A 54,283-nucleotide genomic window follows, 5' to 3' on the forward strand; every position below is an offset into this window, starting at 1 on the left:
GGATGTAACGGGCGGGGGAGGCGCGTGCTGGCGGCGGACCATGAAGGCACGCGTCGCACCTTGCAAGCCTCGGGCTCACCGGCGCTCGCGCCTGGAGTGCCAGGACGGCGCGCTGCGACACGGAATTGCGGTGACTTCAAGGAATCCATGGAGGTGCTACGGTCCCCGCCGCTACCCCCTCTCCGAGGAGAAGACCGTGACCCGTCTTGGTGTTGGAGCGCGCCCGGCCTCGGGCGTCGCGCAGGCCGTCCGGCGTGTCTCACGTGCGCTGGGTGCTTCGTCCCTGCTGCTCGTCCCGCTGTTCGCGCATGGCGCCGGTACCGATGACGTGCCCAGGAAGGCGGCCGCCGCCGCGCTGGAGAAGGACGAGCGCGCCGCGCGTCCGGTGCCGCACGACGTGCGGGAGATGCTGCGCGAGATGCGCGAGCAGAACATCGAGAACACCATCCGCACCCTCGTGTCGTTCGGGACGCGCAACACGCTGTCCGTCCAGGACGACCCGACGCGGGGCATCGGCGCCGCGCGTGACTGGCTGAAGGCGCGGTTCGACGCCATCGCCGCGAAGTCGGGCGGGCGGATGACGGTGGAGCTGCAGAGCTACGTGCAGCCGCCCGCCTCGCGCATCCCCGTGCCCACCGTCATCACCAACGTCGTCGCCACGCTGAAGGGCTCGCAGCGCGAGTCCGAGGGCCGCGTCTACGTCGTCAGCGGCCACTACGACTCGATGTGCACCGACCCCGTCGACGCCACCTGCGACGCGCCGGGCGCCAATGACGACGCCTCCGGTGTGGCCGCCGTGCTGGAGCTGGCCCGCGTCATGGCCACGCGCGACTTCGACGCCACCATCGTCTTCATGGCCGTGGCGGGCGAGGAGCAGGGGCTCTACGGCTCCACCTACCACGCCACGCAGGCCAAGGCGGCCGGGCGCAACATCGCCGCCATGTTCACCAATGACATCATCGGCAGCTCGCGCGCGGATGACGGCTCGAGAGACCCGTTCACCGTGCGCGTGTTCGCGGAAGGCGTGCCCACGGCCGAGACGCCCGCGGAGGCGAACACCCGCCGCTCGGTGGGTGGAGAGAACGACTCGCCGTCGCGGCAGCTCGCGCGCTACGTCAAGGACGTGGCGGAGAACAGCGCCACGGGCATGCGGGTCAACATCATCTACCGCCGGGACCGCTACCGCCGGGGCGGAGACCACATTCCCTTCCTCCAGCAGGGCTACGCCGCGCTGCGCTTCACCGAGCCCCACGAGAACTACGCCCACCAGCACCAGAACGTGCGCACGGAGAACGGCACCGTCTTCGGCGACCTGCCCGAGTTCGTCGACTTCGCCTACACCACGCGCGTGGCCCGGGTGAATGGCGCCGCGCTCGCCGCGCTCGCCCGCGCTCCGGCGGTTCCCTCCAACACGCGCATCATCACCACCCGGCTCACCAATGACACCGAGCTGGCCTGGGACGCCAACCCCGAGCCCGACGTCGTGGGCTACGAAATCGTCTATCGCGAGACGGACGAGGCGCTCTGGACGCACACCCTCCGGGTGGGCAACGTGACGACCTTCACGGTGCCAGGCCTGTCCAAGGACAACTACTTCTTCGGCGTGCGCGCCGTGGACCGCGACGGCTACCGCAGCCCCGTGGCCTTCCCGCGCCCCGCGCAGTAATCCCTTGGGAATGGGGCGGGCCTCGCGGTGTTGGAGGCCCGCTTCGGCCAAGGGAGATGATGAGGATGCGCAGTGTGTTCGTCGCGTCGGTGTTGACGGGAGTGTTGAGCGCCCCTGGGGCCCTGGCCGCGGAGGACCCCTTCCTGTGGTTGGAGGAGGTGCAGGGGACCCGGGCGCTCGAGTGGGTGCGCACCCAGAACGAGAAGACGCTGGCCGCGCTGGAGAAGGACCCGCGCTTCGAGACCTTTCACAAGGAAGCGCTGGAGTTCCTCACCGCCACCGACCGCATCCCCACCCCCGAGTTCCGGGCGGGAGGCGTGGACAACTTCTGGCAGGACGCGGCGAACCCCCGCGGCGTCTGGCGCCACACCTCGGTGGACAGCTACGGCGGCCCGGCGCCGCAATGGAAGACGGTGCTGGACGTGGATGCCCTGTCGAAGGCCGAGGGCGCCAACTGGATATGGAAGGGCCATGAGTGCCTGCCGCCCGCGGACGCGCGGTGCCTCGTGCGCCTGTCCAACGGCGGCAAGGACGCGGTCGAGGTGCGGGAGTTCGACGCGACCACCGGGAAGTTCGTGGACGGAGGCTTCCGGCTGCCGGAGGGCAAGCAGTCCTCGGACTGGCTGGACGCGGACACGCTGCTCGTGGGCCGCGACTGGGGCGGCGACACGCTCACCGAGTCCGGCTACGCGTTCGTGCTCAAGCACTGGAGGCGCGGGACGCCGCTGGCCCAGGCGAAGGAGGTCTTCCGGGGCGAGCGCACGGACGTCCACGGCTCGCCGATGATGCTGCGGGACGCCGAGGGCCAGCTCCAGGCGGTGCTGGTCAACCGCGCGGTGACCTTCTTCGAGTCCGAGTTCTGGCTGCTCGACGGCGCGGCCCCGGTGCGCCTGTCCCTTCCGAGGAAGACGTCCTACCAGGGCTTCGTGCAGGGGCAGGTCGTCTTCAGCCTGGAGGAGGACTGGGGGCGCTTCAAGCAGGGCGCGCTGCTGGCCTTCCCCCTGGCCGCGCTGAAGGCGGACGCCGCCTCGGCGAAGCCGGCGCTGGTGCTGCAGCCGGGGCCGCGTCAGGCCATCGACGGGGTGGCCGCCACGCGGAGCACGCTGCTGGTCAACGTGTACGAGGACGTGAAGGGCGCGCTGGATGTCTACACGCCGGTGGGCGGTAAGTGGACGCGCAAGCGGCTGGACCTGCCGAAGAACGCGTCGGTGGGCATCACCGCGACCTCGTCCGCGCATGACCGGCTCTTCGTGAAGTCGCAGGGCTTCCTGGAGCCGACGGCGCTGTGGCTGGGGGATGCGTCCGCGGCGACGGTGAAGAAGGTGAAGAGCCAGCCGGCGCGCTTCGACGCGTCCACGCATCAGGTGGAGCAGTTCTGGGCGAAGTCGAAGGACGGCACCCGGGTGCCCTACTTCGTGGTGCGCTCGCGGAAGCGCAAGGCTGACGGCGGCGCGCCCACGTTGGTGCACGCGTATGGCGGCTTCCAGGTCTCCAAGACGCCCGTGTACCAGCCGGAGGTGGGCAAGCTGTGGCTGGAGCGCGGCGGCGCGTACGTCGTCGCCAACATCCGGGGGGGCGGTGAGTTCGGTCCCCGCTGGCACCAGGCCGCGCTGCGGGAGAACCGGCAGCGCGCCTTCGACGACTTCGCCGCCGTGATGGAGGACCTGGTGCGCAGGAAGATCAGCTCCCCGCGCCGCATGGGCATCTACGGCCGCTCCAATGGAGGCGTGCTCACCAGCGTGTCGATGACCCAGCGGCCGGACCTGATGAACGCGGCCGTCATCGAGAGCCCGCTCATCGACATGATGCGCTACCACAAGCTGCCGGCCGGCGCGTCGTGGGTGGGCGAGTACGGCAACCCGGAGGTGCCCGCGGACGCGGCGTTCATCTCGAAGTACTCCGCCTACCAGAACCTGAAGGAAGGCGTGCGCTACCCCAAGCCGTACATCACCACCAACATGAAGGACGACCGCGTCCACCCGGGCCACGCGCGCAAGTTCGCCGCCCGGCTGGAGGCCATGGAGCTGCCGTACCTCTATTACGAGAACACCGACGGTGGGCACTCCAACGACGCGGACCCGCTGCTGAACGCGCGCCGCTGGGCGCTCCACTCCGTGTACCTCGCACAGCAGTTGATGGACTGACGTGGGGCTCAGCGCCCGGTGGGGTGTCCCGCCGGGCGCGTGCCGAAGAGCCGCGCCAGCACGAGGCCGTGGGTGATGAACACCAGCGGCACGATGAACAGCGGCAGCAGTGAGAAGGGGAAGCGCGTCAGCGTGGCGGGGATGAGCACGTCGCCCTCGAGGAGAATCATCCGCTGCGCGTTGCCGACGACCCACAGGATGTCGAGCAGCCCCGCCACGCTCCAGGCCAGGGCCAGGGTCCACTTCAGCCGCGTATTGGCGGGGAAGGCGAGCGCCGCCAGGGGCGCCGCGAGTCCGACGGCGATGTCGCCCCAGCCGGCCTGCAGTGCGAAGGCGCCGGGGAGCCGACCTCGCGCGTGGAGGACGAGAAAGCCGACTCCCGCCACCACGCGCACCAGGTGGAAGAGCACCGCGGGCCTCGGGTCCAGCGAGAGCACGGCGGCTCGGAAGGCCCGCGAGCTTGCGCAGGCCAGGGCGAAGGTCAGCACGCTCCCGCCGATGAGCAGCGGGATGACGGCCGGCGGGGACGACTCCAGGACGCCGGAAGCGGACACGAGCAGGGCGACACACGCCCAGCCCAGCAGGCCCGCGAGCACGGCCCGGCGCATGGGAGGGAGTGGGGAGGAGGGAGCGGGGAGGATGTGGTCGGTCATGATGGGCCCTCGCATTTCAGGCTTCGTGCCATGGCAGAGTCTGGAGCCATGGGGCCGCCGGCGACGCGCCGCGCGCCTGCTCGGCGCGCCGACCCTCCCCGTGGGTGGGCTTTACAGGTGACCGGGGGCGCATGAGAGGTCCGGCGCTTCCCGCTGCGCACGAATGCTGACGCGCCCCGCTCCGTGCTTCAGCCGCATCCTCCAGCCAGGCAGCCGGCCGCGTCGCCGAGCGGCACGGCCTGGGTCTCGGTGTGCCGCCCGTGGCGGAGGGTCGCCGCCGGGTCACCGGGAGTGGGGCGGCACTCCGGCGCTCTGGCCTGAGGGTCCCGCTCCGAGTCTTCCGGGTCGACGGTGGTCAAGTATCCCTGCAACATCAGCAGGCCCTTGTAGATGTTCATGGGAGCCTCCTCTGGCCGTCACGACGGGCGTGGGGCGCTCGTCGTGTTGAACGCTTCTCAAGGTAAGGACATCCTGCTGAGGCAAAAAGCGATGATTTTGCAAGCCAGCCTTCAACTCTCTTCAAGGCTCTGACCGGAATGTCCCGCCCCTCCTTGTACGCCCTGCAGGGCTTCGTGGCCGCCGCCCGCCATGGGAATCTGTCGCACGCGGCGCGGTCGCTGCACCTGACCGTCAGCGCGCTGAGCCACCAGATTCGCGGCCTGGAGGACCAGCTCGGCCAGCGGCTCTTCGTGCGCAACGCGCGCGGCGTCGAGCTGACCGCCGACGGGCGGCGGCTGTTCGAGCGCGTCGCCGAGCACCTCGACGCGATAGAGCACGCGATGCGGCCGTTCCGCGCGCGCCGCGACGAGGTGCTGACGCTCACGCTGCTGCCCTCGTTCGCGACGAGCTGGCTCGTGCCACGCCTGCCGCGCTTCGTCGCGCTCCATCCCCAGCTCGAAATCAACCTGCACTCGAGCGCGGAGCTGGTCGACTTCGACCGGGCCACCGACATCGACGCGGGAGTCCGCTTCGGGCGCGGATACTGGCCGGGGCTGCGCGCCGTGCACCTCTTCGACGACCAGGTCACCCCCTCGGCGAGCCCGGCGCTGCTCGAACGGCTGGGACGCCCCACGCTCCAGACGCTGGATCGCTTCCCCCTGCTGGGCTCACCGAACTCCTGGCGCGAGTGGTTCGAGCGCCACGGGGGAACGTTGCCCCGGCGCTTCGTCGCCAACTTCGACGACTCGGAGACGCTGCATCGCGCGGCGGTGGAGGGGCTCGGCATCGCGCTGGGCCGGGTGACGCTCATCCGCCCGCTGGTGCAGGCGGGACTGCTGGTGCCGCTCTTCACCGAATCCCTCAAGGCCGACTACGCGCACTACCTCGTGTACCCCGCGCGCTCGGACGACCATACGGGGCTCGCCGCGTTCCGCGAGTGGCTGCTCGCCGAGGCGCGAGATTACGTCGCGCTGGACTCGCCGCCCGCGGTGCCCGTTCGCGACGCTGAAGTCAAACGCGGCGGCCGGCGGAAGCGGACTCGCGGATAGCACTCACGGGAGGGGCTCCAACGACTTGCACGAGCGTCCGCTACCCCACGCCCTCGCTGTCCCAAGACAGACGCCCTCTCACCCCCTGGAACGGGGGCCGCACCTCGACCGTCCAACGCTCCGAGAATCCTCGCAGGGGACGTCACTCTCGATTCCACAGCGCGACCCGGATGTCCCCTGAGGGCCCGACAGGGTTCTCGGTAGGTGGCTCCAATGATTCACAGTGGGGGCGTGCATGCGGTCCAGACGCATTGAAGGCTTGCTGGTGGTGTCGTGGCTCGCGGTGGCCTGGGGTTGCGGGCCGGTGGAGGACGTCGAGGCGGACCCGAGGGGTGAAGTGGACACCGCCGAGCAGGAGTTGGGCTCGGTGAATGGCCTGTCCTTCAACGGCCTGTCCTTCAATGGGTTGTCGTTCAATGGACTGTCCTTCAATGGGCTGTCATTCAATGGGTTGAGCCAGCAGGGCCTGAGTTCGGCGCGGTTCGGGACCTGGTTCCAATCCAACCCGGCACTGGCGAACATGGTGATGCGGTACATGGTGCGCTGCGCGGTGCCCGCGGGGCAGACCCGGAGCTACACGGATGCGCGCAGCGGGAAGTCGTATTCCTGGGCCGGGCAGCTCGGGCTCGCGCCGGGCTGGGCCAGTGGTCAGCGCCCCTCAACGGCCGAGCAGCAGGTGGTGTCGGCGTGCCTGGCCGCGCACACCACCAATACCGGGGTCTCGATGGCCATCTCCGTGCTGGGCAGGGATGGCCGGGGGCAGCCCATTCCCTACTCGCGGGAGGAACTCTCGAACCATTCCGTGCGGGAGGCCTGCTTCTTCGGCAACCTCTTCAACGGGGAGGGCGTCTACGTGGCCAGTGACCAGGGCGTGCTGCGCGGGAGTCAGAGCTCGCCGCGCGGCTGCGCGCTCTCTCCGGGGCCGTTCCAGCGCATCGAGGAGAACTGTCCGCCCCTGATTCCGCTCGTGAGCTGCGACCTCTACTGCGAGCCATCCATCGGGAAGCCGTACCGCGATGCCTGCCGATACAACGGCGTCACCTACCGGGCCATCACCACGCGGCTCCGGCCGGAGGACGTCTTCCTCTGTGGAGACGGCACGTGCCAGTACACGGAGTCTTGTGGCTGGGGGCGCACCTACCGTGACTGCCTGGCCGACTGCGGAGTCTGCCAGTGAGGCACGGTCGCTGAGCTTCGGCGTGCCGGCGGTGGTGCGCGCCTGACGCGACGGCGTAGTGTCCGGGTCCGTATGCGCACACTCTACGGACTCGGCTACTCGGGCTGGACGGAGAAGGCCCGCTGGGCGTTGGACCACCATCGCGTCACCTACCGCTACCGCGAGCACATGCCGCTCATCGGCGAGCCCGTTCTGCGCTGGCGCACGGCGCGCGGGGTGCGCCCCTCCGTTCCGCTGCTCCTCGACGAGGAGGGCTCCATCACCGGCTCGTTCCACATCGCGAAGCGAGCGGAGGCGGTGGGGCAGGGCGAGCCCCTCTTCCCTCCGGACGCGGAGGACCTCAACGTCCGCTGGGAGGAGACGGGTGAGCGCGTGCTCGGTGTGGCGCGCGCGCACGTCGTCGTCGGACTGCTCCAGAACCGCCGGGCCCAGGAGGAGAGCCTCCCCGCGTTCGTCCCCTCCTGGCTCCGGGGGCTCATGGCCCCGTCCGCCCGCATGGGCGCGCGCTTCATCGCCCGGAAGCATCGCGCGCGCGGCGACGTGGACGCCGCCATCCAGGAGACCGTCGTCCCCGCCCTGGAGCAGCTCCGCGCCGCGCTCGCAGGCCGCCCCTACCTCCACGGCCGCTTCACCTACGCGGACATCAACGCCGCGGCGATGCTCCAGTTCCTGCGCCCCGTGGACGACCGCTACCTCCCGCTGGGGCCCGGCACGCGGGAGGTGTGGACGCACGCGCCGCTCGCCGCTCGCTACTCCGACCTGCTCGCGTGGCGGGATGACCTCTACGCGAAGCACCGGAAGCCGTGAGCGGCGCGTCGGGCGGCTCCGGCGCGCTTCGTGAGGGCGCGCCCGAGCCGTGTGCCACTCAGGGCGTCTTCCCGCCCTCCGGCGCGCCCTGGCCCAGGCGCTGGCGAAGCAGCTCCTGAATCTGCTCGGGCGTCTTGCCCTTGAGGTCCTCGGGTTTGAGGCCCCCCGGCATCGCGCCGGGAGCAGGCGCCGCCAGCTTCTGGTAGTCCGCCGGCACGGTGAAGCGCGAGTCCGGCACCGGCCCCGTCTGGATGTTGGTGAGGTTGACCTCCGTCACGTCGCCCCCGGCGCCGAACGTCTGCGCGCGGATGTAGGGCACCTCGGCCAGGTCCGTGGGACGCCACACCTTCTGGCGCGACGGCCTGCCGTGGATGTCCGGCGTCATGCCCTCATAGACGACGGCGGAATGGCCGTTGACCTTCTCGTTGCCCACCTTCTTGTAGCCCTGCTCCTTGAAGCACGCGTCGAAGTCCTGCGTCTTCCCCGTGCACGAGCCGGGCAGCTTCACCGGCAGGTCATCCAGGCTGCGCTCCATCACCATCTTCTGCGTGTGCATCACCGTGGTGCCGGTGCGCTTCTCGTAGTTGAAGATGAAGGACACCTGCAGCGGCTTGCCGTCCGGGCCGGGCGTCTGCGAGTCCATGCGGAGCACGCCCTTGCGCCCGTAGATCTTCCCCGTCATCTCCGGCGGCGCCTTCTGGCCGGCCGGAGGCGTGAACTTCGTGGTGGCATCCGCCTGCCAGTCGGCGAGGGCGGGCGTGGCCATCAGCAGCGTGGCGGCGGCGAGTCCGGACAGCCTGTGACGAAGGGGGGTGGGGTTCATCCGCCCACCACAGTCCAGCGCCCGCGCGGCTGTCAAACGGCCGCCAGCACGGCGCCGGAAAAGCGAACGGCGCCGGCCTCCCGAGGGAAGCACGGCGCCGTGAAGGAAGGACTGGAAGGACGCTCAGCCCGGCTGGCAGACCTGGCGGAGGATGTCGAGCGACTCCAGCGCCTTGCCCGCGCCAATCACCACCGCGGACAGCGGGTCCTCGGCGAGGAACACGGGCAGGCCCGTCTCCTCGCGCAGGAGCGTGTCCAGGTTCTTCAGCAGCGCGCCGCCACCGGCGAGCACGATGCCGCGGTCGGCGATGTCGCCGGCGAGCTCGGGCGGGGTGCGCTCCAGCGTCAGCTTCACCGCCTCGACGATGCCGTTGACGGGCTCGGCGAGCGCGTCACGCACCTCGTCGCTGGACACCGTCAGCGTGCGCGGCACGCCGGCCACCAGGTCGCGACCCTTGATCTCCATGGTCATGACCTCGTCCGTCGGGTACGCGGTGCCGATGCCCATCTTGATGAGCTCCGCGGTGCGCTCGCCGATGAGCAGGTTGTACTTGCGCTTGACGTACTGGATGATGGCCTCATCCAGCTTGTCGCCGCCGATGCGGACGCTCTTGGCGAACACGATGCCGGCCAGGCTGATGACCGCGACGTCGGACGTGCCACCGCCGATGTCGACAATCATGTTGCCGCTCGGCTCCGTCACCGGCAGGCCCGCGCCAATGGCCGCGGCCATGGGCTGCTCGATGAGGTAGACCTCGCGGGCGCCCGCGTTGGCCGCCGCCTCGCGCACCGCACGGCGCTCCACCTCGGTGATGCCGGAGGGGATGCCGATGATGATGCGCGGGTTGACGAGCGTCTTGCGGTTGTGGGCGCTCTGGATGAAGTACCGGAGCATCGCCGCGGTGATTTCGAAGTCCGCGATGACGCCGTCCTTCATCGGACGGATGGCCACGATGTTGCCCGGGGTACGCCCGAGCATCTCCTTGGCCTCCTTGCCCACAGCGAGGACCTTCTTGCCCCCGCGCGCGTCCTGTTGCACGGCCACCACGGAAGGCTCGTTGGACACGATGCCCTGACCGCGGATGTAGATGAGCGTGTTCGCCGTGCCGAGGTCGATGGCCAGGTCACGCGAAAAGAGGGTGTGAAGCCAGTCAAACATACGGGGGCGGAAACTTTCGGGGAGTCGGCGGAATTTCCCCCACAGCGTGGGGGAAGACGCGCGGAAGGTACTACGCGACGCAGCACGGAGGAAGAAAAGCCGGAAGCAGGTTCGACATCTGGCCGGTCAGCAGTCGGCCAGCGGACGTGCTCCGCCCCGGCCCTCAGTGCAGGGAGGCAGACTCGGCGTGGGCCAGCTCGAAGCGCCGGGCCACCACCCCCGCCTCCTCCGGTTCTCCCTCGGGGAGCGCCCCCTCCGGCAGGATTCCGGCCTCCTCGGCCCGCCGGTACTCCGGCGTCTGGGTGAGGGCCTCGCTGGTGACGTGGAGCAGGGTGTCGCGGACGGGCTCGAACAGCAGCGCGGTGAGGTACCAGGCGGGCGCGTAGTCCAGCCGGATGAGGCCGTGGACGCTCCAGCGGTGCGGCGAGTAGTCCCACGGACAGCGGCCGAGCAGGCGCTTCAGGAACCACCCCGTGCCGTACTCCGCCGCGAAGATGAGGGCGGTGTAGGCCAGCGCCCGCACCGGCCGGGGCAGGGGCTTGAGCCGGGCGGAGACCTCCTCCAGGGCCAGGGCCGTCCCCCCGTAGATGGGGTGCATCCACAAATACGTCTTGGCGGTAGCGCTCCTGTCTCGCTTCAGGGCCGAGCCGGCGCCCGTGAACAGGACCTCCAACACCCACCCGGTACACCCGTAGAGCAAGAATCGTGAAAGCACATCGGGAACCTAAGAATCGCTTCTGGATGGGGGCAGTGGCTTGACGGAAACCAGTGCCCGTCTGCCCCCGACCGCCGGCGGTGAGGTGTGCACCGGCGGACGTCAGGGCCTCCCCTTGGGACGAGGGGACATGGGCCTACAGTGGGCGTGGAGGTGCTTTACACGGCGAATGGGCGCGTAATACAGGACAGGCGATGCGCTCCCTCGGCCCGACATCGCGAAGGTCTGGCCTCGGGCGCCGGGGACCCGGGGTGTGGCTCCCCTGGGGGGTGGGAGCCCTCCTGGGACTCGGGCTGCTCCTGCTCGGCCCGGGCTTCTGGAGCGGGCGCTTCACGGAGACCCAGCCGCCGTCCTTTCTCGCCGGGTGGCTCGTCCAGGATGTCGAAGCCGGACCCGGCGTCTCCGGACCCCGGGTCCTCACCCGTCGTCCCTCACGCCAGCCCTCCTGGACGCGGCTGCATGGGGTGGGGTTCGACACCTGGGCCGCGCCCGGGCAGGCACCGTCCCTCGGCTCGCGCGCGAGCTGGTGCGCGGCGCGGGGCCGGGGGGGCTTCTCGCCGGACGGCTTCGCGGAGCATCGCTGGAGTCGCCTGCGGTGGGACGTGCCCGACACGGCGCTCGCGCGGCGGGTGCGCCACCCGGTGGCGCCGGTGTCCCCTCGCAGTGGCCTCGCGGACCAGCCCCCCCTCATCACCCGGCCCCTTCGCGGACCTCCCGCGCCCGGCTGATGCGCTCCTGACGGGGGCGCCGTCGCGGGGCGGGCTTTCGCGCTTCCTCCGCCCGCTTACATCCATGTGGCCAGGTCCACCGTTCCCGACGGTAGCGACCGGGAGCCCACGGCCCTTCTCCCTTCTTCGATTCGAATCGTGAGCGCCCCCGGCGGGGGCGCCGAGGTGTCTTGATGCACGGAGCACACGAGGTCCTCCAGGCCATCGCCATCGTCCTCTGCGTGGCCGCGGTGACGACCGTCCTCTTCCAGCGGCTGCGCCAGCCCGTCGTCCTCGGCTACATCCTGGCCGGGCTCGTGGTGGGCCCGCACGTGCCGATTCCGCTGGTGGCCAACCCGGACGTCGTCGCCACGCTGTCGGAGCTGGGCGTCATCCTGCTGATGTTCTCGCTCGGGCTGGAGTTCAGCCTGCGCAAGCTGTTCTCGGTGGGGTTCACCGCGGGCCTCACGGCGGTCATCCAGTGCGCCATCATGGTGTGGCTGGGCTTCGTGGTGGGCCGGGCCTTCGGATGGACGTCGCGGGAGAGCATCTTCATCGGCGCCATCATCGCCATCTCCAGCACCACCATCATCGCCAAGGCCTTCGACGAACAGGGCATCAAGGGCCGGCTGCGCGAATTGGTGGTGGGCGTGCTCATCGTCGAGGACCTCATCGCCGTGCTGCTGATGGCGACGCTGACGGCCATCTCCACGGGTGCGGGCCTGTCCCTGGGGGAGCTGTCGCTGACGACGGGCCGGCTGGTGGCGTTCCTGGTGGGGCTGGTGGTGGTGGGGCTCTTCATCATCCCCCGGGCGGTGCGCGCCGTGGTGAAGCTGAACCGGCCGGAGACGACGCTGGTGGCGAGCATGGGCATCTGCTTCGCGGTGGCGCTGCTGGCGCAGGCGTTCGGCTACTCGGTGGCGCTGGGGGCCTTCCTGGCGGGCTCGCTGGTGGCGGAGTCCGGCGAGGAGAAGGTGGTGGAGCACCTGGTGCAGCCGGTGCGGGACATGTTCGCCGCCATCTTCTTCGTGTCGGTGGGCATGCTCATCAGCCCGGCGCTCATCGCGGAGCACTGGGTGGCCATCCTGGTGCTCACGCTGGTGGTCATCGCCGGGAAGATCCTGGGTGTCACCCTGGGCGCGTTCCTCACGGGCAACGGCACGCGCACGTCCGTGCAGGCGGGCATGAGCCTGGCGCAGATTGGCGAGTTCTCCTTCATCATCGCGGGGCTGGGGCTGTCGCTGAGGGCGACGGGGGACTTCGTCTACCCGGTGGCGGTGGCCGTGTCGGCGATTACCACGCTCACCACGCCCATCCTCATCAAGACGTCCGGGCCGGTGGCGACCTGGGTGGACCGGAAGCTGCCCAAGCCGCTGCAGACGTTCGCCACGCTGTACGGCACCTGGGTGGAGCGGCTGCGGGAGGCGCCCGCGCACCAGACGCGCGGCGTGGAGGTGCGCCGGCTGGCGCGGCTGCTGCTCCTGGACGCGGCGCTGCTCATCGGGCTGGCTATCGGCATCTCGCTGGGGACGCGCAAGGTGGCGCTGTTCATCGAGGAGCGGACGGGCATCAGCCGGGCGCTGGCGGAGAACCTCCTGCTGGTGGGAGTGGCCGTCCTCTCGGTGCCGTTCCTGGTGGGCATCGTCCGGATGGCGCGCCGGCTCGGGGAGGTGCTGGCGCAGGCGGCGCTGCCTCCGCGCCAGGACGGGAAGGTGGACCTGGCGGCGGCGCCCCGGCGGCTGCTCATCGTCACGCTGCAGGTGGTGACGGTGCTGCTGGTGGGCATCCCCCTGGTGGCGATTACGCAGCCCTTCCTCCGGGGGCCGGCGGGGCCGCTCATCATCCTGGTGCTGCTGGTGACACTGGGCGTGGCCTTCTGGCGCGGGGCCACCAACCTGCACGGGCACGTGCGCGCGGGGGCGGAGGTCGTCGTGGCGGCGCTCGCGGCGCAGTCCCACTCGCGGGAGCCGGGCTCGGAGGAGCACGCGCTGGACGACGTGCCGAAGCTGCTGCCCGGCCTGGGCGAGCCGGTGCCCGTGCGGCTGGAGGACTCGAGCCCCGCGGTGGGCCAGACGCTGGCGCAATTGAACCTGCGCGGCCTGACGGGCGCGACGGTGCTCGCGATTCAGCGTGGCGAAGAGAGCGTGTCCGTGCCCACGGCCCAGGAGGTGCTGCGCTCCGGGGACGTGCTCGCGCTGACGGGCACGCAGGAAGCGGTGCAGGCGGCGCGGGGCCTGCTGGAGCGGGGCGGGGCGCCTATCGCTTCACCGAGTACTTCATGATGGCGTAGAGGGCGCGCACGCCGTCCTTCCAGCCAATCTTCTTGCCCTCTTCGTAGGTGCGCCCGTGGTAGCTGATGGGGACCTCGAACACCCTCCAGTTGCCGCGGGCCACCTTGGCGGTGATTTCCGGCTCGAAGCCGAACCGGTCCTCCTCCACGTCCACGGAGCGGAGCACCTCGGCGCGGAAGGCCTTGTAACAGGTCTCCATGTCGGTGAGGTTCAGCCCGCTCGTCATGTTGGAGAGCGTGGTGAGCGCCTTGTTCATCACCGTGTGCCAGTAATACAGCACGCGCCGGGGCGTGCCCGTGAAGCGGCTGCCGAAGACGACGTCCGCCTCCCCGTCGAGGATGGGCTGGATGACGCGGGGGATGTCGCGCGGGTCGTACTCCAGGTCCGCGTCCTGGACGATGACGATGTCCCCGGTGGCCTCGGAGAAGCCCCGGCGTAGCGCCGCGCCCTTGCCCTGGTTGTGCTCCTGGAAGAGCACGCGGATTTCGTTGCGGTTGCGCGGCGTGCCGCCCAGGAGCGCCACCCCCTGCTCCGCGAGCTGGCGCAGGAACTCCCGGCTGCCGTCCTTGGAGCAGTCGTCAATCAGCACCAGCTCCTTCGGGAAGTCGACGGCGATGCAGCGGCGCAGCAGCTCCGCGAGGGTGGGAATCTCGTTGTAGACGGGGATGACGAGCGACACGAGCATGGCGGCTCGCGCGTCTATCCCATCGGGGGCGAATGTCCAGCACCCCGCCCTCGCGAGATGGAGGGCTGGCGCGGCTTCCCAAGCTTACATGAAATGCTTGTTCGCCCTGGCGGTGGGGCCCGGAAGGGTCCCCGCGTCCTCGGGGCGAAGCGTGGGGGAAGGGCATGAACGACCATCTCGGACACGCGGACCACGGGGTGTTGTCCGTGGAGGCCTCGGCGGGGGATGAGGGCGGGCTGGCGGCGGGGCTGAGGGATTTCCTCTACGGCGCGTGGCACATGCCGCACGGGCATTGCTACCAGTGGCAGCCGGACCTGGTGGCGCTGCACGTGCTGTCGGACGCGCTCATCGGCAGCGCCTATCTGTTCATCTCGCTCACGCTGTACGTGCTGGTGCGGCGCATCCGGCTGCCCTTCGGGGGGATGATTCTCTCCTTTGGCGTCTTCATCGGCGCGTGCGGGCTGACGCACCTGATGGAGGTGTGGAACGTCTGGCACTCGGCGTACTGGCTGGCGGGGGGCGTGAAGGCGGTGACGGCGGTGGCCTCGGTGGCCACGGGGGTGTACCTGCTGCCCTTCCGCCGCCGGGTGGCGGAGGTGGTGGCGTCCGCGCGCGTGTCCGAGGAGCGCCGGGTGGCGCTGGAGAAGAGCAGCCAGGAGCTGGAGGCGCTCTACTCGCGGCTGAAGGAGTCCGAGGCGCAGCGCACCGGCTTCTTCGCCAACGTCAGCCACGAGCTGCGCACGCCGCTGGCGCTCATCCTGGGTCCGGTGGAGCGGCTGCTCGGGCGGGAGGGGCTGGAGTCGCGCGAGCGGAAGGACCTGGAGGTGGTGCGGCGCAACGCGCGCGTGCTGCTGCGGCACGTGAACGCGCTGCTGGACGTGGCCCGGCTGGACGCGGGGCAGATGCGGGTGTCCTACGCGGAGGAGGACCTGGCGCGGCGGGTGCGGCTGTGCGCGGAGAACTTCGAGGGGCTCGTGGCGGAGCGGCGGCTGCGCTACACGCTGGAGCTGCCGTCGGCGCTGCCGGCGCAGGTGGACGGGGACAAGGTGGAGCGGGTGGTGCTGAACCTGCTCTCCAACGCGATGAAGTTCACCCCCGAGGAGGGCTCCATCCGCGTGGCCCTGAGCGCCGAGGCGGGGTGGGGCCGGCTGGTGGTGGAGGACAGCGGGCCGGGCGTGCCGGCGGAGCTGCGGGAGGTCATCTTCGAGCGCTTCCGCCAGGGCGAGGGCGGCACCGTGCGCGAGTTCGGCGGCACCGGGCTGGGGCTGGCGATTGCTCGCGACTTCGTGACGCTGCACGGCGGGCGCATCCGGGGGGAGGAGCGGCCGGGAGGCGGCGCGCGCTTCGTGGTGGAGTTGCCGCTGGTGGCGCCGTCGGGGGTCCAGGTGCAGTCCCGCCCGGAGCCACGCGCCACGCCGGGCGCGGCCCATGCGGAGCTGGACGTGCTGCGCCCGACGGCGGACGCGGCCGAGGCGCTGCCCGTGCGGGAGGACGACGCGTTCCGCCCGCGGGTGCTGGTGGTGGAGGACACGCGGGAGATGCGCCGCTACGTGGCGGAGTCGCTGGCGCCGGACTTCCGGGTGGCCACGGCGGTGGACGGAGAGGACGGGCTGCGGCAGGCGGAGGCGCTGCGGCCGGACGTCATCGTCAGCGACGTGATGATGCCTCGCATGGGCGGGGACCAGCTGGTGCGCGAGGTGCGCGCGCGCGCCGGGCTGGAGGCCACGCCCATCCTGCTGCTGACGGCGCGGGCGGATGACGCGATGCGGGTGGACCTCCTGCGCGCGGGGGCGCAGGACTACCTGGTGAAGCCCTTCCTGGCGGAGGAGCTGGTGGCGCGCGTGGCGAACCTCGCGGTGATGAAGCGCACGCGCGAGGTGCTGCGGGACGCGCTGGACGCGCGCACGGCGGACATGGAGGGGCTGGCGCGGGAACTGGGGCTGCGCAAGCGACAGCTCGAGGCGGCGCTGGAGACGACCCGCTCCGCGCGCCGGGTGGCGGAGCAGGCCAGCGAGTCCAAGGGCACGCTGCTGCGGCTGGTGTCCCACGAGCTGCGCACGCCGCTGTCCGTGCTACAGCTCACCCAGCACGCCCTCTTGCGCGAGCTGGGCACCCTTCCGCCGAAGCCGGCGGAGATGTTCGAGCGGCTGACGCGCGCCACCACGCGGCTGCGGGACATGACGGAGATGGTGCTCCAGTACCAGCAGCTCGAAGGGGGCCGGCTGGTGGCGCGGCGCGAGCCGGTGGACCTGGTGGCGCTGGTGGGCGAGGTGCTGGACGAGGTGCGTGGCGAGGCGGAGCGCAAGGGACTGGAGCTGACGCTGGCGCGGCCGTGCGGGATGGTGCAGGCGCGCACGGACCCGCGCATGGTGCACCTGGTGGTGCTCAACCTGATGCTGAACGCGGTGAAGTACACGCAGCAGGGCGGGGTGTACGTGGCGCTGGAGGTGGCGCCGGACCTGCGGCGGGTGACGGTGCGCGACACCGGCCCGGGGATTCCCGAGGAGGCGCGGGCGCGCATCTTCGAGCCCTTCCAGCACCTGGAGCCGCTGGACCACAAGTCCAAGCCGGGCGTGGGTCTGGGGCTGACGCTCGTGCGCGAGCTGGTGTCCGTGCTGGGCGGGACGGTGACGCTGGAGTCCGAGCCGGGCAAGGGCAGCACGTTCACCGTCGAGCTGCCGTCCTGAGTGCCTCCATCATCGCGTCCAGGTCCGCGTCGGTGGTGAGCGGGTTGATGAGGGTGACGCGCAGGTACACCCCCTTGGGCAGCTTCGTCTGCACGAGGTAGAAGTCTCCGCGCGTCACCAGCCGCTCGCGCAGGCGGGCCTGGAGCGCGTCCCACTCTTCCGGCGGAACGTGCGCGGGGGTGTGGCGGAAGCAGAGGATGTTGCAGTCCGGCTGTGTCGCCACCTCGAAGTCGCCCGCGGCCGTCAGGCGCTTCGCGAAGCGGCGGGCCTGGTCGTACGACTCCGTCACCGCGTCCGAGAACAGCCGCGTGCCCAGCACCGAGAGGCACGCGTACACCTTGAGCGCCATCATCTCCTTCGTGCACTCCAGGGTGCGCAGGGCCACGTCGCTCCACGGGCGCTCGGCGTCGCCGTGGAAGAGGTAGCTGGCCTCCTGGGCGAAGGCCTCGAAGGAGCGCGAGCCGTCGCGGAAGAGGACGGCCGTCACCAGCGCCGGCATCAACAGCCCCTTGTGCGCGTCCCACACCACCGAGTCCGCCCGGTCGATGCCGCGCACGAGGTGCCGGTACGTGGGGCTGAGCGCGGCCGAGGCGCCATGCGCGCCATCCACGTGGAACCACAGGTCGTGGCGCTCGCAGAAGTCGGCCACGGGCTCCAGCGGGTCGAAGGCGCCGGTGGCGGTGGAGCCGGCGCTGGCCACCACGGCAATCACCTTGCGCCCGGCGAGCGTGGCCGTCTTCAGCGCGATGTCCAGCGCCTCCGGACGCAGGCGGAAGCGCTCGTCCACCGAGACGGGCGTCACGCCGCCCTCGCCCCAGCCCATGATGCGGGTGGCGCGGGAGATGGAGTAGTGGGCCGACTTCGGCACCAGCACGGTGAGGGGCGGGCCCGCGTGGGCGCCCTCGTTCCACGCGTCGTAGCCGGCCTTCGCCTGGCGCGCGGCGAGCAGCGCGGTGAGGTTGCCGGCGGAGCCGCCCGAGGTGAGCACGCCGTCGGTGGTCTCCGGCATGCCCAGGCGCGCGGCCATCCACCGCAGCACGTTGCGCTCCATGGCGGTGGAGACGGGGCCCATCTCGTACACGGCCATGCCGTTGTTGAGCAGCGACGAGACGGCGTCGCACAGCGCGGCCAGCGGCACGGGCGCCGTCACCTGGTGGCCCGCGTAGCGCGGGTGATGCAGGTGGTTGGAGCCGGACAGCACCCGGGCGATGAGGTCCGCGAAGTCGCCCGAGGGCTCCTCGGGGAAGGCGGCGGCGAAGCGGTCCACGTTCACCGCGGGCGCCGCCCAGGGCAGCACCGGCCCCTCGCCGCGCTCCGCCTGGGCGAGGTACCCGGCCAGCGTGTCCACCAGGCGGTGGGCCTCGCGGCGGAACGTCTCTGCGTCGTAGGCGGCGGCAACGCGGCGGCGGAAGTCCGTCATGGCGCGGCGGAACCTAACCGCGCGACCGCACCCCGGGAATGGGGCGCCGGTCCGTTTCCAAGAGTCCAGCTCTCTCCCAGTAAGAGCGTCTCGACTCCAGGCAGGCGGGAGGGCGCCACGTCGGGCGGGCGGACACTGGCCATGGGCGAGGCGTCGCAGTAACTCAGTCTGTGGGCGCACGTGCCGTGCGCTCCACGTACACGCAAGGAGGCCCGCCATGGCCGACCCGAAGGTGACGATTACGTACTGTACTTCCTGAGGCTACAAGCCTCGGGCCGCCCGTGCGGCGGCCGTATTGAAGGATGAGCTGGACCTGGAAGCGGAGCTGAAACCGGGACCGTCGGGAAGCTACGTGGTCGCCGTCGATGGCAAGGTGGTCATCGAGAAGAAGACGCTGGCGTTCCCCACGGAGCAGGAAATCGTCGACGCGGTGTCGAAGGTCATCGGGAGGTAGCCCGCTCCGGAAGCGTGTCCAGGCTCAAGGCCGGCACGCCCGTTCCGGGCGGCCGGCCTTCTTCCGCTCAGCGCTTGATGAACGTCAGCGGCGGCCTGTCGTTGCGGCCCTTGCCCGCGGCCTTGAGCGCGGCCGGGTTCAGTCCGGACAGGTGCAGCGCCGTCGAGTACACGTGGCCCGCGTCCGTGATGAAGCTGTTGGGGCTCTTCGTGCGGCCCGGAACCAGCAGGCCCGTGTCCGGGTCATACGCCGGGTCCAGCGTGCCGTCCGGCATGAGGGGGATGCCCTCCAGCGACGAGCTGCCCACGCGGCCGTACTGCGTGTTCCCGCGCACCGTGCCGCCCAGGAAGGCCGCGCTGCTCACCCGCCAGTGCTGGCAGCAGTCCTGGGTCATGAGTTCCTCGTACTTCTGCGCGTCCGGGGTGGCGGAGTTCGCGAGGATGGACTCCACGTCCCCCGAGATGGTGCGCCCCATCTCCGAGGCGAGCACGATGGTGGTGAAGTCGTAGTAGCTCTTCCCCGTCGTCCCGTAGGGCGTGGCCTTCAGCTTCGCCACCAGCGTCTTCAGCGGGTTCCAGAGGTTCTTGCGCATGGCGTCGCGCTGGTCCGACTGGCCCTTGTTGTTCATGATGCCGCGGCGGTCCCGGTGCGTGTCGAATTGCCGCAGGCCCCGGTTCTCGATGAAGAAGCCGATGGACAGGCCCTTCGTCATCAGCTCGTACGTCATCAGCGCCTGCACGTTGGTGTTCGGCGTCTCCTTCGAGCGGGCCGGGTTGCCGTTGATGGACGCCGAGTCCGTCGCCTCGTCCGCCGCGGTGACGCCGAACTCCGCGCGCAATTGCGTGTGGGTGAAGAGCGTGCGCGGGTCGATGTTGATGGTGCCGCCCGCCGTGAGCGCCCGGTGGATTTGCAGCGCCGAGGCGAAGGCCTTCACCGACTCGCTGTTCTTCTCCGCCAGGAAGGACGCCTGGAGGTTGTCGGTGAACTGGCGGATGCGCGCGTCGCGCTGGCCCTGCGCCACGCTGCCCAGCGAGGACAGGCGCTCGCGCATGGCGGCCGGCGTCTTGCCGTAGATGGTGTGCGCGTGCACCGGGCCCAGCCGCTCGTAGTAGCCCGTGCCGTCCGGGTAGGACGGAATGGACAGCTCTCCGTCCGCCAGCCACCGGTGCCACGAGACGTGGGGCAGCAGGAAGCCGTTGCCGTACGCCTCGCAGAAGGCCTGCATGACGGTGCGCTCGTCCGGGTTGCGCTTGCCGGAATAGGACGCGCTGTACTTGCCGTAGTGGTACTCCCACCGGCCGCCCGAGTGGAACGTGTTGCCGTTGTGGCTGGACACCACCGCGAGGTCCGGGAACAGCTCCAGCCCGTCCGCCGCGAGGTAGCCGTACTGGATGTTGCCCTGCGTCTTCGGCGGGTCCAGCGGCGAGGTGCCGTAGTTCTTCGGCCGGTAGCGGTGCTGGCTCCACGAGGGCGTGGGACGCAGCGTGCCCGCGGGGATGACGCGGGTGGCGTCGTTGGGCGTGTGGACGGGGTTGAACATGCTGTACCCGTCCCAGCCTCCCTCCTGGAACCAGTAGATGAGGAAGTGCGGCTCGGCGGCCTCGGCGGCGGCGGCCTCGGCGATGCCCAGCTCCTTCTTCGTGCCCGGGACACCAAAGGCGCGGAAGAAGCGGAGCCAGTCCAGGGCGCTGATGGCGGCGCCAGCGGTGGCGCCAGCGAGGAATTGGCGGCGTTTCATGGCGGCAACTCTCCGGTCAGCGGCGCAGGTACTCGGGTGAGGTGGCGAGCGTCTTGAGCACGGCCTTGAGGTTGCCGTGGCTCTCCTTCGACACGTCCCACAGGCGCTTGTAGATGACGCGCTCGTCGAGCGTGTGGCGCATCTCCCGCCCGAAGAAGAGCGCGTACTGGGCGTTGAGCGTGCGGCGGATGAAGGCCTCCTTCTTCACCGCCTGCGTGGAGAAGGCCTCCATGCCCTGGCCCTTGTACGCGTACACGCTCACGAGGCCCCGGTCGCTGTCGTCCAGCGGCCGGCCCTCCACGTCCGTCATGCGGTAGTTGCCCTCGTCGTCCCAGCGCAGGCGCTGGTGCGCCAGCGGCGTGAGCGTCTGGTGGCAGGAGAAGCAGAGGCTGTTGGGGTCCACCGTGGAGGAGGCCGTGGCCGCGCCGCGCATGTCGAAGACCTCCGAGGGAATCTCGTACAGCGTGCCCATGAAGTCCGTCATCACGCGCGCCGCGTAGTTGTAGTGCGGCAGGCCGGGCTTGTTCTTGATGAAGCCCTTCATGGTGAGCACGCCCGTCTTCCCGTGCTCGGCGGGGCGCGCCACCTGCTGGAAGTCCGTGCCCACCGAGTAGTCACCCGTGAGCAGCTCCTCGAAGGGCTTCTCCTCCACGACGAGGTGCGTCCACAGGCGCGCGGGCTCGTCCGTGTCCGGCGTGCCCTCGCTCTCCGTGCGCACCCGCATCCGTTGGTAGTACCAGTCGCGGAACTCCGTCGACGCGAGGTACCCGTCGACCATGGCCTCCCACGTCTGCTGGCCGCTCTCCAGCGCGGTGAACTCGGCGGCGGTGGGGGGGCGGCCCACCAGGTCCAGCGCCAGCTTCACCAAGAGCAGCTTGTCGCGCTCCTTGCCGCTCAGGTTCTCGACCGAGGGCGGCAGGGTGAAGAGGAAGTCCGGCGAGCGCATCAGGCCCTCGCACAGGCCGCTCCAGGCCTTGGGGAGGTGGGCCTCGATGTCGTTGAGGTCCTTCACCAGCGCGTGGCCGTTGGCGCGCTCCTGCGCGGTGGCGGCGCGGTAGAGCATCCGCCGGTAGAGCGTGTCCACCTTGGCCCGCGCCGCGTCCGCGCGCTGCGTGCCGGTGGAGGCCTCGGTGGGGCCGTACACCTGGAGCGCGTCCACGTGCAGGTTGCGGTCGCAGACGCCGGACTCGCCGTAGTCGTTGGTGAAGTGCACGGACAGCACGTGGTCGCCCGCCGTCACCGCCTGGGCGTGGACGAAGTCCGCGTAGGCCGTGTCGTTGGAGACGTCCCACTCCTTGACGATGACACCGTCAATCTTGAGCTGCATGTGCGGCAGGTCGGGGCCGCACAGGTTGCCCCTGGACTTCACTGTGAAGCGGTACGTGGCGCTGACGGGGAAGGCGTACGGCTGGGCCGTGGTGAGGCTGCCGGTGGTGTAGAGGTTCCACCCGGTGGTGCCGGACCGCGCGCCGGTGCTGGCGACAATCTGCGTGCCGGCGGGGATGGTGCCGTCCGTGCGCGCCGCGTTCTCCATCTCGTACTGCTTCGTGGTGGGCGCGGGGATGTCCACCAGCGGCTGCGCCAGGTCCAAACCGGTGAAGGGCCCCGTCTTGTGGGTGGCCGCCGTGAGGCACACGTCGCGGGACAGGTCGTCCAGGCCCAGGAAGAAGTCCGCGGTGGCGGCGCGCGCCTCGACGAAGTGGTCCTTGTAGTCCACGCCGCCGAACAGGCCCACGTTCTGCGCGAAGCGGTCCACCTCGCCCCGCACCCACGTGTCGTTGAAGACGGCCTTCACCTTCCCCCGCAGCTGGTCGTAGCCGATGAAGGGGTTGTCGTACGTGGACAGCGCTGGGCCGCTGTAGGGCTCGAGGAGCGCCAGGGGGAACTCCTCGTCCGGCCGGGCCGAGGGCTGGCGCGTCTCCACCGCCGCGAGCTGGCAGGTGAGGCTGGCCACGGCGGCAATCTCCTGCGCGCTCCACGACGGCTGCCCGCGCGGCATGCGCGCCGACATGTCCGTGGTGACGAGGCGCGACAGCAGCGAGCCGGACTCCGGCTTCATGAAGCCCGCCGCGCGCGCGGCGTAGAAGGTCTCCACCCCGTTCTGCGTCACCGTGAAGAGGCGCGCATGGGTGGTGGAGTGGCAGGAGATGCAGCCAGACACCTCGCGCACCATCGCCGGGTGCACCACCCGCGCGAAGTCCTCGGCGATGCTCTGGAGCGTCACCCCGGCGGGCACGCTTTCGAGGTCACACGGCAGCGAGCCGTCCTGCTGCACGGGGGGCGGATCCGGATCCGGGTCGTCGTAGTCCGGCACGCCCTGCTGCTGGTCGAACGAGACCTGGCCGGAGCAACCGGCGGCCAACAGGGCGAGGACAGCGAGGGCGCGGCGCCACGGGCGCAGGGGAGATGCGCGCATGAGCCCTCCAGATGGGGGGGGTGAGGGTTAACCCAAGGGTGTCATGATTGTCCGCAGGTGAACCAGTCGAGTTGCGTCAAAAAGCCAGAAAACCCCGGGAATGCTTCGAAAGTTGTAAGGGAAAGCCACCGAGCGTGCAAGCGCTCGCACGTCGGGTGCGTGCTCGCGGGGGTGAAGGTGGGACACCAGCTTCAAAGTCCAGGAGGTGACACCCATGGCGTGGCCAGAGTTGGCGTCGCCCTACGAGCGGCGCTCCATCATCCAGGGCATGAAGGTGCGGGACGAGGGAGGGAAGAAGCTGGGGCACGTGGCCTTCATCGGGCAGGAGCACCTGTTCGTGCGGCGGTGGCCCTTCAGCCTGCACTGGTCGGAGGTGCCGCTGTCACGGGTGCGGCACGTGGCGCGGGGCTCGGTGGTGTTGGAAGGGCGATTCCCGAACGGGCTGCCGGAGACGGACAAGGCACTGCGCGGGGAGATTCCCACGCAGACGTACCCGTTGGTGGAACCCCCGGGCGTCGGCGCGGCCCACACGTGAGTGCGGCGCGGCGCCGGGAAGTGTGCTTTTAGGAGGCGCCATGTCTGCCGCCATGACTCCGATTGAAGAGCTGTCCCAGAAGGTGTCCGCCGCGTTCGCGGACCGGACGAAGCTGAAGGACCCGGCCCATGTGGCCGCCGTGCGCGAGACGGTGGCGCGGCTCGACTCGGGCGAGCTGCGCGTGGCCGAGAAGGGCGCGGAGGGCTGGAAGGTCAACGCCTGGGTGAAGGAGGCCATCCTCCTGTTCTTCGCGGTGTCGGAGATGCAGGTGATGGAGATGGGCCCCTTCGAGTTCTACGACAAGGTGCCCCTGAAGAAGGGCCTGGAGGCGGCGGGTGTGCGCGTGGTGCCTCCGGGCACGGTGCGCTACGGCGCCTTCGTGGAGCGCGGCGCGGTGGTGATGCCGGGCTATGTGAATATCGGCGCGCGCGTGGGCGCGGGCACCATGGTGGACACGTGGGCCACGGTGGGCAGCTGCGCCCAGGTGGGCAAGCACGTGCACCTGTCCGGCGGCGTGGGCCTGGGCGGCGTGCTCGAGCCGCCCACGGCGTCGCCCGTCATCATCGAGGACGGCGCCTTCCTGGGCAGCCGCTGCATCGTCGTGGAGGGCGTGGTGGTGGAGGAGGAGGCGGTGCTGGGCGCCAACGTGGTGCTCACCGCGTCCACGCAGATCATCGACGTCACCGGGCCGGAGGAGAAAATCTACAAGGGCCGCGTGCCGGCGCGCAGCGTGGTGATTCCGGGCATGCGCGAGAAGCAGTTCCCCGCCGGCAAGTTCATGGTGCCGTGCGCGCTCATCATCGGCCAGCGCACGAAGTCCACGGACCAGAAGACCAGCCTCAACGCCGCCCTGCGGGACTTCGCGGTGCCCGTCTAGGCCGCGAGCCGCCAGTCGAAATCCAACCGGGCGCGCATTCCGTAGATAGAGCGGAAGGGGATGGAATGTGACGATGGAGCACCTGGACGACATCCTGACCGAGTGGGCGCTGGGCACCCTGGCGGCCCCGGAGTGGGAGGCCGCCGAGCGGCATCTCGCGGGGTGTGCCCGGTGCCGGACGCTGGCCGCCCGGCTGGTGCCCGCGCGGGAGGTGCTCACGTCGCTGGTGCCTCCCGTGGAGCCGCCACCTGAAGTGCTCACGCGGCTGATGGAGCGGATGGAGGGGCCAGGGCGGCTGGCCCGGTTCGCGGACCGGGTGGCGGCCTTCTTCGACCTGACGCGCGAGCGGGCGCTGGAAATCCTGGCGTCCGTGAGCGACCCGTCGGTGTGGATGCCCGGGCCGGTGGAGGGCTCGGAGCTGATGCCCGTGGAGGCGGGGCCGGCGCGCGAGGGGATGATGGCCGGCATCCTCCGGCTCAACTCCGGCGTGCGCTACCCGAAGCACACGCACCACGGCCGCGAGTGGAATCTCGTGCTGGAGGGCGGCTTCCGCGAGGACGACGGCCACGAGGTGTGGCCGGGCGAGGAGCTGGAGAAGTCCGAGAGCAGCGCGCACGGCTTCACCGCGCTGGAGGGGCCCGCGTGCCTCTGCGCCTCCGTGCTGGAGGGCATGACGCGCTTCGAGGAGGAGGCCTCTCCGTCCGCGTGAGGCGGCGGCGTCAGGGCCGCTCGCGGAAGACGGGCAGGCCCTTGCGGAGCCGGTCGAAGAGGTCGTGCTCGTCGTACAGGGCCTCGTCCTCGTCCTCGTTTCCCGGCGCCTCCTCCCGGAACACCTCGGGGACGAACAGCGCGCGCAGTCGTTTGGCGACGCTGTCCTCGCCGTCCCGCGGGCGGATGCGGTCGCCGAATTCGTGCTCGGCTTTGACGTCCGCCATGATGTCGTGGTCGACCGAGATGACGACGCGCGCGTGGATGGTGTCGGCGCTCAGCGAGTGGTCGTTGTAGTAGCCCATGACGATGTCTCGCGCGTGGATGTCGCCCTTCACGTTGAAGTCGCCACTCGAGAAGAGCGCATGGCAGCGCACGTCTCCCAGGACGTGGACGGGGGAGTCGTTCCCGTTGTCATCGAGGACTCCGTGCACGATGAGGTTGCCCGTCACCGCGAAGGGCCTGCGGATGTCGAGATGGCCGTCCACCTCCAGGTCTCCGTGGTGGAAGAACGGTCCGTTCAGCGTCAGCGGGCCCTTCAGGCGCAGGTGTCTGGGGGGAGTCCCGAGGGTGTCCCGCAGCGCCGCGAGGAGGGCCAGCGGCCTGCTGGGGGTGCCGTCGCTGCGCAGGCCGGTGATGAACTCCTGGGCCGACTCCACGTCGTGCTCGAACGGGAACCCGTCCTCCGGCACGGCGGCGCGCAGCGCGGCGCTGTCGACGGGGAAGGGGCCGAACGGGTCGGCCTCGTTCCAGGCATAGGGGACGCGAGGCTTGCCTCCGGCACGCTCCAGCACATCGATGACGGCGTTGAGGTCGCTGAGGCCCGGGTCGTGGATGCTCTCCATGCCCCAGTCCACCCGTTCCTGGCGGGTGCGCAGCGCGAGGCCGAGCGGCGTGCGACCCAACCCGTCGAGGGCGTTGACGTCGGCGCCTCGGGCGAGCAGCAGCTCGGCCAGGGGCGCGTCCCAGAAGTCGACCGTCTGGTGGAGCGGCGTGCCCCCCTCATCGTCACGCACGTCGATGCGAGCGCCCGCGTCGAGCAACTCCGTGTAGATGCGGGGTGTTCCGCCCATGCGGAACGCACCCGCGTTTCGGCCCCTCACATCGTCTGGGACCCGAGCGCCGGCCGCTCGCAGCAGGTGGATGAGCTCCAGCGCGTGCGCCTCGTAGCGTTCGTCGGAGTTGGAGGGAACAGCTCGGAGGAGGGGCGTCTGGGCATGGTCATCTCGCGCATTGGGGTCCGCGCCCGCCTCGAGCAGCACACGCACCACGTCGAGGTTGGGGCGTGGGTCGCTCTCCGAGTCGGGCGCGAGCACCGCGAAGTGCAGCGGCGTGGAGCCGTACCTGCCGCGCCCGTGCACGTCGGCGCCCTCGGCCAGCAGCTTGCGCACGGCGTCAGGGGCGAGCTCCGACGGCCAGCGCGCGCGGTTCTCGCACAGGGAGAGCAGGGCCCGGGTCGCTTCGGGATTTGGGGTCGTGGACATTCCCGGTCATTTGAGCGGCAACCGTGTGCCGGGCCAACTCCAATCCGGGGTGGCCCGGGGGTATGGTGCCCGGCGCATGTCTTCCAACGACCTGGCCACCCGGCTCGCTCGCACGACGCTCGAGCTGTGCCGCATTCCCAGCCCCATCACCCATGAGGGCCCCATCGCCGACCACGTCGAGCGCTGGGCGCTCCAGCACTTCAAGCGCGAGGAGGTCTTCCGCGTCGGGCATACGCTGCTCCTCGGACGCATCGAGGACTCGCGCCCCACCGTGGCGCTCATCGGCCATCTCGACACCGTGCCCGCGCACCCCAGCGACCAGGGCCGTGAGCCCCGCATCGAGGGCGAGCGCGTCTTCGGGCTCGGCGCCTCCGACATGAAGGGCGGGCTCGCCGTCATGATGGCGCTGGCCGAGGACCTCCGGCGCGACACGCTCCCGGTCAACCTCGCGTTCCTCTTCTACGAGCGCGAGGAAGGGGCGTATGCGGAGAGCGGCCTCATTCCCCTCTTCGAGAAGCGCCCGGACCTCGCGCGCGTGAAGTTCGGCATCGCCATGGAGCCCACCGACAGCGTGGTGCAGGTGGGCTGCGTCGGCTCCATGCAGGTGACGGTGCGCTTCACCGGGCGCAGCGCGCACTCGGCGCGGCCGTGGCAGGGGGAGAACGCCATCCACAAGGCGGGCCCGTTCCTCGCGGAGCTGCTCGGCCGCCAGCGCGTGGAGGTCAACGTCGCCGGCTTCCCGTTCTACGAGGTCATCAACGCCACGCTCGCCAAGGGCGGCCGCGCGCGCAACGTCATCCCCGAGGCGTTCGAGTTGAATCTCAACTACCGCTTCGCGCCGGGGAAGAGCATCGCGCAGGCGAAGCAGGATGTGCTCGCGCTCGTCGCGGACCGCGCGGAGGTGGAGTTCACCGATGCGTCGCCCAGCGGCCCCGTGGTGGCCGGCAACCCGCTGTTCCAGAAGCTGATGTCCCTCACAGGGTTGCCCGCCGCGTCCAAGCAGGCGTGGACGGACGTGGCCCGCTTCGGCGAGTGGGGCGTGGATGCCGTCAACTACGGCCCGGGTGAGACGGCCCAGGCACATCAGGCCAACGAGAGCGCGCCCATTCCTCCGCTGGCCGACGCGTACGAGAAGCTCGCCGCGTTCCTCAAGGGCGCGGGCTGACGGAGGGCGGCGGGTTGTCTGGTCTGCTCGGCCCGAGTTGAAGAGGACCTGGCGCTCCATCCGTTCGGGCCAGTGGGGCCTGGCGCTTCCTGCGTTGACTCATGGCAGGGAGCGCCTGGGATTCGCGTCGGCCCGGGGCCATGAGTGCTGACGGCGCGGCCATTCCAGGTACGTGCGTCCATTCGGCCCGCCTCGCCAACCCGGGGGCAGTCATGCCCTTCGCAATGGGCATACAATCCCGGTCATGTCGTTGAACCCTCCCGTGGCCGCGCCGTCCCCGCTCCCCCGCGTCGCATCGGTGGACCCACGCGTCGCGGTCTCCCGGCGCTGGCTCGGGCCCGCGTTGGTGTTCGCGGGATACACGGTGCTGACGCTCGTCTATGGCGCGCAGCTCTCCGTCTACCGCGCTTCGAAGGGCGAGCCCGCGAGCTTCGGGGAGTCGCTGCTGCTCGGTGCGGTCGAGTGGTACAGCTGGGCCCCGCTCACCCCCCTCATCCTCGCCGTCGCCCGCCGTGTGCACGCCACCGGGCGGTCCTGGCCCGTCCAGCTCGCGCTCCACCTGCCGGCCGCGCTCCTCTTCGCCATGGTGCACCTGGCCCTGCACGCGGGCCTGCGTCAGCTCCTCCTCGCGCCCGAGGGCGGATGGTCGGCGGCCTGGACGTACTTCGGCTGGCTGGTGTCGAAGACCACCGACTTCGACGTGCTCATCTACCTCTCCGTGGTGGGGGCGTACGCGGCCCTGCGGTCCTCGCAGCGGATGCGGGAGGAGGCCGTGCGCGCCTCGCAGCTGGAGGCGCAGCTCGCGCAGGCGCAGCTCCAGCTGCTGCGCAACCAGCTCCGTCCGCACTTCCTCTTCAACACGCTGCACGCCATCTCCGCCCTCATGCACCGCGATGTGAATGCCGCGGACCGCATGGTGGGCCAGCTCAGCGAGTTGCTGCGCGCCAGCCTGGAACGCGACGGGCGCCACGAGGTGCCCCTCTCAGAGGAGCTGGAGCTGCTCGCGCCCTATCTCGACATCGAGCGCACCCGCTTCTCTGACCGGCTCCAGGTGGACGTGGAGGTGGCGCCGGAGGTGCGCGACGCGCTCGTGCCGCCGCTGCTGCTCCAACCCTTGGTGGAGAACGCCATCCGTCATGGCATCGCTCCACGCCGTGGACCCGGGCGGGTGTGGGTCCGCGCCGCTCGCGCCGGTGAGAGGTTGTCGGTGGAGGTCCGTGACGACGGAGTGGGGCCGCCCTCGGGACCCGAGGGGCTGCGCGAGGGCATCGGCCTGGGCGGCACCCGGAGCCGGCTGGAGAAGCTCTATGGCGCCTCGCAGACGCTGACGGTGGAGGCCAATACGCCGCGCGGGTGCGTCGTGTCCCTGTCACTGCCGTACCGGAGTGCCCGGTCATGAGCATCCGCACCCTCATCGTCGACGACGAGCCCCTGGCCCGCGAGCGGCTGCGCGCCCTGCTGGCCCCGGAGACGGACCTGCACCCGCTGGCCGAGTGTGGCGATGGCCAGGAGGCGCTCTCCTTCATCACCCGCGAGCGCCCCGCGCTGGTGTTCCTCGACGTGGAGATGCCGGAGCTGGATGGCTTCGGCGTGCTCGCGGAGACGGCGGTGATGCCGCCGCCCGTGGTCGTCTTCGTCACCGCCCATCCCCAGCACGCGGTGCGCGCCTTCGACTCCGCCGCGGTGGATTACCTCCTCAAGCCCTTCACCGTGGAGCGCTTCCAGCGCACCCTCGCCCGCGTCCGCGAGCGGCTGGCCGCGCCTCCGGTGGACCTGCGCCAGCAACTCCAGCACCTGCTCCGAGAGCTGCGCCCGGCCGCCCCCACCCCCGACCGTCTGGTGGTGAAGTCCGGTGCCCAGACGCTGCTGGTCCCGGTGGAGGACATCGACTGGGTGGAGTCCGCCGGCAACTACGTCACCCTGCACGTGGGCCGCGAGGAGCACCTGCTGCGCGAGACGATGGCGGAGCTGGAGGCCCGGCTCGCCTCGCGCCGCTTCGCTCGTATCCACCGCTCGGTGCTCGTCAACGTGGACCGCATCCACTCCCTGAGCCCCACGCTGTCCGGCGACCACCGGCTGGTGCTGCGCGACGGGCAGGAGCTGACGCTGAGCCGGACGTACCGTGCCCGGCTGGAGCAGGTGCTCGGTCACCCGCTGTAGGCCTCCCGCGTTCCGTCCCTCCGGCATCGCGGCTCGTCCCTTCCTCCCGCGACTCATCCCATCGCCGCCCCAGTCCTCCGACGCCCCTCTACCTTTCCTCTCGACTTCAGGGGAGGAACACATGCGGCACATCATCTGGGTGGGATTGCTGGGACTCATCACGGCCTGCGCGGCCGGGAGGGCGGAGCAGGGCGGTACGCGCGCGGCGGCGGAGCCATCTTCGTTCGCCACATCCGCCGTCACCGTCATGCAGGCGTATGACCTGGACAGCCGCTTCGGTGACGCGGCGAGCCTGGGACGCTTCGCCATCGAGCGAACCCGCCTGCTGAAGGACACCCCCGGTGAGGCACGCCTCCAGGTCGAGCTGGGCCGCGTCCTCTCCCGCCAGCTCCGTCACGAGCCCGGCGTCGACGAGGCGGAGGTGGTCGCCATCCTCCAGCGCGCCCGCCAGCTCGCCGAGGCCTCGAATCACCCGGGCGTGCTGGCCGCGGCACTCGATGCGGAGGGCATGTACCACTACTTCAACAAGCTGCTCGCCGGGCGTGGAGAGTGGGCGCCCATCGTAGCCCTCTTCGAACGCTCCGCCGCGCTGGCCGAGCAGGCCGGCGACTCGCGCGGGCTCTCCGAGGCCCTCTTCCACCTGGGCCTCACGCAGCAGTTCCAGGGCAACGCGGTCCGCGCACGGGAAGTCTACGAGCGCTCCCTCGCCGTCGCGCGCGGAGCGGGGGACGCCCTCATGCAGTCCTACAACCTGCGGCACCTGGCCGGCCTCGCCGAGAAGCGCGGCGACCTGGACACGGCGCTCGCGCAGCACCGCGAGTGCCTGCGCCTGCGCGAGCAGGTGGGCTTCCACACCGGCCAGATTTTCGCGCTCATCGCCGTGGCCCATGTCCTCACCCTGCGCGAGCCCCAGGGCGACGAGGCGCTCCCCACCGCCCAGCGCGCCCTGCGCATGGCGGAGGAGCGCAAGGACCCCGCCGCCACGCGCGAGTCGCTGGCCATGCTCGGCCGCGTCCACCTGCGCCGCGGCGACGGCGCCTCCGCGCTCCCGCACCTGGAGCAGGCCATGGCCAACGCCGAGTCCCACCAGGACTGGCTCTCGCTCGTGGAGATGCTGCTCGACTCCGCTCGCGCTCATGCCCTGCGGGGCGAGAAGGCCCACGTCGAGACACAGGTGCGGCGCGCCTTCTCGCTGGCGACCGGGAAGGGACTCACCGTCGTGCTCGGAGACGTGGAGCAGCTCGGCCGCGAGCACGGCATCGCGCTGCGCTGAGGCTCCAACGCGCGTGGCATTCGTCCGCTGTCGTTCATCTGTTCCGGGGGCGGATTCACTGCGGGTGAGCGAATGGGCGTACGCTTCCCGTGCATTGCCCGCAGCCCCCTTTCACTGGAGCAGATGAATGGCTTTCCCAACCGCCGTGAACTCGCAGATTACCGACGCCGTGACCCAACCCACCACCGGCGTGACGGCCCCCACGCGGCGCCGCACCACCCGCAAGGCCTCCACGCGCGCCGGCGGTGTGCGGAAGGGCGCGCGCAAGGCCTCCGCGAAGCGCACGGCCACCGGTGGAACGGTCGCTCGGGTCAAGAAGGCCGCGGGCAAGGTGGGCGCTCGCGCCAAGAAGGCCCTGCGCGCCATCGGCGGCGCCCGGAAGGCGACGACCCGGAAGACGGGCACGGCTGGGCGGACGGCTCGCAAGACGGGCACCACGCCTCGTGGCACCGGCCGCACCGCGGTCCGTAGCACCTCGCGCGCGACGACCCGGCGCACCCCGCGCAAGTAGGGCGACCCCGCGATTCCCTCGGGCACCTGACGGCGCTCCGATGTGTCTGTGCCTCGGAGCAGGACCGAAGGGGCCGCGCCCTCCCAGGCCATGAAAAGCAAGGAGGGCCACGGGGCCGCGGACTGCCTGCCGCGGACCCTCGTGGCCCTCGAACACGCGCGGGCGCTCCGTGGGAGCGCCCGACGTCTCAGCCGACTACTTCACCAGGATGCCCGCCGAGAAGCTGTCCGACAGCGAGTCCACGGAGGCGTTCGCCGTCACCCGGCACGCGGCGCTCGAGGACGGCGCGGTCCAGCTGTAGATCGAGTAGCACTGGTTGGGGCTCGGGCACGAGTCGTACACCTTCAGCACGGTGCCGCAGGTGACGTCCAGGTTCGTGGTCCGGCTGCTCAGACCGGCGCTGGTGCCGTAGTAGGTGGAGAACTCGAGTTCGTACGTCTCGCCGGCGCGCACGGTCGGCAGATTGGCCGCGCTGCTGCTGCGGTAGATATACGAGTACGGGAGTTCCGGGTAGTTGGAGATGGAGATGGAGGCGACGATGGGACGGGGGATGTACTCACCGTTCACCTGGACGCCGCCGGAGCCCGCGCCGTCGTTCGGGAAGACGACCACCGTCACGGAGTCCGTCACCGCCTGGCCGCGCGAGACCACGCTGACGGCGAGGTTGCAGGCCCCCGGCACGGAGGCGGTGAACGTCGTCGTCGCGGCGTTGCGGTCCGCGAAGCCGCCACCGCAGTCCGCGTGCCACAGGTAGCTCAGCGGGTCGCCGTCCAGGTCCACCGCGTCCACCGACAAGGTGACGGGCTGGTTGACGATGGTGCTCGTGTTGGAGACCGTCAGCGCGCGGATGATGGGCGCGATGTCCGGCTGGTTCTCCGGCGGGGTCAGGTCATAGATGCGCAGGCTGACGCCCGTCGTCGTGTTGGCCACGATGTTGGTCGTCGCGCTACCCGTGGCCACCAGCGTCAGCGCGGTGGAGCTGCCCGCGTCGAACGACGGCCACGGACCGGCGTCGAAGGACGGACCGGCGTCGAAGGACGAGCCCGCGTCGAAGGACGAGCCCGCGTCGAAGATGCCGCCGTCGAAGGACGGACCCGCGTCGAACGAGCCCGCGTCGAAGGCGCCGCCGTCAAAAGGGCCTCCGTCAAAGGGGCCGCCGTCCGGCGTGTTGGAGACGTAGGCATAGCCGTTGGCGGTCAGCGTCTGGGGGCCCACCGGCAGCACCAGCGTTCCCGTGAAGGTGCCCGCGTCGGCGTTGTACAGCAGCTCCTTGGAGATGTTGGCAGGCTGCGCCGTCACCACGACGGAATGGAGCTGATAGGCCGCCAGCCCCTTCACGGAGACCTCGGCCGCGCCCTCGATGTCGGGCTGCTGCTGCGGATTCTCTTCCGTGCCGCCCCCTGGTGAGCAGGCCGCCATCAGCGCGCTCAAGCCGACCAGCGCGCCGGCGACAAGCGTGAACCTCTTCGACATGGATTTCTCCTCCACTTGGGATGTGCCGGCGAGCGCCTCCCCAAAAAAGGCGGTCGCGGCACACGTGCTTCTCGTGGAGGAGAACGACGCCTGTCCAGTCCGGTCGCAGGATTCTCGAGCGCGGAGAGGCCCGCAGGTGGGTTCCCGGTGACCCACCCGCGAGCGGGTCAGCGCTTGAGGCGGAAGAGGAAGACGTCGCTGCGGGCGGCGAAGCGGCGGCCCAGGCCGAGGTCGCTGTCCCGGTCCGTATGTCCGAAGAGGATGGCGTCGCCATCCGGGAGCACGCCGACGAAGGGCATGGCCTCCACGCCGAACAGCTCGCCGCGGGCCTCGGGCGGGTCGGAGAGGTACATGCGCGTGGCCAACGCCCCGCCGTTGGAGCCGTAGCGGATGGCCACGGGCTGCGCGGAGCCCATGCCGTCCGAGCCGGCCACGCCGTCCTCGATGCGGTTGTAGGTGAAGCCCGCCAGCACGAGGTCGCCCGAGGGCTCCACCGCGAGCGCGCCCACCTGGAGTCCGTCGCCCAGGTGGCGGGCCCAGCGCTCCTCACCCCCGGGACGCGCGGCGACGAGGAAGGGGCTGATGCGGTACGGGTGTCCCTGGAGCTTGCGGCCCGCCCAGTCCACGGTGCCGAGGAAGGAGCCGGTGGCCACCACCGCGCCCTGTCCGTCCACGCCCACGTCGCTCACGGTGCCCTGGGCCTGGCGCAGTGCCTTGGCCCAGGTGAGCGCGCCGTCCTGATAGACGGCGAGGAAGGGGCTGCCGTCCCGGGTGGACTCCGCGCGCTGGCTGCCGAAGCGCACCGCGCCCACGTAGCGCCCGCCCACCGCCAGCCGCCCGCGGGCATCCACCGCGAGGGTGGTCAGCTCGACGCGGTCCTCGTCCCCCTCGGGCCGGCCGATGCGCAGGGCCCCTTCGGCGCGGCCCTCCGTCGAGTACGTCACCACCACGGCACCGGAGCCACGCGCGCCGTCGCCGAAGTCCGCGGTGCCGGAGGAGTTGAAGGCCACCAGCGCTCGGCCCTGGGCGTCCACGGTGAGGTCCACCACGGTGAGGCCCGGGCCCCGGGGCGTGCTGGCCCAGAGGAGGTTGCCGTTCGAATCCAATCGCGCGACGAAGGCGCCGTCGCCCAGCTCGCGCGTCTCGAAGTCCAGCAGGCCCTCCACGTTGCCGGCCAGGAAGACGCCGCCCGTGGAGTCCGGAGCGATGCGGGCGCTCACGCTGGCGCGCAGCTCCGCGGGCGTCTCCGGCGCGCGCACCTCGAAGGTCCGCTGCCAGCGCGTCTCGCCCGCCGCCGAGCGCCGGGTGACGACGAGCCGCACGCGGTCATCCGTGGGTTGACGGGTGTGCATGTCATCGATGCCCTGGACGGTGGCGGTGAGGATGTCGCCACTCGCGTCCAGCGCCGCGTCCAGCGCCAGGTCGTCCTGCGGGGTGCCCTCACGCACCTGCCACAGGGTGCTGCCCGGGCCCGGCGGAGGCGGGGGCGGCTGCTCCTGTTGGGGCTGTTCGTTCGTGTCCGGCGGCTCTTCGTCGGGGACTTCGCCGACGGGGGGCGGCGGAGCCTCGCCGTCCGTCACGGGCGGCTCCGGTGCCGGGGCGCATTCCGCCGCCGACATGTCCTCGCAGCCCCCGGTGGCGGGAGGGTCGTGCGCCTCGCCGCCACTGCTGCAGCCCGTCACCACTCCCAGCCACCCCAGCACCGTCGCGCCCACGACGGTCCGGAACCCACGCCACCCCAGACGCATGATGAAAACCCCCTCCACCGAGTGGAGGGTCCGCATGGTGCCCGGTGCCAGCAACAGGGTGTACGGCGTCTGCCCGCCTGGCCGCCCCGATGCGCAAGGGGCTTCACGCCGGTGGGAAATCGCGTGCCCTCGCGCGCTCCCCGTGACGCCACACCCGAGGGCCACGCGCTACCCACCGAGAGGGGCGTGTGGCGCGGCGTGGAGCGCGGAGTCCTCCCCGGTGCCATGGGTGCGGGGTGGAGGGGGCTCTTCCACGGCAGGGGGCTTCCGACAGGGCAGGACGGGCCATCACTCATGGCGCGGTGGGGAGTCGCACGCGGTTGCCTGCGCGGATGTCCATTGAGGACCTCCATCGGGGCGCCGGACCCCGCCAGCGGCGCTCGGGCGGCGAGGCCGCCGCTCACGGACCGGCGAGGACCCGGCGAGCCCACGCGGAATGGAAGTTCCGTTCCGGGGGGGGGCGGCCCGGGGGCTGGCAGGCCACGCGGAATGGAAGTTCCGTTCCGCGAATGCCTCGGGAACGGGCCTATGCCCCCTTCCTGTTCGTGCGGGTCGAGGTGGCTCCGCGCGCGGTACGGGCTCCTCCGCGTCCTGATTCAGTGCCGCGAGCGGGGCGGGGGAGGCTCCTCCACGGGGGCGAGCTTCCGGGACAGCAGGGCGAGCAGCTCCTGCGTGGTGAGCCGGCCCGCCTGGTCCTTGCCCTCGAGCACGCCGGCCACCAGCGCGCGCTTGTGCTCGTGCAGGGCGAGCATCTGCTCCTCGATGGTGCCGCGCGCCACCAGCCGGTAGACGGTGACGGGGCGCTCCTGGCCGATGCGGTGGGCCCGGTCGGACGCCTGGTCCTCCACGGCGGGGTTCCACCACGGGTCCAGGTGGATGACGCTGGTGGCGGCGGTGAGGTTGAGCCCGAAGCCGCCGGCCTTCAGTGAGATGAGGAACAGCGGCGTGTCCCCCTCCTGGAACTCCCGCACCCGCTCCGCCCGCGCGCCCGCGGGCGTCTGGCCGTCGAGGTACACGTAGGGGATGCCCCGCGCGTCCAGCTCGTCGCGCACCAGCGACAGGTGCGAGGTGAACTGGCTGAAGACGAGCGCGCGCTGGCCCTCCGCCCGGAGCTCCTCGATGAGCTCCATCAGCCGCTCCTGCTTGGAGGACCCCACCGTCGACGAGGGGTCCGACAGGCGCGGGTGCGAGGCCAGAAGCCGCAACCGGGTGAGCGCGGCGAGCACCTGGATGCGCCGCTCCTGCTCCTTCAGCGTCGTCTTGTGCTTCTCCAGGTCCGACAGCGCCGCGAGCCGGGCGTCCTCGTAGAGCTGCCACTCCTCCGGCGAGAGCACCACGGGCACCCGCACGTCCGTGCGTGGAGGCAGTTGCGCCTCCACCTGTGTCTTGGTGCGCCGCAGGAGGAAGGGCTGCAGCACCCGGGCGAGCGCGGGCGCCGCCGTGGGGTCGATGCCCTTCTCAATCGGCGCGGCGAAGCGCTCGCGGAACGCCTCCCAGCTGCCGAGCAGCTCCGGGAAGACGATGGCGAAGAGGGCCCACAGCTCGCCCAGGTGGTTCTCCAGCGGCGTTCCGGAGAGGGCGAAGCGGAAGTCCCCCTGGAGCGCCCGCGCGGCGCGGAAGCGCTGGGTGGTCGCGTTCTTCAGCGCCTGCGCCTCGTCGAAGACGATGGTGGAGAACCGGATGGAGGACAGCCGCTCGATGTCGCGCACGAGCAGGCCGTAGCTGATGACGAGGACGTCCTTCGGCCCCAGCCGCTCCAGCGTGGCGCCCCGGTCCTCCTCCTCCGAGAAGAGCTTCAGCTTCAGCGAGGGGGCGAAGCGCTTCGCCTCGTCCACCCAGTTGAAGGCCACCGACGTGGGCGCCAGCACGAGCGCCGGGCCGTGCTTCGCGCGCTCCAGCAGCACGGCCAGCGCCTGCACCGTCTTGCCCAGGCCCATGTCGTCCGCGAGCACGCCACCCGCGTTCCATGACGCCAGCCGCGTGAGCCAGCGGAAGCCCTCGAGCTGGTAGTCGCGCAGCTCCGTCTTCAGCGTGCCGGGCACCCGGGGGCGCAGCTCCTTCGCCGCGAAGATGCGCTCCACGAGCTTGCGCCAGGCCTCGTCCGCGTCCACCCGAGCGCCCGCGCCGCCGAGCGCGCTCAGCGCCTCCGCTCCGGACGGGCCCATCTCCAGGCCATGGCGCGACAGGTACGTGTGGTCCGCCAGCCGCTCCAGGTGCTGGCGCAGGGCGTCCTCCATCTCCACGTACGACTGCGCGGAGACCTGGACGAAGCGCTCCTTGCGGCGGGCCGCGTCGAGCAGCCGCGCCAGCGCCACGCGCTCGCCGTCCACGGACAGCTCGCCGAGCACGCCGAACCAGTTGCGCTTGCGCTCGACGGTGACCTTCAGCGCCGCCGGGCCTCGCGCGGAGAGCAGGTGCATCTGCGCGCCCGTCCACTCCAGCTCGGGCTTCGGGTCCAGGGAGGCACAGACCTTGAGGAGCGTGAGCGCGCCCTGGGCGCTGGTGAATTGGTAGCTGAAGGGCAGCTCCTCCGGCTCGGCGGTGCGGAGCGGGAGCTGCGCTTCGAGCGACTCGGCGAGCTGGCGCTCCCGCGCGAAGTCGCGCACCGCGTGCCGGGGCGTGAGGCCGCGCCGCACGTACACGTCGCGAGCGCCTTCGCCCGGAATGACGGTTCCGCTGTCGGGGAGTGGGCGGAGACGGATTTCGACGCGCACGCCGCCTCCGGGCCGCGTCTCGAGGCGCAGCACCGGGAGGTTGGCGGGCGGGACGGCCTCGCCCATGACGCTGCGGGGCAGGGCCACCGGCAGGCGCGTGGACAGCTTGGAGAGGCGCTCCAGCAGCGCGACGTGGCTCTCCGGTGGGAAGGCGTTGCCGTGGCGCGAGAGCACCGTGAGCATCGCGCGGGCCTCGGGGCTGACGTCGAGCACGGTGAGCCGGCGCGCGCCCTCGTCCCAGAGATAGAGGCCCTCCTCGGGCTTCGCCTTGCGCACGCGCTCCAGCAGCGGGCCGGGGAGGGCGGCTCCGTCGAAGCCCACGTTGAGGACGACGGTGTCGCCGCGGTCCTCGGCGACGAGGCCGACCTTCTCGCGCTCGATGCGCACGAGGTCCGATGTGTCCTCGAAGTAGATGCGCGGATGGTTGACGAGCTCGAAGAGCAGCTCACGCGAGGCGGGGGCCTCGTTCTCCGGCAGCAGGGCCGCGAGCCGCGCGTCGGTGGGGGACAGGAGGGAGCCGTACTCCTGGAGGAGCTTCCTGCGGTTGAGCTTGGCGCCGCTGCTGAGCTGGCCCTTCTTGCCGCGCTTGTGGACGTAGGGGGCCAGCTCCACGCCGTAGCTGGGGATGACCTCCAGGTGCCAGGACAGCTCCGCGCTTCCCGCGGCGCCCGGGCTCTCCTCCACCGCGCGCTCCAGTGCGCGGAGCGTTCGCTCCCAGTCGGGCCGGAGCAGGTCCGCGAGTGTCTCGCCGAACGCCTCCGTCCACGGCTGGCGCAGCCAGAGGAGGGTGGTGTCGATGGCGGCGAGGATGTGCACGCACGTGGGCGCTCCACAGGTGCAGTCGGCCTTCACCTCGGTGGGAGAGAAGGCGAGGCGCGCTTCCGGGAGGATGAAGCCGGCGCTGGCGCCGACGGGCAGCACCGAGATGCGCGCCTCGCGGACCCGGAAGCCGGGGAGCTGGGGGTCGAGCTGGAGGGAGGCCTCCGACAGCGCGCGCCGGGGGCGCGGGGCGACGGAGCCGGGAATCCGGGCACGCAGGTCCAGGAGGAGCCGGTGGACGGCGTGCGTGCGCGGCTCCTCGGGAGGGCGGAGGAGCTCCGGGAGCGAGGCGCGGGCGTCCTCCGCCGCCGAGCGCTCATCCTCGAGGTAGCGGGAGGCGAGGCGGGGGAGCAGGTCCCGCATCTTCGCGGAGGGGACGGTCTCGGAAATCCAGCGCGCCTGGGACTCCGCGCTCGCCAGCTCCACGAGACGGCGGCGGGCGCTGACCATGCGGAACTGGGGCATCAGCGCGGCCTCGATGCGGGGCGTCAGCATGACGAGGCTGATGCGTGTGACGTGCTCGATGCCGTGGGTCCGCAGCCACGTGTCGAGCGCGCTGTCCGTGTCGAAGGGGGGGCCTCCCGCCTCCGGGGACGGAGGAGAGGCCGGGTGCGCGAGCTCGGCGGGCATGGGGAGGCTTCTTCTTCAAGAAGCGCGGGGGAAAGGCAAGCGGTTCAGGGGGCGCGCGGGCAGCCGGGCAGGCAGGCGGCCGGGAGCCGGACGCGAGGGGTAGGGCGGAATGGAAGTTCCGTTCCGCGGGCTCCGGTGCTCCGCCAGCGGGAAAGGGGGGCTCAGCGCGCCACGGGGGTGGCGGAATGGAAGTTCCGTTCCGCCTGCGCCAGGTGTTCGGTCAGCAGGGCGTTGACCTCCGCGGCGCGGGTGATGGTCATGGCATGGGCGGTTCCGGTCAGCTCGATGTAGCGCGCGCCCGGCAGCCCTCGTGCGAGCTCACGGCCGGAGTCGGGCGTGGCGATGCGGTCATGCTCCGCGCTCGCGACGAGCGTCGGGATGCCGGCCAGCTCGGAGAGGAACGGCCGAGCATCCGCGCGGGCCATGGTCCTCACCTGCTGCATCAAGATGGGCGGGGACTCGGACAGGTCGCGGTCGAAGAGGCGGCCCAGTTTCTCCGCCAGGGTGTCGGGGTCGGCGGCCGACAGCTCCTCGTGGGTGAGGACCATCTCCATGAAGGCGCGCCGCCGCATGCGCCGGGTCCCGATTCGGGTGCGCAGGCCGATACGGACCAGCCATGGCGTCAGCCGGGACGGTGCCTTGCCGTTGGCGAACGTGCACAGGAGCGCGAGGCTGCGGACCCGGGCTCGCGCGCGCCGGGCCACGTACTGCGCGATGAGCCCGCCCATCGAATGCCCGACGAGGTGTGCGCTCGGCCAGCCCTGGGCATCCATCAGCGCGAGGACGTCCTCCGCCATCAGCTCGAGTGACAGGGGCTCCGCGGACGGGACGCTCCGGCCATAGGCGCGGTTGTCGAAGCAGAGGCACTGGAAGCGCGGCGTCAGTGCATCCAGTTGCGGCCTCCAGCCATTCGCGCCGACGCCCGAGCCCTGGATGAGGACGACGGGGACTCCCTGGCCCTCCACGAACCAGCTCAGGTTGCAACCACGGTGCATCGTCGTGCGTCGTTCCACGGGCCGCTCCCGGTTGAAGTGGAAGGGACCGTGGCATGGGCCAGCCAGGCAAGGCGAGCCGAGGGCGAGGCACGGGTGATGGCAGCGAGCGCGTGCCCTTCTCGCACTTGTCATGACGCTGGATGAGCCGAGGGATGGGCTCGGCTGTCAGACCCGTGGAGTAGGAAGGAGTGGACACAAGGTAATGGGTGGGGTTCCACTCCGGGGAGGCTGGGCTGATGATGGAAGGGCTGGGAGTCGGGGGACTGGGGAGTCGCGAGATGGGCAACGAGACGAAGCGGCCGGCGACCTATGAGGACCTGCTGGCACTGCCCGAACACATGGTGGGGCAGATCATCGACGGGGAGCTCATCGCCATGCCGCGGCCGGCGAGCCGCCATGGGGTGGCGTACACCTCGTTGCTCACGGCCGTGAACGGTGCCTTTGGTGAAGGGGAAGGAGGGGCGGGTGGATGGTGGATCATCGGCGAGCCGGAGCTGCACCTCGGAAAAGACGTCCTGGTGCCGGACCTCGCGGGCTGGCGCATCGAGCGCATGCCCGAGGTGCCGGATGTACCGTATTTCACCCTCGCTCCTGACTGGGTCTGCGAGGTGCTCTCGCCATCTACCGAGACGCTGGACCGGAAGCGCAAGCGGGAGATCTACGCGCGCGAAGGTGTGGGCCATGTGTGGCTGGTGGACCCGGCGGAGCGGGTGCTGGAGGTCTACCAGTGGCGCGACGGACGGTGGACGGAGCGGGGGAGGTACTCCGGTAAGGCGCGGGTCAGGGCCGAGCCTTTCGATGCGTTGGAGTTGAGGCTTGGCGCTTTGTGGCCGTCGGGGCGCAAGTCCACATGACCCTCTTGAAGCATGCAGCGGCTCGGTGACGTGCGTCCTGGCGCATCCTCTTATCTCGGTTGTCAGACCCGTGGAGTAGGAAGGAGTGGACACAAGGTGACGGGTGGGGTTCCACTCCGGGGAGGCTGGGTCGATGATGGACGGGTGGGAAGTCGGAGGACTGGGGAGTCGCGAGATGGGCAACGAGACGAAGCGGCCGGCGACCTATGAGGACCTGCTGGCGGAGCTGCTGGCGCTGCCAGAACACATGGTGGGGCAGATCATCGACGGGGAGCTCATCGCCATGTCGCGGCCGGCGAGCCCTCACGCGATGGCGCACTCCATCCTGTTCGGTGAGCTTTACAGTGGTGTGCAGCGAGGAAGGACGGGACCGGGCGGCTGGTGGTTCATGGACGAGCCGGAGCTTCACTTCGGCAAGGACGTCCTGGTGCCGGACCTCGCGGGCTGGCGCCGCGAGCGGATGCCCCAGGTGCCGCGAGCCCCCTACTTCACCCTGGCGCCGGACTGGGTCTGCGAGGTGCTCTCCCCGTCCACGGCGTCACTGGACCGGAAGCGCAAACGGGAGATCTACGCGCGCGAAGGCGTGAACCACGTGTGGCTGGTGGACCCGGACGCGCGGACACTGGAGGTGTTCCAGCTGCGGGACGGGCAGTGGGTGGAGCGAGGCCGCTATTCCGCTGAGGACCGCGCCCGGGCCGAACCGTTCGAGACGTTCGAGCTGGAGCTCGGAGCCTTGTGGCCGCCCGAGCTCGAGGCTCCCTGACACACCGCTCTCGCCAATGCCTCACACGCTGATGACTGTCACGATTGTGTAAACGTCACGAACGCGTAACGGTCACGAATCCGTAACAGTCACGGAATTGTAAACACAGAGCAGCCAGACAGCCTCCCCGTCTCGACAGCATTGTCAAAACGCGGTGTATTCGCGACCCGCGATTTTTACGGTGAGGTAACAGTGTCAGCCCTCCGTGAAGCAGTCCCCAGCACCGCGTTGCTGGGCAGGTACGAGCTTGTCTCCGAGCTGGGTCACGGCGGTATGGCAAAGGTGTATCGGGCCCGTGCCGCCGGCCCCGGAGGATTCGAGAAGACGCTCGTCGTCAAGTGCATCCTTCCGCACCTGGCACAGGACCCTCAGTTCGTGGAGATGTTCCTGGCCGAGGCTCGGCTGGCGGCACGGCTCAACCACCCCAACCTCGTTCAAATCTTCGACTTCGGAGAGTCCGAGGGCGCGTACTTCCTGGCGATGGAGTACATCGACGGGCCCACGCTGCGCGCGCTGCTGCGCCGGTTGAACGCCCAGGGGCAGGCCATCCCATATCCGCTGTGTGCGCGAATCGCCTCGGCGGTGTGCGAGGGCCTGACCTTCGCCCACGAGTTCCGCGACCCGGACACCGGTGAATCGCTGCGGATGATCCACCGCGACGTCAGCCCGGACAACATCCTCCTGTCACGCAGTGGCAACGTGAAGCTGGTGGACTTCGGCATCGCCAAGGCCACCACCAACGCGCCGCAGACGCAGGTGGGCACGCTCAAGGGCAAGGTGCCGTACATGTCGCCCGAGCAGCTGCGCAACGAGGCGCTCGACGCACGCACGGACGTGTACGCGCTCGGGGTGGTGCTCTACGAGATGGTCGCGGGGGCCAAGCCTTACGAGGCCAGCCACGAAGCGGCCCTGATGCAGGCCATCCTCTACGAGCCGTTCATCCCCGTGGCCGCGCGGCGCGAGGACGTGCCCGAGGCCCTGGAGCACATCATCCAGCGCGCCCTGTCCAAGGACCGGGCCACGCGCTACGCGAGCTGCCGGCAGATGCAGGCGGACCTGGACCAGTACCTGCTGAGCTGCGGACATCCCGTGGGCACCCAGCACGTGGCCCAGCTCATCACCCGCGCCGCCGTGCCGACGGGTGGCAGTCCCGTCATGGGCACGCCGGTGTCGGGGCTCGGCAGCAGGTCTCGTGACGCGGGCTCGGGCTCCGTGTCCCGTCCCGCCGTGTCCCCTCTACGCGCCGATGCGACGGAGGTGGAGCCCCAGCCCACCGGGCCCACGCGTCCCTCCTTCCTGGCGCGGCGCCGGGGCGCGGTCCTCGCTGGCGCGGGAGCCCTGGCGCTGGTGGCGGGTGTCGCCATCATGGGCCTGCGCTCCAGCGGTGGCGCGGGCGCGACGCCCACTTCCACCTCGGCGAGCCCCGTGCCCGGCGGCGCCACCGCGGCGATGGGCCCCTCGCGGGGAACCAACGTTCCGGGAGCCGGCGTTCCCGCCGTGGCGGCGGGTGGAGCGGCGCCTGCGAGTCCCACCGCCTCCGGTGTCACGGCCACCACGGGACAGGCACCCACGGGCTCCGTGCCCTCGGGCGTCGCGGCCACGGCGGCGGCCAACGCGGGCACACTGCCCACGAACCCCTCGGCCCCGGGTGTCGCGACCACGGCGGCGGCACAGGCCCCCGCGTCTCCCGCCGAGCCCACGGAGGTGGAGCTCCAGGTGACGGTGACGCCGCGCAAGGCCCAGCTCCGTCTGGACGACCAGCCGCTGGAGGGCAATCCCTTCTCGGAGAAGTTCCCCCGGGACGGCCGGGTGCACGTGCTGCGCGTCACCGCGCCCGGGTATGCGCCCGTCGTGAAGGAGCTCCGCTTCGAGCGCGACCTCGCCCTGGACATCACCCTTTCGCGGCGTGGCCAGGAGTCGCGCCGCCCCGCCGTCACGGAGCGCACCTCGCGCCCACCCGCCGCGCCCGCTGAACCAGCGCAGGTCCAGGCCCAGGAGCCGGACTTCGCCGAGCTGCCCGCGAAGCCCGTGCGCCGCAAGCCGCCCAAGCGCTCGCTCGACCCGGACAACCCCTGGGGCGAGCAGGGCGGTTCCTCTTCCCCCGACAACCCATGACCCCGAACCTGATGTCTCATCCGAAGCGGCTCGCCGTCGTGCTCCTGCTGGCGATGGCGGCGGGCAGCGCCAGTGCCGCGGCTCCCTCACGGAAGACCCCCGCGCGCTCCCAGCCTCAACCCCAGATGGAGGAGGCGCAGCGCCGCTACGAGCGCGGCCGCGAGTTCTACGAGGAGGGCGACTTCCGCGCGGCGCTCGTGGAGTTCCAGCGCGCCCACGAGCTGGCTCCCAGCTACCGGCTCCTCTACAACATCGCCCAGGTCCAGTATCAGCTCCAGGACTACGCGGGCGCCCTGCGCAGCTTCCAGCAGTACCTGCGGGACGGGCAGGCGGACATCACCCCGCAGCGCCGCGACGAGGTGCAGCGCGAGGTGGAGCGGCTGCGCTCGCGCGTGGCGACGCTGGACATCGTCACCCAGCCGGTGGGCGCGAAGGTCTCCGTGGATGACGAGCCGGTGGGCACCACGCCGCTGTCCGAGCCCGTCATGGTGAGCGCCGGCCGGCGCAAGGTGACGGCGGAGCTGCCCGGAGAGCCGCCCGTGACGCGCATGGTGGACGTGGCGGGGATGGACAGCATGGTGGTGCGGCTCGACTTCGCGCCCCCGCCCGCGCCCAGGGCGGCCACCGTTCCGCCGCCCGCGTCCGAGCCCTCCGTGGCCACGACGTCGGCCCTCACCGCCCGGGCCGAGGAGCCGCGCGGCGTGCCCTGGAAGATGTGGGCGGCCACCGGCGCGCTGGCGGTGGGCGCGGGTGTCACCGCCGTGCTCGCCAGCAGCGCGGCCAGTGATTTGAAGACCCGGCGCGACACCTTCGGCGTGACGCGCGCGCAGCTGGACGACGCCAGCGGCAAGACGAAGACGCTGGCCCTCACCAGCGACATCCTCACCGGAGCCACGGTGGTGGCCGCCGGCATCTCCGCGTACCTGACCTTCTTCTCCGGCGGCGACTCCGACACGCCCGCCCCGTCCTCCTCGTCCGTGCGGGTGGGCGTGGGCCCCGGCAGCGTCGGCGTCTCCGGTGCCTTCTAGCCCCTGTCTCCACGAGCCATGCCCATGTCCCTCCTCTCTTCCTCCGGGCGCGCGCACGCCTCGCGTCGCGCGCTGCTCGCCTCGGTGTTCCTGATGGCGGCCAGCGGCTGCTCGCTGGCCCTGGACACCGAGCCCGCGCAGTGCACGACGGACGCGGACTGCGAGCGCTTCGGCACCTATCCCGTCTGTCAGGAGGGCGTGTGCATGCCCTCCGGACTCGGCCCGCAGGGCTGCTTCCGCGGCAACGCTTCCACCGAGGAGCAGTTCCTCAACCAGTGCACCCGCGCCGAGTGCCAGCCCTTCGACAACTGCGCGCGCCTGGGGCTGTGCAATCCGAGCGACGCCCTGCCCGACCTCGTTCCCCGGCCGTGATGCCCCCGCCTTCCGAGGACACACCTTCCATGAGCCCCTTTGCCTTCCGTCGCGGCCCGCCGTGCGCGCTGGTCGTGTTCACCGCCGTGCTCGCCTCGACGTCCGCCCTCGCGCAGACGAAAGAGCCCACCATCTCCTGTCCCTCCACCAACGTCGTCTACGTAGCGGGCTCCTCGGCCGTCCGCTCGTTCCTGACGGTGGTGGCGCCGCTGCTCGCGCAGGACACGCCGGCCTACAGCATCGTCTACCAGTCCCAGGGCTCGTGCACGGGCGTCACCGCCATCTTCAGCACGGACCCGAGCCGGCGCATCATCAAGGACATTCCCGCCTCCGGCTCGCGGGCCGCGAACTACGCCATCCTGCTCAAGCCGGACGGCACGTCGCAGGAGTGCTCGTTGCCGCCGGAGGGCGTCACGGTGGACGTGGGCGTGTCGGACGTCTACGCCTCCACGTGCGGCGTCGAGGCGCCCACGGGCGTGCAGATTTCCGACTACGAGGGCCCCATCCAGCCGATGACCTTCGTGGTGCCGGTGAACTCCACGCAGCGGAGCATCAGCGCGGAGGCCGCGTACATGGCCTTCGGCATGGGAGGCAACCAGGGCAAGGCGGCGCCCTGGGTGGAGCCGTCGCTGTTCTTCGTGCGCAACGCCAGCTCCGGCACGCAGCAGATGATTGCGCGCGCCATCAGCGTGCCGGCCGACAAGTGGTGGGGTGTGGACCGGGGCGGCAGTGACGGCGTGCGCAGGAACATGAGCCTGCTGGACACGAGCCGCTCGGAGCAGGCCATCGGCATCCTGTCCACGGACGTCGCGGACGAGGAGCGCGCCAGCCTGCGCATCCTCGCCTTCCAGGCGCGGGGCCAGAAGTGCGGCTTCCTTCCGGACTCCACGCCGTTCGCCAAGGACAAGGCGAACGTGCGCGACGGCCACTATCCCATCTGGGGGCCGGTGCACTTCTACACGCGGGTGGAGAACGGGCTGCCCACGCCGGCCGCGGGCGCGCTGGTGAGCCGCTTCGCCGCCCCGCAGCTCGCGCAGCCGCTGCTGGAGGCCATCATCGACAAGCACCTGGTACCCAAGTGCGCCATGAAGGTGCGGCGCTCCACGGAGATGGGCCCGCTGTCACCCATCACCACCGGGCTGCGCTGCGGCTGCTTCTTCGACAAGGTGGCCAATGGCGCCACCTCCTGCACGCCCTGCGCGGGGCCGGGGGATTGCCCCTCCTCGGCTCCTTCGTGCAACTACGGCTTCTGCGAGCAGGGCGGCTGACGCGGGCCGGGGCGCCTCGGGCCTTCCGTGAATCACTCCCGCGAGGGAGCCTTCACGGGCGCACGAGGCGCCGCCTTCGCGGAGAGCGCCAGCAGCACGCCCGCCAGCAGCGCCGCGCCCGCGAGCACCAGCCGCTGCGTCGCCGTCTCACCGAGCAACAGCACGCCACCCACCGCCGCCAGCACCGGTACGGAGAGCTGGACGATGGCGGCCCGGGTCGCCGTCAGGTGCGGCAGCGCCGCGTACCACAGGCTGTAGCCCACGCCGGACGCCAGCGCCCCCGAGGCCACCGCCAGCGCGAGCCCGCTCCCCGTCGCGTGCGGCGTCCCCTGCACCAGCAGCCCCACGCCGGACAGGGCCACCGTCATGGGCACGGAGCGCAGGAAGTTGTCCGCGGTGGCGGCCAGCGGGTCGCGGTTGCCGCGGCCTCGCAGCGAGTACACGCCCCACGCCACGCCCGCGCCCGCCATCAGCGCCGCGCCCACCGGGTCCGGCGCGGAGACGCCCGGCGCCGTCAGCCCCACCAGCCCGCCCAGCGCGAGCAGCAGGCCCGCCACCTCGCGCGCCTTCGGACGCTCGCCGCGTGCCAGCCCCGTGCCCAGCATCGTCGCCTGCACGCAGCCGAAGAGCAGCAGGGCGCCCACGCCCGCGGGGATGCGCACGTACGCCAGCGAGAAGCCCGCCGCATATGCGAAGAGGGCCAGCGCGGAGGGCCAGGAGCCACCTGTGTGCCGCCCACCGCGCGCCCGAAGCAGCACCGCCAGCACCAGCGCGCCGGACACCAGCCGCACGCCCGTGAAAGAGGCCGCGTCGATGAGCCGCCCGCCTCCCGCCAGCGCCGCGCGGCACAAGAGCGAGTTGGCCGCGAACCCCACCAGCGCCAGCACCGTGAGCAGTCCCGTCCGCATCAGCGCCAGAATCCCACGGACAGGCCCACGTTGGTGTACCGCCGCGCCAGGTCGAAGGACGCGCTGATGGACCAGTCCTCCCAGTAGCGCAGGACGAACACCTCGAAGCCGCCCGTGAAGTGGGGCCGCGCTGGCCGGCCGTCGAAGGGCGAGGACTCCGCGTAGATGCCCGCGCGCAGGCGCACCATGCCCGGCACCGTGTCGTGCTCCACGCCCAGCCGGGGGGCGAACTCGGAGGTGTGGCCCACCTTCTCCGGCTCCGCCGTGGAGGCGAACGAGCGCACCGGCACCGCGTTGTCCACGCCGGAGATGAGGTCCACCTGCGCGCTCAAGAGCCACCGCCCCGCGGGTGCTCCCGGTGGCTCCTCGTCCGGGACCGGCAGCGCGTCTCCCTCCACCAGGAGCTGCCGGCGCGCCGCGGGGGACAGCCGGTTGTAGCGCTCGGAGCCCTCGCCGAAGCGCCACGACGCGCCCAGCGACAGCACCGCGGGCGCCGCCACCGCGCTGAAGAGCGGCTTGCCCGCGAGCACCGGCGCCTGGCTCGCGTCACCGCGCAGGTCCGCGATGACTTCCGGCCGCACCGTCACACCCAGCCGCCACGCGCGGCCATGGGGCCGGTACAGCATGTCCACCTGCACGCCGGTGTCCCCGTAGCGGATGTCGTCACCGCCGGAGGACAGGCGGAAGGTGGCCTGCGCCGCGTACAGCCCGAGCGCGAGGATGAAGTCGTCCTGCCCGAAGGCCACCGCCCCCGCGAGCACCGACTGCGTCAGCGACACGCGGATGCGCTCGCTGTCGCCCGAGCACGCCACGGTGGCGCAGTAGGACACCGAGCTGTTGCGCAGCGCGAAGCCGATGCCGAAGCGCTTGTACTGGAGCAGCAGCCCGCCCAGCAGCTGGCGGCTGTCCTCCGACTCGTCCGCGCGCCCGTCGTTGTCCAGGTCGCGCTTGCGCCCGCCGGTGAAGGGCAGGTCCAACCAGGTCAGCGTGACGCCCAGGTCCCAGTCCTTCTCCAGCGAGGGACTGCGGTGCGCCAGCGCCGCCAGGTTGCTGGGGAAGCCCGCGGCGCCCTCGGCGATGCCCACGTACGCGCCGCCCAGCGCCACCACGCGCGCCGAGCCCAGCAGCGCGCCGGGGTTGAAATAGAGCCGCTCCGGGCGCGGCTGCACGGGTGGCTCTTCCTGCGCCCACGCCACCGGCGAGGCGGCCAGGGCCACCGCGAACACCAGCGCCTTGCACTCGCGCCTGCTCACTTCGCCCGCACCACCTCCGTGAAGAGGCGGTCCGCCTCGGCGGCCAGGGCGGTGTCGCGGAAGGTGAGGCCCCCGGCGTCGTGGGTGACGAGCGCCAGCGTCACCTTCCGCCAGCGGATGTCGATGTCCGGGTGGTGGTCCGCCTTCTCCGCCGCCTGCGCCACCTTCTCCACGAAGGCGATGCCGGCGAGGAAGGACGGCGCCTCATACGTGCGGCGAATCATCCCGCCCTCGTGCTTCCACTCGGGGTGCTGGGCGAGGAAGGTCTGGAGCGCCTCGGGGGCGAGCAGCGTGCGGTCGTAGGCCATGCCCGCTTTCTACCCGCTCCCGCGCCGGGGGGAAGCCGACAATGCCCGGCCGTCAGCGGGTGGACGGCCGCGCGTACACCGTCACTCCACCTGTTCCACCCTGGTGCTCCACCCAGATGAAGCGCTCCCCGAAATAGGACACATCGGAAGTGCTCCCCGCGCCGGGCGCCACCTCCAGGTCCACCAGTCCCGTCGTGGCATTCCAGCGCGCCATCACCGCGGGGACGTACGAGCCCGTCGAGCGCAGAATCGGAAGGATGGGGCCCGGGCGCAGTGAGGAAGGGTACGCGGTGATGCCGCCATTGAGCGCCAGCGTGCCTTCCGCCACCAGCCTGCCGCTCGCGGCCGGGTAACGGTGGAGCGTGACCTTGCTCTGGCCCGCCGAGAACTCCGTCGTCGTGGTCCACAGCACGTCCGCCTCGTAGCCCACGACGTTCCCCTCCGGCGCCTGACAGGGGATGTCCAGCACGGGCGCATACGCGCCCAACGTGTCGAGCTCGTAGGGGCACACCACGGTCCGCGATTCGAAGGTCCGCGGGTCTCTCGCGCTGCCCACCACCAGCAGCCGGGCTCCCGTCCGCAGCAGCAGCGCGCTGGTGGAGTCGTTGCCCATCATGGACGAGGAGGCATCGATGAAGCTCAGCACCGTCGTGGGCGCGCTGGCGACGCCCCCCGACTCGCTGAAGGTGTAGCGGTACAGGCTGCCGTTGCGGACCAGCAGCAGCTCCTCGGGGGTCGCGCCGCGCGAGTCCGGCCCCGGGGTCCGGGGAGTCCCCGCGTTGAGGGGCAGGGTGGCGGTCCCGGTGGGCGCGAGCGGCCCCGAGCCCCGGTCGACATAGCGGCGCACCTCGTTCCCATCCAGCACCCACACCACGTCACCCGCCACCGCCACGGTGGGGTGGGAGGACGTGGCGAGCTGCTGGAGGGGCTCGCGTGGCTCGCGCAGGGCCTTCGCTCCACACAGCCAGGTGCCCTGCGTGGTGCGGTCCACGTACGGGCAGGTCGTCACCGAGGGGAAGAAGGCCAGGCGGGGGGCCTCGCGGTGGTCCTCCACCACCAGGACGTCGAGCTGGTGGAGGCTTCCCACGGGCGCGAAAGCGACGAGGACGTGGTGACGGCCGCGCATCGTGGGGGTGAAGCGGACCGTGGCCCCCGCCAGACTGAGCTCCGCCGTGGCGGGCACCGGCTGGTTCTCCGGGTCGTAGACCTCCACCGTGACGGACTCCGGCCGCCGCGCCTCCACCGTCGTCGGGTCGCAGGCGTGGGTCAGCGTGGCGCGCACGTCGAGGACCACCTCCTGGTCCATGCCGAAGACGCGCTCCTGCGTGGGCGGCTGGCCCTGCGGCCCGCTGAAGCAGGGCTCGGGTGTCGGGCAGGCGGTGGCGCCGCCCAGCACGAGCAGGGCGGCCACGAGGGACCTCCAGCGCGGGGCCCGCATCACGCGCGCTCCACCGCTCGCTTCCACTTGGCCAGGTGCCGCTCGCGCACGTCCGCCTTCATCTTCGGCTTGAAGGTCTTGTCCGCCTTCCACGCGCGGCGGATGGCGTCCGGGCTGTCCCAGACGCCCGCGCCCAGGCCGCCGAGGAACGCGGCGCCCAGGCTCGTCGTTTCCAGGTTGCGCGGGCGCACCACCGGCACGCCGAGGATGTCCGCCTGGTACTGCATGAGCAAATCATTGGCCGCCGCGCCGCCGTCCGCCTTGAAGGTGGGGATGTCCCGCCCGCTGTCTCGGCGCATGGCGTCCGCCAGGTCGTGAATCTGCAGGGCGATGCCCTCCAGCAGCGCGCGCGCGAAGTGGGCCACGGTGGTGGAGCGGTCGATGCCGGCGAAGAGGCCGCGCGCCTCGGGACGCCAGTGCGGCGCGCCCAGGCCCGCCAGGGCGGGGACGAAGACGACGTCGCCGGAGTCCTTCACGCTGGCGGCGAGCGCCTCGATGTCCGGCGCCTTCTTGATGACCTTGAGCCCGTCGCGCATCCACTGCACCGCGGCGCCGGCGATGAAGCTGCTGCCCTCCAGCGCGTACGTGGTGGTGCCGGTGCCGCCCAGCCGCCACGCCACCGTGGTGAGCAGGCCGGACGTGGAGCGCACCGGCGTGGTGCCGGTGTTCATCAGCAGGAAGGCGCCGGTGCCGTACGTGCACTTGGACTCGCCGGGCTCGAAGCACGCCTGTCCGAAGAGGGCCGCCTGCTGGTCACCCGCCATGCCCGCCACCGGCACGCCGTCCGGCAGGCTGCGCATGCCGCGCGTGGTGCCGTACACCTCCGCGGAGCCGCGAATCTGCGGCAGGCACGCGGCCGGCACCTTCAGCAGCGAGCGCATGTCGTCGCTCCACTGCAGCGTCGTCAGGTCCATCAGCAGGGTGCGGCTGGCGTTGGACACGTCGGTGACGTGCGCGCTGCCGCCGGTCAGCTTGTAGACGAGCCACGTGTCGATGGTGCCGAAGCACACGTCGCCCTTCTCGGCGCGGGCTCGGGCGCCCTTCAGGTGGTCGAACATCCACGTGAGCTTCGTGCCGGAGAAGTACGGGTCCACGACGAGGCCCGTCACCTCGCGCACGCGCGGCTCCACGCCCTCTTCCTTGAGGCGCCGGCACAGCTCGGACGTGCGCCGGTCCTGCCAGACGATGGCGTGGGCCAGGGGCTTGCCGGTGTCGCGCATCCACAGGCCCGTCGTCTCGCGCTGGTTGGTGATGCCCACCGCGGCGATGTCGCGCCCGTTGAGGCCCGCGTCCTTCAGCGCGCGGGCGATGCACCACTCGCTGGTGGCCCAGATTTCGTCCAGGTCGTGTTCCACCCAAGAGGGCTTGGGGAAGTGCTGGGTGAACTCCTTGTAGGAGCGCCCCACCACCTGGAGCTTCGAGTCGAGGATGGAGACGTGGGTTCCGGTGGTGCCCTGGTCCAGGGCCAGCACGTGCTTCGCCTTCGGCATGGGGTGAGTCCTCCCAACGGCAGACGGCCAGATGGGAGGAACCTACTCCAGCCTGGGGGCCGGACAGGCGAGCTTCCTGTCCGGCACCTGTCTAATAGCTGTAGGGAGAGCGGTTGCCGAAGAAGCGGCGCATGCCGTACGCCGTCAGGCCGCCAATGGCCATGCGGCCCAGGGAGCCGCCGAGGATGCCTCCCGAGGCGACCCGGCTGCGGCCGTAGCCGTACCCCATGGGACGGCGGCCATAGCTGGTGCGGCCGCGATTCCAGCCGCCGGTGCCATAGCTACGACGACCGCCGGCAAGACCACCGAGAATGCTTCCCAGAAGAGACATGGTGAGGCCTCCTGTGCGTCAAAGGGTTGAAGGCCCCCGCCGTCCTGGCGGGAGCGTTCCCGCCGGGGCGGGAGTGCCTTCAAGGTGACGCCGCCTCCCGGAGAGGACACCCCTTCCCGGGAGGCGTGCCTCCGGGGCCCTCTGGCGGCCCCGGAGGCGGGCAGGCGGCCCTGCTACTTGCCGGTGTAGATGCCGATGGCGCCCCGGTGGGTGATGTTGCCCGTCTTGTCGCGGAAGGCGTCGAAGGCCACCAGCACCTTGCGGTTCTCGCCGCTGCCCACGACCTGGATGTCCCAGACGGGCAGGCCGGCCAGGTTGCCGAGCACGCTGTTGTGGCTGACGAAGTCGCCCTCGGTGTGCATCCGCATCAGGCCGCCACCCCAGCGGTGGCCAATCCACAGGCTGCCGTCCAGCGGATCCCTCTCGAGCGAGGACACGAAGCGCTCATGCTCGGCCGCGAGGTGGCGCGCCGTCACCACGCCCGTGCTGTCCATCTTCGCCAGGCCCCGGGCGAAGCTGGACAGCCACACCGTGCCGTCCGGCATGAGGACCAGGTCGCTGATGAGGTCGTCGATGCGCTGCGCACCCGTGGGTTTGTCCGCCTCGCCCACGAGGTCGGGCCAGACGTCGATGCGGTTCTTGACGTGCTTCTTCTCCTCCGTCTGCTTGCGCGCCGCCTCGAAGTTCCACGGGCCACCGACGGTGTGGCCCTCGAGGTTGGTCATGATCTTGAAGCGCGAGGTGCGGATGTGCGTGCCCATCCACACGTCACCGTCGGGCCGCACCGCCACGCCCCAGACGTCGCCGGCCAGCCGGCTGTCCTCGCTGGTGTCGTCACCCATGAGGATGGCCGGGTGCACGTGCTCCATGACGCCGAACTTGCAGCGCTGGCGCGTCTCGCGGCCAATCTCGTTCCCCGCCGCGTCCTTCTGGATGTAGACCCACTCGTTGGCGGCGCGAATCTCCGGGTTGGAGCACGTCTCGGCGCCCGCGTAGTTCGGCTCGCCCCAGGCGAGGCCGTGGTTGGAGGCGAACCAGAGGCTGTCGCGCTGCTTGTCCCAGACGATGCGGTTCACCGTGCAGAGCTTCTCGCGGTGGCCGTAGCCCGGCACCGAGTGCGCGGGCGAGTGGATGTCGTAGTGCTGCACCTTGAGGGTGCCGTCGTCCTGGAGCTCCACGCGGTCCGCGTCACCGCTCTTGTAGATGGCGGGGTCCTCGAGCTCGCCCGGGGCCTTGTAGAACTCGCTCTCGCAGTTGTCCCGGCCCTGGTAGCCGACCCACACGGTGCCGGCGGGGCCGCCAGCGACGGAAATCACCTTGAGGTAGCGCTTCTCCGGGGCGGGGTCCTTGCCCTTCCACGGGGCCCACGGCTTCAGGCCATCCGCCATGGTGTAGCACTTGAAGGTGGAGGCGTTGGGCTTCAGCAGGCAGAGGCCGTCCTCGCCGCCGGCCACCCAGAGGTTGCCACCCTCGTCCTCGGTGACGCCGAGCACCTCGCGCGGAGCCCCCTGCGCGGCTCCGAGGAAGCGCCAGCCGTTCGCGTCCGGAGGGACGTTGTTGCCGCCACCGCCACCGCCGCCATCCGGCGTGCCGGAGTCAGGCGTCCCCGAGTCGGGCGTGCCGGAGTCCGGAGTGCCGGAGTCGGGCGTGCCGGAATCGGGCGTTCCCGAGTCGGGTGTGCCGGAGTCCGGAGTGCCGGAGTCGGGCGTGCCGGCGTCAGGCTCCCCGACGGGCGGCGGGTTCTCTTCTTCGGGCGGCGGGGGTTCCTCGTCGCCGACCGACGGGTTCTCGTCCACCGGAGGGTCCTCCACGGCTGGACGGGTATCGGGTGTGCCGCCTCCGCCGCACCCCACCCACAACGCCGCGCCCAACAGTCCTGCCCACCACCTGCCTCGTCCCAGCCAGCGCATACCCCGGTCTGCCTCCAACGTCCTCCGGCGGACGTTTCACTTGTAGCCAGGGAGTCCAGAGGCAAGCGCGATGCCAGGGATTGACGGGCCGTGAAAGCCGCGCGGTGGGGTGGAGAGGGAAGGGC

General features: G+C 71.1%; 44 protein-coding genes. 23 read left to right on the plus strand and 21 right to left on the minus strand.

The window, feature by feature from the left end:
* Nucleotides 1-196 precede the first annotated feature (196 nt).
* Together HG543_RS11900 and HG543_RS11905 are read left to right on the plus strand one after the other, a co-directional pair.
* Complete coding sequence (locus HG543_RS11900) at nt 197-1,666, plus strand: M28 family metallopeptidase (RefSeq protein ID WP_211193879.1); 1,470 nt, start codon at nt 197-199, stop codon at nt 1,664-1,666.
* Nucleotides 1,667-1,731: 65 nt separating this feature from the next.
* On the plus strand, nt 1,732-3,810 hold the full coding sequence (locus tag HG543_RS11905; protein WP_169344845.1) for a prolyl oligopeptidase family serine peptidase: 2,079 nt from the start codon (nt 1,732-1,734) through the stop codon (nt 3,808-3,810).
* A gap of 8 nt (nt 3,811-3,818) precedes the next feature.
* On the opposite strand, the gene HG543_RS11910 is transcribed toward HG543_RS11905, so the two are convergent.
* Nucleotides 3,819-4,463, minus strand: a complete 645-nt coding sequence (locus HG543_RS11910; protein WP_169344846.1) for a DUF8737 domain-containing protein — start codon at nt 4,461-4,463, stop codon at nt 3,819-3,821.
* A gap of 188 nt (nt 4,464-4,651) precedes the next feature.
* Nucleotides 4,652-4,861, minus strand: coding sequence for a hypothetical protein (locus HG543_RS11915; protein ID WP_169344847.1), 210 nt, complete (start codon nt 4,859-4,861; stop codon nt 4,652-4,654).
* Nucleotides 4,862-4,999: 138 nt separating this feature from the next.
* Here HG543_RS11915 and HG543_RS11920 point away from each other — a divergent pair, with 138 nt between their 5' ends.
* The 3 genes from HG543_RS11920 to HG543_RS11930 all read left to right on the plus strand — a co-directional run bounded on the left by HG543_RS11920 (nt 5,000) and on the right by HG543_RS11930 (nt 7,934).
* The gene (locus HG543_RS11920; RefSeq protein ID WP_169344848.1) at nt 5,000-5,950 is read left to right on the plus strand and encodes a LysR substrate-binding domain-containing protein; all 951 of its coding nucleotides are present in this window, start codon (nt 5,000-5,002) and stop codon (nt 5,948-5,950) included.
* Between the two features lie 235 nt (nt 5,951-6,185).
* Nucleotides 6,186-7,127: a hypothetical protein gene (locus HG543_RS11925; RefSeq protein WP_169344849.1), complete on the plus strand. Its 942-nt coding sequence runs from the start codon at nt 6,186-6,188 to the stop codon at nt 7,125-7,127.
* Nucleotides 7,128-7,199: 72 nt separating this feature from the next.
* A complete protein-coding gene (locus tag HG543_RS11930) occupies nt 7,200-7,934 on the plus strand; it encodes a glutathione S-transferase family protein (RefSeq protein WP_169344850.1) in 735 nt (244 codons plus the stop codon).
* 58 nt (nt 7,935-7,992) lie between these two features.
* Here the strand turns inward: HG543_RS11930 and HG543_RS11935 are convergent, their stop codons facing one another.
* The 3 genes from HG543_RS11935 to HG543_RS11945 all read right to left on the minus strand — a co-directional run bounded on the left by HG543_RS11935 (nt 7,993) and on the right by HG543_RS11945 (nt 10,630).
* The gene (locus HG543_RS11935; RefSeq protein WP_169344851.1) at nt 7,993-8,757 is read right to left on the minus strand and encodes a LolA family protein; all 765 of its coding nucleotides are present in this window, start codon (nt 8,755-8,757) and stop codon (nt 7,993-7,995) included.
* A gap of 123 nt (nt 8,758-8,880) precedes the next feature.
* Nucleotides 8,881-9,915 carry a rod shape-determining protein gene (locus HG543_RS11940; RefSeq protein WP_011556714.1) on the minus strand — a complete coding sequence of 345 codons (1,035 nt, stop codon included), beginning with the start codon at nt 9,913-9,915 and terminating at the stop codon, nt 8,881-8,883.
* Between the two features lie 163 nt (nt 9,916-10,078).
* The gene (locus tag HG543_RS11945; RefSeq protein ID WP_169344852.1) at nt 10,079-10,630 is read right to left on the minus strand and encodes a putative ABC transporter permease; all 552 of its coding nucleotides are present in this window, start codon (nt 10,628-10,630) and stop codon (nt 10,079-10,081) included.
* A gap of 269 nt (nt 10,631-10,899) precedes the next feature.
* Between HG543_RS11945 and HG543_RS11950 the strand changes: the two genes are divergently transcribed.
* Complete coding sequence (locus tag HG543_RS11950; RefSeq protein ID WP_169344853.1) at nt 10,900-11,358, plus strand: hypothetical protein; 459 nt, start codon at nt 10,900-10,902, stop codon at nt 11,356-11,358.
* Nucleotides 11,359-11,531: 173 nt separating this feature from the next.
* Nucleotides 11,532-13,619 carry a monovalent cation:proton antiporter family protein gene (locus HG543_RS11955; RefSeq protein WP_169344854.1) on the plus strand — a complete coding sequence of 696 codons (2,088 nt, stop codon included), beginning with the start codon at nt 11,532-11,534 and terminating at the stop codon, nt 13,617-13,619.
* Here HG543_RS11955 and HG543_RS11960 read toward each other — a convergent pair.
* Nucleotides 13,594-14,313, minus strand: coding sequence for a glycosyltransferase family 2 protein (locus tag HG543_RS11960; protein ID WP_169344855.1), 720 nt, complete (start codon nt 14,311-14,313; stop codon nt 13,594-13,596). The genes HG543_RS11955 and HG543_RS11960 overlap by 26 nt on opposite strands.
* 164 nt (nt 14,314-14,477) lie before the next feature.
* Here HG543_RS11960 and HG543_RS11965 point away from each other — a divergent pair, with 164 nt between their 5' ends.
* Nucleotides 14,478-17,000, plus strand: a complete 2,523-nt coding sequence (locus HG543_RS11965; protein ID WP_169344856.1) for an ATP-binding response regulator — start codon at nt 14,478-14,480, stop codon at nt 16,998-17,000.
* Here the strand turns inward: HG543_RS11965 and HG543_RS11970 are convergent.
* Complete coding sequence (locus HG543_RS11970) at nt 16,978-18,420, minus strand: pyridoxal phosphate-dependent decarboxylase family protein (RefSeq protein WP_169344857.1); 1,443 nt, start codon at nt 18,418-18,420, stop codon at nt 16,978-16,980. The genes HG543_RS11965 and HG543_RS11970 overlap by 23 nt on opposite strands.
* Before the next feature lie 217 nt (nt 18,421-18,637).
* On the opposite strand from HG543_RS11970, the gene HG543_RS11975 reads away from it, so the two are divergent.
* Nucleotides 18,638-18,874 (plus strand): Rdx family protein, encoded by a 237-nt coding sequence (locus HG543_RS11975; protein WP_246356950.1) that lies wholly within the window; start codon nt 18,638-18,640, stop codon nt 18,872-18,874.
* 67 nt (nt 18,875-18,941) lie between these two features.
* Here HG543_RS11975 and HG543_RS11980 read toward each other — a convergent pair whose 3' ends face one another.
* Nucleotides 18,942-20,612 (minus strand): DUF1501 domain-containing protein, encoded by a 1,671-nt coding sequence (locus tag HG543_RS11980; RefSeq protein WP_169344859.1) that lies wholly within the window; start codon nt 20,610-20,612, stop codon nt 18,942-18,944.
* 16 nt (nt 20,613-20,628) lie between these two features.
* On the minus strand, nt 20,629-23,028 hold the full coding sequence (locus HG543_RS11985; RefSeq protein ID WP_169344860.1) for a carbohydrate-binding domain-containing protein: 2,400 nt from the start codon (nt 23,026-23,028) through the stop codon (nt 20,629-20,631).
* Nucleotides 23,029-23,242: 214 nt separating this feature from the next.
* Between HG543_RS11985 and HG543_RS11990 the strand changes: the two genes are divergently transcribed.
* From HG543_RS11990 to HG543_RS12000, 3 genes are all read left to right on the plus strand, one after another.
* Entirely contained in the window at nt 23,243-23,563 is a 321-nt protein-coding gene (locus tag HG543_RS11990; protein ID WP_211193880.1) for a hypothetical protein, read from the plus strand.
* Nucleotides 23,564-23,615: 52 nt separating this feature from the next.
* The gene (locus HG543_RS11995; RefSeq protein WP_169344881.1) at nt 23,616-24,440 is read left to right on the plus strand and encodes a 2,3,4,5-tetrahydropyridine-2,6-dicarboxylate N-succinyltransferase; all 825 of its coding nucleotides are present in this window, start codon (nt 23,616-23,618) and stop codon (nt 24,438-24,440) included.
* Nucleotides 24,441-24,513: 73 nt separating this feature from the next.
* Nucleotides 24,514-25,149, plus strand: coding sequence for a cupin domain-containing protein (locus HG543_RS12000; RefSeq protein ID WP_169344862.1), 636 nt, complete (start codon nt 24,514-24,516; stop codon nt 25,147-25,149).
* A gap of 10 nt (nt 25,150-25,159) precedes the next feature.
* Here HG543_RS12000 and HG543_RS12005 read toward each other — a convergent pair whose 3' ends face one another.
* The gene (locus HG543_RS12005) at nt 25,160-26,632 is read right to left on the minus strand and encodes an ankryin (RefSeq protein ID WP_169344863.1); all 1,473 of its coding nucleotides are present in this window, start codon (nt 26,630-26,632) and stop codon (nt 25,160-25,162) included.
* Nucleotides 26,633-26,708: 76 nt separating this feature from the next.
* Between HG543_RS12005 and dapE the strand changes: the two genes are divergently transcribed.
* The 5 genes from dapE to HG543_RS12030 all read left to right on the plus strand — a co-directional run bounded on the left by dapE (nt 26,709) and on the right by HG543_RS12030 (nt 31,741).
* Nucleotides 26,709-27,797 carry a succinyl-diaminopimelate desuccinylase gene (gene dapE, locus HG543_RS12010; RefSeq protein WP_169344864.1) on the plus strand — a complete coding sequence of 363 codons (1,089 nt, stop codon included), beginning with the start codon at nt 26,709-26,711 and terminating at the stop codon, nt 27,795-27,797.
* 244 nt (nt 27,798-28,041) lie between these two features.
* Complete coding sequence (locus tag HG543_RS12015; protein ID WP_169344865.1) at nt 28,042-29,196, plus strand: sensor histidine kinase; 1,155 nt, start codon at nt 28,042-28,044, stop codon at nt 29,194-29,196.
* Nucleotides 29,193-29,957 (plus strand): LytR/AlgR family response regulator transcription factor, encoded by a 765-nt coding sequence (locus HG543_RS12020; protein WP_169344866.1) that lies wholly within the window; start codon nt 29,193-29,195, stop codon nt 29,955-29,957. Before HG543_RS12015 ends, HG543_RS12020 begins: the two co-directional genes overlap by 4 nt.
* 121 nt (nt 29,958-30,078) lie before the next feature.
* Nucleotides 30,079-31,230 carry a tetratricopeptide repeat protein gene (locus tag HG543_RS12025; protein ID WP_169344867.1) on the plus strand — a complete coding sequence of 384 codons (1,152 nt, stop codon included), beginning with the start codon at nt 30,079-30,081 and terminating at the stop codon, nt 31,228-31,230.
* Between the two features lie 127 nt (nt 31,231-31,357).
* Entirely contained in the window at nt 31,358-31,741 is a 384-nt protein-coding gene (locus HG543_RS12030) for a cell envelope biogenesis protein TolA (protein WP_169344868.1), read from the plus strand.
* A 195-nt stretch (nt 31,742-31,936) separates the two neighbouring features.
* Here HG543_RS12030 and HG543_RS12035 read toward each other — a convergent pair whose 3' ends face one another.
* From HG543_RS12035 to HG543_RS12050, 4 genes are all read right to left on the minus strand, one after another.
* On the minus strand, nt 31,937-33,214 hold the full coding sequence (locus tag HG543_RS12035) for a PKD domain-containing protein (protein WP_169344869.1): 1,278 nt from the start codon (nt 33,212-33,214) through the stop codon (nt 31,937-31,939).
* 167 nt (nt 33,215-33,381) lie between these two features.
* The gene (locus HG543_RS12040; protein WP_169344870.1) at nt 33,382-34,962 is read right to left on the minus strand and encodes a hypothetical protein; all 1,581 of its coding nucleotides are present in this window, start codon (nt 34,960-34,962) and stop codon (nt 33,382-33,384) included.
* 596 nt (nt 34,963-35,558) lie between these two features.
* The gene (locus tag HG543_RS12045; protein ID WP_169344871.1) at nt 35,559-39,125 is read right to left on the minus strand and encodes a DEAD/DEAH box helicase; all 3,567 of its coding nucleotides are present in this window, start codon (nt 39,123-39,125) and stop codon (nt 35,559-35,561) included.
* A 161-nt stretch (nt 39,126-39,286) separates the two neighbouring features.
* Nucleotides 39,287-40,138, minus strand: coding sequence for an alpha/beta fold hydrolase (locus tag HG543_RS12050; protein WP_343073331.1), 852 nt, complete (start codon nt 40,136-40,138; stop codon nt 39,287-39,289).
* A 218-nt stretch (nt 40,139-40,356) separates the two neighbouring features.
* Between HG543_RS12050 and HG543_RS12055 the strand changes: the two genes are divergently transcribed.
* The 6 genes from HG543_RS12055 to HG543_RS12080 all read left to right on the plus strand — a co-directional run bounded on the left by HG543_RS12055 (nt 40,357) and on the right by HG543_RS12080 (nt 46,520).
* Nucleotides 40,357-40,974 (plus strand): Uma2 family endonuclease, encoded by a 618-nt coding sequence (locus HG543_RS12055; RefSeq protein ID WP_246356951.1) that lies wholly within the window; start codon nt 40,357-40,359, stop codon nt 40,972-40,974.
* Nucleotides 40,975-41,107: 133 nt separating this feature from the next.
* A complete protein-coding gene (locus tag HG543_RS12060) occupies nt 41,108-41,737 on the plus strand; it encodes a Uma2 family endonuclease (RefSeq protein WP_246356952.1) in 630 nt (209 codons plus the stop codon).
* 192 nt (nt 41,738-41,929) lie between these two features.
* A complete protein-coding gene (locus HG543_RS54450; protein ID WP_343073332.1) occupies nt 41,930-43,852 on the plus strand; it encodes a serine/threonine protein kinase in 1,923 nt (640 codons plus the stop codon).
* An 11-nt stretch (nt 43,853-43,863) separates the two neighbouring features.
* Complete coding sequence (locus HG543_RS12070) at nt 43,864-44,880, plus strand: PEGA domain-containing protein (RefSeq protein WP_169344872.1); 1,017 nt, start codon at nt 43,864-43,866, stop codon at nt 44,878-44,880.
* Between the two features lie 24 nt (nt 44,881-44,904).
* A complete protein-coding gene (locus HG543_RS12075) occupies nt 44,905-45,252 on the plus strand; it encodes a hypothetical protein (RefSeq protein WP_169344873.1) in 348 nt (115 codons plus the stop codon).
* A 29-nt stretch (nt 45,253-45,281) separates the two neighbouring features.
* Nucleotides 45,282-46,520 (plus strand): substrate-binding domain-containing protein, encoded by a 1,239-nt coding sequence (locus HG543_RS12080; RefSeq protein WP_169344874.1) that lies wholly within the window; start codon nt 45,282-45,284, stop codon nt 46,518-46,520.
* Nucleotides 46,521-46,552: 32 nt separating this feature from the next.
* On the opposite strand, the gene HG543_RS12085 is transcribed toward HG543_RS12080, so the two are convergent.
* The 7 genes from HG543_RS12085 to HG543_RS57140 form a co-directional block, all read right to left on the minus strand.
* The gene (locus HG543_RS12085) at nt 46,553-47,428 is read right to left on the minus strand and encodes a DMT family transporter (protein WP_169344875.1); all 876 of its coding nucleotides are present in this window, start codon (nt 47,426-47,428) and stop codon (nt 46,553-46,555) included.
* Nucleotides 47,428-48,681 (minus strand): hypothetical protein, encoded by a 1,254-nt coding sequence (locus HG543_RS12090; protein ID WP_169344876.1) that lies wholly within the window; start codon nt 48,679-48,681, stop codon nt 47,428-47,430. The genes HG543_RS12085 and HG543_RS12090 overlap by 1 nt, the downstream gene beginning before the upstream one ends.
* Nucleotides 48,678-48,989, minus strand: a complete 312-nt coding sequence (locus tag HG543_RS12095) for a 4a-hydroxytetrahydrobiopterin dehydratase (RefSeq protein WP_169344877.1) — start codon at nt 48,987-48,989, stop codon at nt 48,678-48,680. Before HG543_RS12095 ends, HG543_RS12090 begins: the two co-directional genes overlap by 4 nt.
* Before the next feature lie 52 nt (nt 48,990-49,041).
* Nucleotides 49,042-50,400 carry a hypothetical protein gene (locus tag HG543_RS12100; RefSeq protein WP_169344878.1) on the minus strand — a complete coding sequence of 453 codons (1,359 nt, stop codon included), beginning with the start codon at nt 50,398-50,400 and terminating at the stop codon, nt 49,042-49,044.
* Between the two features lie 26 nt (nt 50,401-50,426).
* On the minus strand, nt 50,427-51,917 hold the full coding sequence (glpK, locus tag HG543_RS12105) for a glycerol kinase GlpK (protein WP_169344879.1): 1,491 nt from the start codon (nt 51,915-51,917) through the stop codon (nt 50,427-50,429).
* A 91-nt stretch (nt 51,918-52,008) separates the two neighbouring features.
* Nucleotides 52,009-52,248 (minus strand): hypothetical protein, encoded by a 240-nt coding sequence (locus HG543_RS12110; protein ID WP_169344880.1) that lies wholly within the window; start codon nt 52,246-52,248, stop codon nt 52,009-52,011.
* Between the two features lie 173 nt (nt 52,249-52,421).
* Nucleotides 52,422-54,044, minus strand: coding sequence for a ligand-binding sensor domain-containing protein (locus tag HG543_RS57140; protein ID WP_343073333.1), 1,623 nt, complete (start codon nt 54,042-54,044; stop codon nt 52,422-52,424).
* Between the last annotated feature and the right edge of the window lie 239 nt (nt 54,045-54,283).

Origin of the sequence: Pyxidicoccus fallax, assembly GCF_012933655.1 — a bacterium.
Taxonomy (GTDB): domain Bacteria; phylum Myxococcota; class Myxococcia; order Myxococcales; family Myxococcaceae; genus Myxococcus; species Myxococcus fallax.

Excerpts from the sequence above, each read along its gene's own strand:
- HG543_RS11905 (WP_169344845.1), top strand. The coding sequence starts at position 1,732 with ATGCGCAGTGTGTTCGTCGCGTCGGTGTTGACGGGAGTGTTGAGCGCC.
- HG543_RS11910 (WP_169344846.1), bottom strand. The coding sequence starts at position 4,463 with ATGACCGACCACATCCTCCCCGCTCCCTCCTCCCCACTCCCTCCCATG.
- HG543_RS11915 (WP_169344847.1), bottom strand. The coding sequence starts at position 4,861 with ATGAACATCTACAAGGGCCTGCTGATGTTGCAGGGATACTTGACCACC.
- HG543_RS11920 (WP_169344848.1), top strand. The coding sequence starts at position 5,000 with ATGTCCCGCCCCTCCTTGTACGCCCTGCAGGGCTTCGTGGCCGCCGCC.
- HG543_RS11925 (WP_169344849.1), top strand. The coding sequence starts at position 6,186 with ATGCGGTCCAGACGCATTGAAGGCTTGCTGGTGGTGTCGTGGCTCGCG.
- HG543_RS11930 (WP_169344850.1), top strand. The coding sequence starts at position 7,200 with ATGCGCACACTCTACGGACTCGGCTACTCGGGCTGGACGGAGAAGGCC.
- HG543_RS11935 (WP_169344851.1), bottom strand. The coding sequence starts at position 8,757 with ATGAACCCCACCCCCCTTCGTCACAGGCTGTCCGGACTCGCCGCCGCC.
- HG543_RS11940 (WP_011556714.1), bottom strand. The coding sequence starts at position 9,915 with ATGTTTGACTGGCTTCACACCCTCTTTTCGCGTGACCTGGCCATCGAC.
- HG543_RS11955 (WP_169344854.1), top strand. The coding sequence starts at position 11,532 with ATGCACGGAGCACACGAGGTCCTCCAGGCCATCGCCATCGTCCTCTGC.
- HG543_RS11960 (WP_169344855.1), bottom strand. The coding sequence starts at position 14,313 with ATGCTCGTGTCGCTCGTCATCCCCGTCTACAACGAGATTCCCACCCTC.
- HG543_RS11965 (WP_169344856.1), top strand. The coding sequence starts at position 14,478 with ATGAACGACCATCTCGGACACGCGGACCACGGGGTGTTGTCCGTGGAG.
- HG543_RS11970 (WP_169344857.1), bottom strand. The coding sequence starts at position 18,420 with ATGACGGACTTCCGCCGCCGCGTTGCCGCCGCCTACGACGCAGAGACG.
- HG543_RS11980 (WP_169344859.1), bottom strand. The coding sequence starts at position 20,612 with ATGAAACGCCGCCAATTCCTCGCTGGCGCCACCGCTGGCGCCGCCATC.
- HG543_RS11985 (WP_169344860.1), bottom strand. The coding sequence starts at position 23,028 with ATGCGCGCATCTCCCCTGCGCCCGTGGCGCCGCGCCCTCGCTGTCCTC.
- HG543_RS11990 (WP_211193880.1), top strand. The coding sequence starts at position 23,243 with ATGGCGTGGCCAGAGTTGGCGTCGCCCTACGAGCGGCGCTCCATCATC.
- HG543_RS11995 (WP_169344881.1), top strand. The coding sequence starts at position 23,616 with ATGACTCCGATTGAAGAGCTGTCCCAGAAGGTGTCCGCCGCGTTCGCG.
- HG543_RS12000 (WP_169344862.1), top strand. The coding sequence starts at position 24,514 with ATGGAGCACCTGGACGACATCCTGACCGAGTGGGCGCTGGGCACCCTG.
- HG543_RS12005 (WP_169344863.1), bottom strand. The coding sequence starts at position 26,632 with ATGTCCACGACCCCAAATCCCGAAGCGACCCGGGCCCTGCTCTCCCTG.
- dapE (WP_169344864.1), top strand. The coding sequence starts at position 26,709 with ATGTCTTCCAACGACCTGGCCACCCGGCTCGCTCGCACGACGCTCGAG.
- HG543_RS12015 (WP_169344865.1), top strand. The coding sequence starts at position 28,042 with ATGTCGTTGAACCCTCCCGTGGCCGCGCCGTCCCCGCTCCCCCGCGTC.
- HG543_RS12020 (WP_169344866.1), top strand. The coding sequence starts at position 29,193 with ATGAGCATCCGCACCCTCATCGTCGACGACGAGCCCCTGGCCCGCGAG.
- HG543_RS12025 (WP_169344867.1), top strand. The coding sequence starts at position 30,079 with ATGCGGCACATCATCTGGGTGGGATTGCTGGGACTCATCACGGCCTGC.
- HG543_RS12030 (WP_169344868.1), top strand. The coding sequence starts at position 31,358 with ATGGCTTTCCCAACCGCCGTGAACTCGCAGATTACCGACGCCGTGACC.
- HG543_RS12035 (WP_169344869.1), bottom strand. The coding sequence starts at position 33,214 with ATGTCGAAGAGGTTCACGCTTGTCGCCGGCGCGCTGGTCGGCTTGAGC.
- HG543_RS12040 (WP_169344870.1), bottom strand. The coding sequence starts at position 34,962 with ATGCGTCTGGGGTGGCGTGGGTTCCGGACCGTCGTGGGCGCGACGGTG.
- HG543_RS12045 (WP_169344871.1), bottom strand. The coding sequence starts at position 39,125 with ATGCCCGCCGAGCTCGCGCACCCGGCCTCTCCTCCGTCCCCGGAGGCG.
- HG543_RS12055 (WP_246356951.1), top strand. The coding sequence starts at position 40,357 with ATGATGGAAGGGCTGGGAGTCGGGGGACTGGGGAGTCGCGAGATGGGC.
- HG543_RS12060 (WP_246356952.1), top strand. The coding sequence starts at position 41,108 with ATGATGGACGGGTGGGAAGTCGGAGGACTGGGGAGTCGCGAGATGGGC.
- HG543_RS12070 (WP_169344872.1), top strand. The coding sequence starts at position 43,864 with ATGTCTCATCCGAAGCGGCTCGCCGTCGTGCTCCTGCTGGCGATGGCG.
- HG543_RS12075 (WP_169344873.1), top strand. The coding sequence starts at position 44,905 with ATGTCCCTCCTCTCTTCCTCCGGGCGCGCGCACGCCTCGCGTCGCGCG.
- HG543_RS12080 (WP_169344874.1), top strand. The coding sequence starts at position 45,282 with ATGAGCCCCTTTGCCTTCCGTCGCGGCCCGCCGTGCGCGCTGGTCGTG.
- HG543_RS12085 (WP_169344875.1), bottom strand. The coding sequence starts at position 47,428 with ATGCGGACGGGACTGCTCACGGTGCTGGCGCTGGTGGGGTTCGCGGCC.
- HG543_RS12095 (WP_169344877.1), bottom strand. The coding sequence starts at position 48,989 with ATGGCCTACGACCGCACGCTGCTCGCCCCCGAGGCGCTCCAGACCTTC.
- glpK (WP_169344879.1), bottom strand. The coding sequence starts at position 51,917 with ATGCCGAAGGCGAAGCACGTGCTGGCCCTGGACCAGGGCACCACCGGA.
- HG543_RS12110 (WP_169344880.1), bottom strand. The coding sequence starts at position 52,248 with ATGTCTCTTCTGGGAAGCATTCTCGGTGGTCTTGCCGGCGGTCGTCGT.